Origin of the sequence: Gallibacterium genomosp. 1 (assembly GCF_000771875.1) — a bacterium.
Lineage (GTDB): Bacteria > Pseudomonadota > Gammaproteobacteria > Enterobacterales > Pasteurellaceae > Gallibacterium.
The window spans coordinates 1-49,576 of record NZ_JPXX01000011.1 but is presented as its reverse complement, the minus strand read 5'-3'; the positions used below and the strand labels follow the sequence as shown (position 1 = coordinate 49,576).

General features: G+C 38.4%; 59 protein-coding genes. 10 read left to right on the top strand and 49 right to left on the bottom strand.

Annotated elements, in window-relative coordinates; genetic code table 11:
- Positions 1–135: 135 nt before the first annotated feature.
- The 3 genes from JP36_RS11300 to JP36_RS04420 form a co-directional block, all read right to left on the bottom strand.
- Positions 136–228, bottom strand: a complete 93-nt coding sequence (locus tag JP36_RS11300) for a methionine/alanine import family NSS transporter small subunit (protein ID WP_039088854.1) — start codon at positions 226–228, stop codon at positions 136–138.
- Positions 225–1,739 carry a sodium-dependent transporter gene (locus tag JP36_RS04425; protein ID WP_039172334.1) on the bottom strand — a complete coding sequence of 505 codons (1,515 nt, stop codon included), beginning with the start codon at positions 1,737–1,739 and terminating at the stop codon, positions 225–227. The genes JP36_RS11300 and JP36_RS04425 overlap by 4 nt, the downstream gene beginning before the upstream one ends.
- A gap of 316 nt (positions 1,740–2,055) precedes the next feature.
- On the bottom strand, positions 2,056–3,480 hold the full coding sequence (locus JP36_RS04420; protein WP_039135700.1) for a sucrose-specific PTS transporter subunit IIBC: 1,425 nt from the start codon (positions 3,478–3,480) through the stop codon (positions 2,056–2,058).
- Between the two features lie 207 nt (positions 3,481–3,687).
- On the opposite strand from JP36_RS04420, the gene JP36_RS04415 reads away from it, so the two are divergent.
- The 3 genes from JP36_RS04415 to JP36_RS04405 are packed head-to-tail and all read left to right on the top strand — an operon-like array spanning position 3,688 to position 7,104.
- The gene (locus JP36_RS04415; protein ID WP_039172332.1) at positions 3,688–4,605 is read left to right on the top strand and encodes an aminoimidazole riboside kinase; all 918 of its coding nucleotides are present in this window, start codon (positions 3,688–3,690) and stop codon (positions 4,603–4,605) included.
- A gap of 21 nt (positions 4,606–4,626) precedes the next feature.
- Complete coding sequence (locus tag JP36_RS04410; RefSeq protein ID WP_039172330.1) at positions 4,627–6,078, top strand: glycoside hydrolase family 32 protein; 1,452 nt, start codon at positions 4,627–4,629, stop codon at positions 6,076–6,078.
- A 12-nt stretch (positions 6,079–6,090) separates the two neighbouring features.
- Positions 6,091–7,104: a LacI family DNA-binding transcriptional regulator gene (locus tag JP36_RS04405; protein ID WP_039172327.1), complete on the top strand. Its 1,014-nt coding sequence runs from the start codon at positions 6,091–6,093 to the stop codon at positions 7,102–7,104.
- Between the two features lie 43 nt (positions 7,105–7,147).
- On the opposite strand, the gene mnmA is transcribed toward JP36_RS04405, so the two are convergent.
- The 10 genes from mnmA to JP36_RS04355 form a co-directional block, all read right to left on the bottom strand.
- Positions 7,148–8,302 (bottom strand): tRNA 2-thiouridine(34) synthase MnmA, encoded by a 1,155-nt coding sequence (mnmA, locus tag JP36_RS04400; RefSeq protein WP_039172324.1) that lies wholly within the window; start codon positions 8,300–8,302, stop codon positions 7,148–7,150.
- A gap of 355 nt (positions 8,303–8,657) precedes the next feature.
- Positions 8,658–8,885 (bottom strand): (Na+)-NQR maturation NqrM, encoded by a 228-nt coding sequence (gene nqrM, locus JP36_RS04395; protein ID WP_013745912.1) that lies wholly within the window; start codon positions 8,883–8,885, stop codon positions 8,658–8,660.
- Entirely contained in the window at positions 8,885–9,946 is a 1,062-nt protein-coding gene (locus tag JP36_RS04390; RefSeq protein WP_052119444.1) for an FAD:protein FMN transferase, read from the bottom strand. The genes nqrM and JP36_RS04390 overlap by 1 nt, the downstream gene beginning before the upstream one ends.
- Before the next feature lie 84 nt (positions 9,947–10,030).
- Positions 10,031–11,254, bottom strand: a complete 1,224-nt coding sequence (gene nqrF, locus JP36_RS04385) for an NADH:ubiquinone reductase (Na(+)-transporting) subunit F (protein ID WP_039172321.1) — start codon at positions 11,252–11,254, stop codon at positions 10,031–10,033.
- Between the two features lie 14 nt (positions 11,255–11,268).
- Positions 11,269–11,865: an NADH:ubiquinone reductase (Na(+)-transporting) subunit E gene (gene nqrE, locus JP36_RS04380; RefSeq protein ID WP_017805503.1), complete on the bottom strand. Its 597-nt coding sequence runs from the start codon at positions 11,863–11,865 to the stop codon at positions 11,269–11,271.
- A gap of 3 nt (positions 11,866–11,868) precedes the next feature.
- Entirely contained in the window at positions 11,869–12,492 is a 624-nt protein-coding gene (locus tag JP36_RS04375) for an NADH:ubiquinone reductase (Na(+)-transporting) subunit D (RefSeq protein ID WP_017805504.1), read from the bottom strand.
- Positions 12,492–13,268, bottom strand: a complete 777-nt coding sequence (locus tag JP36_RS04370; RefSeq protein WP_039172317.1) for a Na(+)-translocating NADH-quinone reductase subunit C — start codon at positions 13,266–13,268, stop codon at positions 12,492–12,494. Before JP36_RS04370 ends, JP36_RS04375 begins: the two co-directional genes overlap by 1 nt.
- Entirely contained in the window at positions 13,261–14,499 is a 1,239-nt protein-coding gene (locus JP36_RS04365; protein ID WP_039172314.1) for an NADH:ubiquinone reductase (Na(+)-transporting) subunit B, read from the bottom strand. Before JP36_RS04365 ends, JP36_RS04370 begins: the two co-directional genes overlap by 8 nt.
- Before the next feature lie 2 nt (positions 14,500–14,501).
- Positions 14,502–15,842, bottom strand: a complete 1,341-nt coding sequence (locus JP36_RS04360; RefSeq protein WP_039172311.1) for a Na(+)-translocating NADH-quinone reductase subunit A — start codon at positions 15,840–15,842, stop codon at positions 14,502–14,504.
- 452 nt (positions 15,843–16,294) lie between these two features.
- The gene (locus tag JP36_RS04355; RefSeq protein WP_039172308.1) at positions 16,295–16,603 is read right to left on the bottom strand and encodes a BolA family protein; all 309 of its coding nucleotides are present in this window, start codon (positions 16,601–16,603) and stop codon (positions 16,295–16,297) included.
- A gap of 183 nt (positions 16,604–16,786) precedes the next feature.
- On the opposite strand from JP36_RS04355, the gene JP36_RS04350 reads away from it, so the two are divergent.
- Positions 16,787–17,380 (top strand): YajG family lipoprotein, encoded by a 594-nt coding sequence (locus JP36_RS04350; RefSeq protein ID WP_039172305.1) that lies wholly within the window; start codon positions 16,787–16,789, stop codon positions 17,378–17,380.
- Positions 17,381–17,437: 57 nt separating this feature from the next.
- Here the strand turns inward: JP36_RS04350 and JP36_RS04345 are convergent, their stop codons facing one another.
- Positions 17,438–18,085, bottom strand: a complete 648-nt coding sequence (locus JP36_RS04345; RefSeq protein WP_039172303.1) for a bifunctional 4-hydroxy-2-oxoglutarate aldolase/2-dehydro-3-deoxy-phosphogluconate aldolase — start codon at positions 18,083–18,085, stop codon at positions 17,438–17,440.
- A gap of 220 nt (positions 18,086–18,305) precedes the next feature.
- Here JP36_RS04345 and JP36_RS04340 point away from each other — a divergent pair, with 220 nt between their 5' ends.
- Complete coding sequence (locus JP36_RS04340; RefSeq protein WP_039172300.1) at positions 18,306–20,456, top strand: TonB-dependent siderophore receptor; 2,151 nt, start codon at positions 18,306–18,308, stop codon at positions 20,454–20,456.
- A gap of 47 nt (positions 20,457–20,503) precedes the next feature.
- Positions 20,504–22,261, top strand: coding sequence for an ABC transporter ATP-binding protein/permease (locus JP36_RS04335; protein WP_039172297.1), 1,758 nt, complete (start codon positions 20,504–20,506; stop codon positions 22,259–22,261).
- Between the two features lie 64 nt (positions 22,262–22,325).
- On the opposite strand, the gene asnA is transcribed toward JP36_RS04335, so the two are convergent.
- Entirely contained in the window at positions 22,326–23,318 is a 993-nt protein-coding gene (gene asnA, locus JP36_RS04330) for an aspartate--ammonia ligase (protein ID WP_039172295.1), read from the bottom strand.
- 170 nt (positions 23,319–23,488) lie between these two features.
- Positions 23,489–23,749, bottom strand: a complete 261-nt coding sequence (locus JP36_RS04325; RefSeq protein ID WP_039172292.1) for a YfhL family 4Fe-4S dicluster ferredoxin — start codon at positions 23,747–23,749, stop codon at positions 23,489–23,491.
- A 231-nt stretch (positions 23,750–23,980) separates the two neighbouring features.
- On the opposite strand from JP36_RS04325, the gene pgk reads away from it, so the two are divergent.
- From pgk to JP36_RS04310, 3 genes are all read left to right on the top strand, one after another.
- Entirely contained in the window at positions 23,981–25,144 is a 1,164-nt protein-coding gene (pgk, locus tag JP36_RS04320) for a phosphoglycerate kinase (RefSeq protein WP_039172289.1), read from the top strand.
- A 60-nt stretch (positions 25,145–25,204) separates the two neighbouring features.
- A complete protein-coding gene (gene fbaA, locus JP36_RS04315) occupies positions 25,205–26,287 on the top strand; it encodes a class II fructose-bisphosphate aldolase (RefSeq protein WP_039172287.1) in 1,083 nt (360 codons plus the stop codon).
- An 88-nt stretch (positions 26,288–26,375) separates the two neighbouring features.
- On the top strand, positions 26,376–27,548 hold the full coding sequence (locus JP36_RS04310) for a sugar efflux transporter (RefSeq protein WP_039172285.1): 1,173 nt from the start codon (positions 26,376–26,378) through the stop codon (positions 27,546–27,548).
- A gap of 33 nt (positions 27,549–27,581) precedes the next feature.
- On the opposite strand, the gene murA is transcribed toward JP36_RS04310, so the two are convergent.
- From murA to gabT, 33 genes are all read right to left on the bottom strand, one after another.
- Complete coding sequence (gene murA, locus JP36_RS04305) at positions 27,582–28,847, bottom strand: UDP-N-acetylglucosamine 1-carboxyvinyltransferase (protein ID WP_039172283.1); 1,266 nt, start codon at positions 28,845–28,847, stop codon at positions 27,582–27,584.
- 87 nt (positions 28,848–28,934) lie between these two features.
- Complete coding sequence (locus JP36_RS04300; RefSeq protein WP_039172281.1) at positions 28,935–29,981, bottom strand: extracellular solute-binding protein; 1,047 nt, start codon at positions 29,979–29,981, stop codon at positions 28,935–28,937.
- Positions 29,982–30,121: 140 nt separating this feature from the next.
- Positions 30,122–30,511, bottom strand: a complete 390-nt coding sequence (gene rplQ, locus JP36_RS04295; protein WP_013745939.1) for a 50S ribosomal protein L17 — start codon at positions 30,509–30,511, stop codon at positions 30,122–30,124.
- A 41-nt stretch (positions 30,512–30,552) separates the two neighbouring features.
- Positions 30,553–31,536, bottom strand: a complete 984-nt coding sequence (locus tag JP36_RS04290) for a DNA-directed RNA polymerase subunit alpha (protein ID WP_039137100.1) — start codon at positions 31,534–31,536, stop codon at positions 30,553–30,555.
- 28 nt (positions 31,537–31,564) lie between these two features.
- Positions 31,565–32,185, bottom strand: a complete 621-nt coding sequence (gene rpsD, locus JP36_RS04285; protein ID WP_039137102.1) for a 30S ribosomal protein S4 — start codon at positions 32,183–32,185, stop codon at positions 31,565–31,567.
- Positions 32,186–32,213: 28 nt separating this feature from the next.
- Positions 32,214–32,603, bottom strand: coding sequence for a 30S ribosomal protein S11 (gene rpsK / locus JP36_RS04280; protein ID WP_012072238.1), 390 nt, complete (start codon positions 32,601–32,603; stop codon positions 32,214–32,216).
- A gap of 15 nt (positions 32,604–32,618) precedes the next feature.
- The gene (rpsM, locus tag JP36_RS04275) at positions 32,619–32,975 is read right to left on the bottom strand and encodes a 30S ribosomal protein S13 (RefSeq protein WP_013745942.1); all 357 of its coding nucleotides are present in this window, start codon (positions 32,973–32,975) and stop codon (positions 32,619–32,621) included.
- 144 nt (positions 32,976–33,119) lie between these two features.
- Positions 33,120–33,233, bottom strand: a complete 114-nt coding sequence (gene rpmJ / locus JP36_RS04270) for a 50S ribosomal protein L36 (protein WP_005548767.1) — start codon at positions 33,231–33,233, stop codon at positions 33,120–33,122.
- A 31-nt stretch (positions 33,234–33,264) separates the two neighbouring features.
- Positions 33,265–34,590: a preprotein translocase subunit SecY gene (gene secY / locus JP36_RS04265; protein WP_013745943.1), complete on the bottom strand. Its 1,326-nt coding sequence runs from the start codon at positions 34,588–34,590 to the stop codon at positions 33,265–33,267.
- 7 nt (positions 34,591–34,597) lie between these two features.
- Entirely contained in the window at positions 34,598–35,032 is a 435-nt protein-coding gene (gene rplO, locus JP36_RS04260; protein ID WP_039172279.1) for a 50S ribosomal protein L15, read from the bottom strand.
- A 3-nt stretch (positions 35,033–35,035) separates the two neighbouring features.
- On the bottom strand, positions 35,036–35,215 hold the full coding sequence (gene rpmD, locus JP36_RS04255) for a 50S ribosomal protein L30 (RefSeq protein WP_039172277.1): 180 nt from the start codon (positions 35,213–35,215) through the stop codon (positions 35,036–35,038).
- A 6-nt stretch (positions 35,216–35,221) separates the two neighbouring features.
- A complete protein-coding gene (gene rpsE, locus JP36_RS04250) occupies positions 35,222–35,722 on the bottom strand; it encodes a 30S ribosomal protein S5 (RefSeq protein WP_013745946.1) in 501 nt (166 codons plus the stop codon).
- A 15-nt stretch (positions 35,723–35,737) separates the two neighbouring features.
- A complete protein-coding gene (rplR, locus tag JP36_RS04245; RefSeq protein WP_013745947.1) occupies positions 35,738–36,091 on the bottom strand; it encodes a 50S ribosomal protein L18 in 354 nt (117 codons plus the stop codon).
- A 13-nt stretch (positions 36,092–36,104) separates the two neighbouring features.
- The gene (gene rplF / locus JP36_RS04240; RefSeq protein WP_039172275.1) at positions 36,105–36,638 is read right to left on the bottom strand and encodes a 50S ribosomal protein L6; all 534 of its coding nucleotides are present in this window, start codon (positions 36,636–36,638) and stop codon (positions 36,105–36,107) included.
- Between the two features lie 15 nt (positions 36,639–36,653).
- Positions 36,654–37,046: a 30S ribosomal protein S8 gene (gene rpsH / locus JP36_RS04235; RefSeq protein WP_039172273.1), complete on the bottom strand. Its 393-nt coding sequence runs from the start codon at positions 37,044–37,046 to the stop codon at positions 36,654–36,656.
- Positions 37,047–37,084: 38 nt separating this feature from the next.
- Complete coding sequence (gene rpsN / locus JP36_RS04230; protein ID WP_039137113.1) at positions 37,085–37,390, bottom strand: 30S ribosomal protein S14; 306 nt, start codon at positions 37,388–37,390, stop codon at positions 37,085–37,087.
- An 11-nt stretch (positions 37,391–37,401) separates the two neighbouring features.
- The gene (gene rplE, locus JP36_RS04225; RefSeq protein ID WP_013745951.1) at positions 37,402–37,941 is read right to left on the bottom strand and encodes a 50S ribosomal protein L5; all 540 of its coding nucleotides are present in this window, start codon (positions 37,939–37,941) and stop codon (positions 37,402–37,404) included.
- 14 nt (positions 37,942–37,955) lie between these two features.
- A complete protein-coding gene (gene rplX / locus JP36_RS04220; RefSeq protein ID WP_013745952.1) occupies positions 37,956–38,279 on the bottom strand; it encodes a 50S ribosomal protein L24 in 324 nt (107 codons plus the stop codon).
- A 13-nt stretch (positions 38,280–38,292) separates the two neighbouring features.
- Positions 38,293–38,664, bottom strand: a complete 372-nt coding sequence (gene rplN, locus JP36_RS04215; RefSeq protein ID WP_013745953.1) for a 50S ribosomal protein L14 — start codon at positions 38,662–38,664, stop codon at positions 38,293–38,295.
- 270 nt (positions 38,665–38,934) lie between these two features.
- Positions 38,935–39,189 (bottom strand): 30S ribosomal protein S17, encoded by a 255-nt coding sequence (gene rpsQ / locus JP36_RS04210; protein WP_039137116.1) that lies wholly within the window; start codon positions 39,187–39,189, stop codon positions 38,935–38,937.
- The gene (gene rpmC / locus JP36_RS04205; protein ID WP_013745955.1) at positions 39,189–39,380 is read right to left on the bottom strand and encodes a 50S ribosomal protein L29; all 192 of its coding nucleotides are present in this window, start codon (positions 39,378–39,380) and stop codon (positions 39,189–39,191) included. The genes rpsQ and rpmC overlap by 1 nt, the downstream gene beginning before the upstream one ends.
- Entirely contained in the window at positions 39,380–39,790 is a 411-nt protein-coding gene (rplP, locus tag JP36_RS04200) for a 50S ribosomal protein L16 (protein WP_013745956.1), read from the bottom strand. The genes rpmC and rplP overlap by 1 nt, the downstream gene beginning before the upstream one ends.
- 13 nt (positions 39,791–39,803) lie before the next feature.
- Entirely contained in the window at positions 39,804–40,511 is a 708-nt protein-coding gene (gene rpsC / locus JP36_RS04195; RefSeq protein ID WP_013745957.1) for a 30S ribosomal protein S3, read from the bottom strand.
- A gap of 17 nt (positions 40,512–40,528) precedes the next feature.
- Positions 40,529–40,861: a 50S ribosomal protein L22 gene (rplV, locus tag JP36_RS04190; RefSeq protein ID WP_013745958.1), complete on the bottom strand. Its 333-nt coding sequence runs from the start codon at positions 40,859–40,861 to the stop codon at positions 40,529–40,531.
- Positions 40,862–40,871: 10 nt separating this feature from the next.
- The gene (gene rpsS, locus JP36_RS04185) at positions 40,872–41,147 is read right to left on the bottom strand and encodes a 30S ribosomal protein S19 (protein ID WP_013745959.1); all 276 of its coding nucleotides are present in this window, start codon (positions 41,145–41,147) and stop codon (positions 40,872–40,874) included.
- Between the two features lie 26 nt (positions 41,148–41,173).
- Complete coding sequence (rplB, locus tag JP36_RS04180) at positions 41,174–41,995, bottom strand: 50S ribosomal protein L2 (RefSeq protein WP_018346240.1); 822 nt, start codon at positions 41,993–41,995, stop codon at positions 41,174–41,176.
- 16 nt (positions 41,996–42,011) lie between these two features.
- A complete protein-coding gene (gene rplW, locus JP36_RS04175; protein WP_013745961.1) occupies positions 42,012–42,311 on the bottom strand; it encodes a 50S ribosomal protein L23 in 300 nt (99 codons plus the stop codon).
- Positions 42,308–42,913 (bottom strand): 50S ribosomal protein L4, encoded by a 606-nt coding sequence (gene rplD / locus JP36_RS04170; RefSeq protein ID WP_039154509.1) that lies wholly within the window; start codon positions 42,911–42,913, stop codon positions 42,308–42,310. The genes rplW and rplD overlap by 4 nt, the downstream gene beginning before the upstream one ends.
- 15 nt (positions 42,914–42,928) lie before the next feature.
- Positions 42,929–43,558, bottom strand: coding sequence for a 50S ribosomal protein L3 (gene rplC, locus JP36_RS04165; protein ID WP_013745963.1), 630 nt, complete (start codon positions 43,556–43,558; stop codon positions 42,929–42,931).
- A gap of 17 nt (positions 43,559–43,575) precedes the next feature.
- On the bottom strand, positions 43,576–43,887 hold the full coding sequence (gene rpsJ / locus JP36_RS04160; RefSeq protein WP_001181005.1) for a 30S ribosomal protein S10: 312 nt from the start codon (positions 43,885–43,887) through the stop codon (positions 43,576–43,578).
- 377 nt (positions 43,888–44,264) lie between these two features.
- Positions 44,265–45,467, bottom strand: coding sequence for an aromatic amino acid transport family protein (locus JP36_RS04155; protein ID WP_039172272.1), 1,203 nt, complete (start codon positions 45,465–45,467; stop codon positions 44,265–44,267).
- A 102-nt stretch (positions 45,468–45,569) separates the two neighbouring features.
- Positions 45,570–47,006 (bottom strand): NAD-dependent succinate-semialdehyde dehydrogenase, encoded by a 1,437-nt coding sequence (locus JP36_RS04150; RefSeq protein WP_039172270.1) that lies wholly within the window; start codon positions 47,004–47,006, stop codon positions 45,570–45,572.
- 24 nt (positions 47,007–47,030) lie between these two features.
- A complete protein-coding gene (gabT, locus tag JP36_RS04145) occupies positions 47,031–48,296 on the bottom strand; it encodes a 4-aminobutyrate--2-oxoglutarate transaminase (RefSeq protein ID WP_039172266.1) in 1,266 nt (421 codons plus the stop codon).
- Between the two features lie 92 nt (positions 48,297–48,388).
- Between gabT and JP36_RS04140 the strand changes: the two genes are divergently transcribed.
- On the top strand, positions 48,389–49,219 hold the full coding sequence (locus tag JP36_RS04140) for an IclR family transcriptional regulator (protein WP_234702145.1): 831 nt from the start codon (positions 48,389–48,391) through the stop codon (positions 49,217–49,219).
- Positions 49,220–49,576 lie beyond the last annotated feature (357 nt).

Here is a 49,576-nt window from a genome sequence, read left to right as displayed (position 1 = left end):
TGCAGATTTTTTTTAATTTCTTTTTAATTGGTGTTTTTTACAACAATTTATCTATTTAATCCATTCATAACAGAAGCCATATCTCCAACGAAAAACATTGAATCATATGGCTTAAACTTTTTTATTTTCAATTAGTTATTCTTTAGGTAATCGTTTAATGGAAATTAATAAACCACCCCAGATGATCACAAGCGAGATAATCATCATAATGATTGCTGTCGTACTCATTCTGTGTCCTCCTCAAATTTTTCTTCATTTTTCCAAGGTAAATGTGTTAATAGGAAGGCGACTACCACCAATCCGAATGCCATTCCCCAACCGAATATATCTACAAACCAGTTTGGATAACCTTCATAACCTTCGCGGAACACTTTTGCACCTTCAGTAAATAACATAAACGCTAAAATACCTGTTGTAACAACGATACACAAACGCCAAATAAAGCCAACTTTGAAAGAAGAGGTTTTGTTAAGATGGTTTCCTAACAATCCTAATTTTTCATTGGACACAATAATAACCAATGAACAAAACGCTACCGCAACAATACCGAAGTAGTTAACAAACTTATCCATCACATCCAACATTGGTAACCCTGTTGTTGTACCGAATAAAGAAACAGAAAGAACCATCATCGGAATACCTACAATGAAGGTTGAAACAACACGTCCAAGTTTTAATTTATCTTGCACTGACGCAATAATCACTTCAATAACTGAGATAAAAGAAGTCAATGCGGCAAAAGTAAGTGAACCAAAAAATAGCACACCTAGTATTGAACCAAATGGTGCATTATTAATAATCGTTGGGAACGCAAAAAATGCTAAACCAATTCCGCCTTTTGCTACTTCGTGCACTTGTTGTCCACTTGCTACAGCCATAAAACCTAAGGCTGCAAAAACACCAATTCCAGCCAATAATTCGAAACTACTATTTGCAAAGCCAACCACCAATCCAGAACTGGTTAAATCTGAATCTTTCTTCAAATAGGAAGAATAAGTAATCATAATGCCGAAACAGATAGATAGAGAAAAGAAAATTTGCCCATAAGCTGCAATCCAGACACTCGGATCGGATAATTTATCCCAATTAGGGGTAAATAACGCATCCAACCCTTTACTAGCTCCCGGCAACAAAAGTGCTGAAATAACCAAAATTACAAACATCACCACCAAAAGTGGCATTAAAATGCTGGATGATTTAGCTATACCTTTTTGCACACCCAATGCTAATACGGCTAACGCCACCAACCATACCGCAATTAAAGGACCAACAACCATACCAACAAATTCAAAACTGACGCCTTGTGTAATATCGCCCATTTTAAGGAACTCACCAATAAAGAAATCTATCGGCTTATCCCCCCAAGCACCATTTATAGAAAAATAGGTATAACACGCTGCCCAACCAAGTACTACCGCATAATAGATTCCAATGATGACATTAACTAATACCTGCCACCAACCAAAAATCTCAAAGTTCTTATGCAAACGTCTAAACGCTAATGGCGCAGAACCACGGTGTCTATGTCCGATGGCATAATCCAAAAAAAGTAAAGGAATCCCTGCCGTTAACAATGCGATAATATAAGGTACAATAAATGCACCACCCCCATTTTCATAAGCGGTATAAGGAAAACGCCAAATATTCCCCAATCCTACTGCCGAACCAATAGCCGCTAAAATAAACGCTTTACGCCCCGAGAAAGTTTCTCTTGTTGTTTTTGCTGTATTACTACTCATTTCGCCCTCCTAAAGGACTTATCTTTATTTTGTTATAGGAAACCTTAATATAATCGAATAGTTATATTAGTCAACGCTATTTATTTGATAATAAAAGTAAAATCTTAAACATGATTTAAATTTATCTAGTAGAAAACACTAAAATAAAGTGGTAATTTTAGTGAAATAAACTACAAGTAGTTTCAATTAAGAACATATCACTATTTAAACCTGCTCTTTTTAGTGAAAAAAACTAATATAAAGTTAATTTTATTTTATAAAAAAGATCAAGATAATTGTATTACCTTGATCTTTAACAACGCTAAAATCAGTAATTTTATTTTGCTTTACGTTGTGCTCTTAAGCCTAATAATAATGTTAGTGAGAAAGTGATCACAAATGAAATCAACATACCAATACAATATACAGCGATACTATCTGGTTTAATTGAAATAATGCCGGGTAAACCAGCTGCACCTAATGCCTGTGCTTTCGCATTAAACAAAGCGATAAACGCACTGGAAACACCAGAACCTACCATTGCCGCAATAAAGGGGTAACGATATTTAAGATTCACCCCAAACATTGCCGGTTCAGTAATCCCTAATAAAGCACTGATCCCGGATGGTAATGCAATTCCCTTCACTTTTGCATCTTTAATTAAGAACATCACCCCTAAACAGGCAGCTCCTTGCGCTACATTTGACATTGCTGCAATAGGAAAAATAAAAGTACCACCGGTATGAGCCATATCCGCCAATAATTGGGTTTCAATTGCAATAAAAGTTTGATGCATACCGGTGATCACAATTGGCGCATAGAAAGCACCAAAAATAGCACCACCAATAAAACCAGTTGTGTCATATAACCAAGTTAAGCCATCTCCAATTAAAAAGCCAAGTTTATGTGTAATTGGTCCGACAAAAGTAAAGGTTAAAATGCCGGTGATAAACAAGGCTAATAGCGGTGTTAATAAATTATCCAATACGGATGGAATAATTTTACGGAAACCATTTTCCAATCTAGCCAAAATCCACGTTGCCGCCAACACCGGTAATACTGAGCCTTGGTATCCCACTTTTTCGATATGGAAACCGAAAATATCCCAATACGGAATATCACCTGAAAGACTCGCCGCGCTAAAGCCCCAGCCATTTAATAGATCCGGATGAACCATCAACATTCCCAATGCCGCACCTAAAAACGGATTACCACCAAATTTTCTGCTAGCCGAAAATGCCAATAAAATTGGCAAATAGACAAACGGTGCATTGGCAAAGGTATTAATCATTGCCGCAAGATCCGCCAAATTCGGATAAGCATCAATTAAGGATTTATCATCAATAAATAAACCTTGTGCGGTAAAAACGTTCGCTAACCCCATTAGCAAACCGCCAGCCACAATAGCCGGAATAATTGGCACAAAAATATCCGCCAATCCTTTTACTAAACGCTGCAACAACCCCTGTTTTTCAGCACTTAAATTAGCGACATCACTTTTTGTCATATCGCCTAATCCTAAAATTTCTGTCATTGCGGCATGAACTTTGTTCACCGTACCCGCACCAAAAATAATTTGGTATTGGCCTGCTACGGCAAATTGACCTTTCACACCTTCAATTTGTTCAATGCCTTCCTTATCCGCCTTACTTTCGTCATTAAGTACTAAACGTAAACGAGTAGAGCAATGTGCAACACCACTGATATTCTCTTTTCCGCCCAACTTCTCAATGAGCTCTTTTGCAATTTTTGGAAAATCCATAGGTTTTCTCTCCGGGTAGATTGGTTAAGTAATCAACAGCACGCATTATAGCTAAAACGTTTTAGTAAAATCTATTTTATTCATAAACTAGTTTTCATTTTTGTGATCCAGTTAACACTTTTTAATAGAAATCAACAAATATAATTGCTCAACTAAAACGGTTTAGCTACAATTTTACTGTTCAAAAAACAACAGAGGATTTTACCTATGAATACAGTATGGGTTTTAGGCGATGCCGTTGTCGATTTATTACCGGATGGAGAACAACATTATTTACGCTGTCCAGGTGGTGCGCCAGCAAATGTTTCCGTTGCCATTGCACGTTTAGGTGGTAACAGTGCTTTTATTGGCAAAGTGGGAAATGATCCTTTAGGTCTATTTCTGAAAACTACTTTACAGCAAGAACGAGTAAATACCAGTTTTATGCATCTCGATGATGAACATCGCACTTCAACCGTGATTGTTGATCTCGACGAAACCGGTGAAAGAACCTTTACTTTTATGGTCAATCCAAGTGCGGATCAATTCTTACAACAATCAGATCTTCCACATTTCTCTGCCGGTGAATGGCTACATTTCTGTTCCATAGCTTTAATCAACCAACCATCACGCCACACCACACAACAAGCAGCACAACAAATTAAACAAGCCGGTGGATTTGTTTCTTTTGATCCAAATCTTCGCCCTAGTTTATGGCCTTCACAACAACAAATGATTGATGAAGTGAACAAAATGATTGCTATCGCCGATGTCATTAAATTTTCAGAAGAAGAAATTTGTCTACTAAGCGGTGAGCCTGATCTGGGCTTGGCTATCCGTAAAACCCGTCAACAGTATCCAGATAAATTAATTTTAGTTACTCTCGGAGCAGAGGGTGCATACTATTTTTATCAAGCTATTGAAGGAAAAGTTGCCGGAAATAAAGTAAAAGTGCTCGACACCACTGGAGCCGGTGATGCTTTTGTCGGTGGTATGTTGCAGGCATTAGCTCAACATCAGCACTGGCAACAACAAAATATCTTTGTCCAGGCGATTCAACAAGCAAATCTTTGCGGTGGATTAGCCACTACCGCCAAAGGCGCAATGTCTGCATTGCCAACAAAAACACAGCTTCAATCACAATAACTTTCTATCATTCGGGGGAAGATGATGATTTTTAATCAAGGCAAATATCGCAATCTATATGCAGCTAAAGAAAATGAATTAACAACATTAGCATCACAAGTGCAATGTGATCATCACCATCGTCCACAATATCATCTTGCACCTCCGACCGGTTTATTAAATGATCCGAACGGTCTTGTCTTTGACGGTGAAAATTATCATATTTTTTACCAATGGTATCCGTTCGGTGCGCTGCACGGAATGAAACATTGGCAACATTATTTCAGTAAAGATTTCATTCATTTTCAACAGGCAGAGTTGCTTATTCCGGATCAACTATTTGAATCACACGGCTGTTACTCCGGCGGCGCGATTCTCTATCAAGATCAAATTGTCGCTTTTTATACCGGAAACACGCGCCGTCAATCAGATAACCAACGCATTCCATTTCAGAATATGGCTATTTTTACTAAACAGGGGAAACTGCTCGAAAAACGTGCTTTACTGCACGAACCTCCGGTTGGTTATACTGAACATTGCCGCGATCCGAAACCGTTCCTTACTGCTGAAGGCAAAATTCGTTTTATTTTAGGTGCACAACGCCAAAATCTTTCCGGTACTGCATTATTATTTGAAATGGATAATCTGAATGACACGCCAAAATTATTAGGCGAATTAGCGCTTCATCCCTTTGATAATAAAGATATTTTTATGTGGGAATGCCCTGATCTTTCCAAATTAAAAGATAAAGATCTCTTTATTTGGTCACCTCAAGGAAAGCAGCAGCAACAAACTCAATTTCAAAATAATTATCACGCTACTTATGCCCTTGGCAAATTACAACATCTTAATTTTCAAGTAGAAACATTTTCCGAACTGGATCAAGGATTTGATTTTTATGCACCACAAACTTTTTCCGGCTTAAATGATGACAGTAAAATCCTATTGGCGTGGTGCGGTTTACCTGATTTGCAGTATCCTACCGATCAATATCAATGGCATTCAATGCTAACTTTGCCTCGTCAACTTTGGCTACAAAACAACCAAATCTATCAACGTCCGGTGGAACAGATTTATCAACAGATCGGTGCAATGCATTATCATCAACAACAAGGAAAGACTGAAATTCCTTATCTATCACAAAGTTACTTAACACTTGAAATCAACAACCAATCATTTGACTTACAATTATTCAAAAACGAACTGAATCAATATCTTGAAATCAGTTATCACAACGGAATTTTCTGTTTAAACAGAGAACATAGTGAACAATCTGAATCTATGCGGAAATGGGGTACAAAACGTTATTGTCGAATTAAAAATCTACAAAAGATTGAAATTTTTATTGATCATTCTATTATTGAAATCTTTTTAAATGATGGCGAAAAAGCAATGACTTCCCGTTTCTTTATTGAAAAGAAACAGCCTCTATTATGGATATCGCCTTTAATCAAAATAGCAAGTGCCAAAGTTTCGCCAATTTACTTCGATTAAGGATTGAGGTTAATGAATATCAACAATAAACGGCTTACTCTCGCAGATATTGCAGAATTAAGTGGTGTTTCAAAAACTACCGTCAGTATGGTGCTTAATGGACACGGAAATAACTTTAGGATTAAGCCAGAAACGCAAGCAAAAATTTTAGAAATTGCTAAAAAACATCACTATAAGGCCAATAGTGTAGCAAAGGCGTTACAGGCACAGCGTAGTAACACTATCGGTTTAGTCATTCCTGATTTTTCTAATTTAGGTTTTGCCACAACAACAAAAACCCTAGAAAAGTTGTGTCGTGATAATGGATTACAACTGATCATCGCCTGTACCGATGAGGACGCTAAACAGGAATTAATTGCTATTGAGCGTTTATTGGATCGTCAAATTGATCTTTTAATTACAACACCGATTAAATCGGATGCGCATTATTATCGCCAGCTCAATATTAATGTTCCGGTCATTCAACTCGACCGTTTTACACAAAACAGCCTCACGCCTTATATTGTGACGGATGATGAAAGTGCTGTTATTGAACTTATTGATACTTTATGCCGACAATATCATTTAAATGAGATCTATTATCTCGGCGGTCAAGCTGAATTACGTCCTAGTACAGCACGTCTTTACGGCTTTAAACAAGGATTGCAACGTGCGAATTTACAGTTAAATCCGGATTGGATTATGCAAACTTCCTACTATGCCGATAGCGCCTACTTTACTTTTGATCAACTGTATCAACGCTTAGGGCGTTTACCACAAGCATTATTTACTGGTTCATACGCATTATTAGAAGGGGTTCTTCGATGGCTAAATGAAAAACAGTTATTACATCATCTGTCTGATGGAACAATGCACCTTTCCACTTTTGATGATTATGAGTTGCTGAATTGTCTACCGTTCAAAATCAATTCTATTCAACAAAATCACCAAAAAATTGCTCATCAGCTTTTTGCAATGGTACAAAGTTTATTAAAACAAGAACCGGTAAAAAATCAGATCATTCCAGCAACCATTATTTGGCGATAAAACTTAAGGGGTTCATCACGAACCCTTTACGAAACTCATTACTTTAGGCTAGTCGCTGTTCAATAATACCACCACCTAAACAAACCTCATCCAAATAGAAAACTGCCGATTGTCCAGGAGTCACCGCAATTTGTGGTTCATCAAAACGAACTTCAATCAAATCATCATTTAATGGAACAATTTGACAAGGCACATCCTGCTGGCGATAACGTGTTTTCACTGTACAACGCAAAGGTTGTTTTAAAGGCTTACGATCAACCCAATGTAATTGTCCGGCGATTAACCCTCTAGAGAATAGGCGCGGATGGTTATGACCTTGCGCCACAATCAACTCATTATGTTGCAAATCTTTATCTACCACATACCAAGCCTCGTCGCCGGCATTTTTCAATCCGCCGATACGCAAACCTTTACGCTGTCCAAGCGTGTGATACATTAACCCCTCGTGACGACCTATAACTTTACCATCTACCGTACGAATATCCCCTGGCTGTGCCGGTAAATAACGAGCTAAGAAGTCTTTGAATTTACGTTCTCCGATAAAACAAATACCGGTAGAATCTTTTTTCTTAGCAGTAACCAAACCTAAATCTTCTGCAATTTGACGCACTACTGGCTTTTCTAATTCGCCTACTGGAAATAAACTTTGTCCAACCTGTTTATGGCTCAATGTGTAAAGAAAGTAACTTTGATCTTTATTATCATCCAAACCGCGTAATAACTGTGCATTCTCATCATCGCCACGACGACGCACATAATGCCCTGTGGCAATATAATCCGCACCTAAATCCTCTGCGGCATATTCCAAAAAGGCTTTAAACTTGATTTCTTTGTTGCACAAAATGTCCGGATTTGGCGTTCTTCCCGCTTTGTATTCCTGCAAAAAATGTTCAAATACATTGTCCCAATATTCCGCAGCAAAATTAATTTTATGTAGTTTTATACCTAATTTATCACATACTGCTTGTGCATCAGCTAAATCTGCCGCCGCCGTACAATAATCTGTATCATCATCTTCTTCCCAATTTTTCATAAACAAGCCGTCCACTTGGTAGCCTTGTTGCTGAAGAATATAGGCGGAAACGGATGAATCTACACCTCCTGACATTCCGACAATCACTTTTTTCTGTTGGTTTTCTGCAAATTGTTGTGGTGATATTGTCATTAGATCAGTAAATGTTTTTGAAATTAATGCCATTATTTTTCCTTTGTTTTATGCTTACAACTATAAATATGCTATGAAATCCGCTTATCTTAAGAACTCTCAAACAAAATAGCAAACAATCACAAACATTGTCGTTATCTTTGTGTTAACGTACAAATTTATAATTGATTTATTAAAATTATTCCCAAAACAATACAAACCACACCTATAAAAATAGATAATTCCGAGAATTAATCTATTTTGTATTGATGTTTGGAACGAAACAATTAAAAAAGGATATGCATACCGAATTATACATATCCATTAAGGCATAATGGAAAGCGATATTCTTTCCTTAATGTTATCAATTCACAGAACAACGCTTAATAGCATTACCTTATGAATTAAATTATAAAATGCGACCGGCTTCTTGCAGTTTTGCTTGACGTTCTGCTTCTTTTGCCATTCTGGCTTTACGTGCGTCACAAGGTTCTGGACAATCGCATACCTTTTCTAAGCCGAGTGAAGAGATACCGCCGCAGCTACCACTGATAGTTTTACGTTTAATGATATAACCGATTGCCATTGCAAAAATTACAACTACAAAAAAACCGAATGTAATCAAAAATAATTTCATTACTTCTCTCCTTCTTTATTATTGTACAACAATTTTGCAAATGCTGATGACATTTTAACCTCAAATCCTTTTTCTGTTTTAACAATCAGATAAATTGCAAGATTATCTTTTTCAGCCAGTTGCAATGCCTTTTCTGCACCAAGAACATATAGACCGGTTGCATAGCCGTCAGCAATCATACAGCTTGGATCAACTACAGTGATTGAAGCTAAATTATGTTGTAACGGATAACCAGTTTTAGGATCGATTTCGTGAGAAAAACGTTTTCCATTTTCCTCAAAATAATTACGATAATCACCGGATGTCGCCATAGATAAATTGCTTAATCCAACAATCTGTTCTACCGCACGAGAGCCATCAAATTCAGGTTTTTCAATAGCAATTTGCCACGCCTGACCTTTTTCATTCACCCCTTTAGTATGAATTTCACCACCAATTTCAACTAAATAATCGCTGACACCGATACTTTCCAAATAAGAAGCAACTTTATCAACGCCAAACCCTTTTGCAATTGAGGATAAATCAACATAAAGTTCCGGTATTTTTTTAATGAGTACCGGTTTTCCATCTATTTCAGAAACAGATAATTTATCGATACCTATCCACGCCTTACGTTTTTCAATTTCTTCCGATGCTGGTTCTTTATCCAATCGTTTTTCCGGCCCGAAGCCCCATAAATTAACTAATGGTCCAACCGTAACATCCAATGCACCTTCCGTTTTCTGATGTAACTGAATCGCCGCCTGCACTACTTCAGCAAAATCCTTAGACACCTCAAAAGGTTTATTTATCTCTTTACTGCGATTAAAACGACTAAGTTCAGAATCCTTCTGATAAGTTGACATCTGATTATTGACCTCCTTAAGCAGTTGGTCAATTTGCTGATGGGTCATTTCCGGTCCGGTATTCATGCCCTTATCCAAATACTTAATATGATAAGTGGTCCCCATTGTTTTACCGCTCAAGGTAACAATTTCGGGATCTTTTTGGCAGGCGGTTAAGCTGCTCACCAAGAGTAAGGCGATGGCCCAGCTGTAAACCGTTTTGACTTTTCTTAACATAAATCTATCGCTAATTTTCTGTGGCTAAAAATGGCTAAAGCGGTCAGAAATCTGACCGCTCTTTTTCTTTATTTAACAGCGTTATCAACCGCCAAAGTCATCTAATAAGATGTTTTCGTCTTCAACACCTAAGTCTTTGAGCATTTTGATTACTGCTGCGTTCATCACTGGAGGCCCACACATATAGTATTCACAGTCTTCAGGGGCTTCGTGATTTTTCAGATAGTTTTCATAAAGCACGTTGTGAATAAAGCCGGTGTAGCCGTCCCAATTATCTTCTGGCAATGGATCAGAAAGTGCCACGTACCATTTGAAGTTGTCGTTTTCGGCTTGGAGGGTGTCAAAATCTTCCACATAGAACATTTCACGTTTTGAACGTGCTCCATACCAGAACGACATTTTACGTTTGGATTTCAAACGTTTTAATTGGTCAAAAATATGCGAACGCATTGGTGCCATACCCGCACCGCCTCCGATAAAGACCATTTCTGCATCGGTTTCTTTGGCGAAGAATTCACCGAATGGGCCAGAAATAGTTACTTTATCACCCGGTTTTAATGACCAAATATAAGAAGACATTTGACCCGGTGGTGCATCTGGGTTGCTTGGTGGTGGCGTTGCGATACGCACGTTAAGCATAATGATGCCTTTCTCTTCTGGGTATGAAGCCATTGAGTAAGCACGCACGATTGGCTCGTCCACTTTTGAAACATAACGCCATAGATTATATTTATCCCAGTCTTCGTGGTATTCTTGTGGAATATCGAAGTCTTTGTAATAAACCGTATGTGGCTCAGCTTCAATTTGGATATAGCCGCCCGCACGGAATGGCACTTCTTCCCCTTCAGGAATTTGAAGTTTGAGTTCTTTAATGAAGGTGGCTTTGTTGTCGTTAGAAATAACGGTACATTCCCATTTTTTCACGCCAAACACTTCTTCAGGCAATTCGATTTGCATATTGTTTTTTACGTTTACCTGACAAGCAAGACGATAACCTTCTTTGGCTTCACGTTTCGAAATGTGAGAAAGTTCTGTTGGCAGAATATCACCGCCACCCTCGGTTACTTTCACCACACATTGACCACAAGAGCCACCGCCGCCACAAGCAGAAGAAACGAAAATGCCTTTACTCGCTAATGCACCGAGTAATTTTCCGCCTGCTGGCAAATGAATGGCTTTGCTTGGGTCGTGATTAATTTCAATAGTAATGTCCCCTGAATTAACGAGCTTTGATTTAGCAAATAAAATGATTACCGCTAAAGCAAGCACTAGCACAGTGAACATTGCAATACCTAAAATAATTTCCATTTAGTATCCCCTTCTTATAACTGAATACCTGAAAATGACATAAAGCCAAGTGCCATTAGCCCTACAGTGATAAAGGTGATGCCTAAACCGCGTAAGCCTGCCGGAATATCAGCATATTTCATTTTTTCAGTTAAACCTGCAAGTGCCACGATAGCAAGCATCCAACCTGTTCCTGCACCGATACCATAAACCACCGACTCGGCAAAGTTGTATTCGCGTTGTACCATAAAAGATACGCCACCGAAAATCGCACAGTTTACCGTAATGAGTGGGAGGAAGATCCCGAGTGCGTTGTAAAGAGCTGGGAAGAATTTATCTAGCACCATTTCAAGGATTTGCACCAATGCCGCAATCACCCCGATGAAGATGATAAAACGAAGGAAACTTAAATCAATACCTTCCACCAATGCCCCATCTTTTAAGATATGGGTATAAACGAGTTGGTTAGCTGGCACGGCAATGCCTAATACCACGATTACCGCAATCCCTAAACCAAAGGCGGTTGAAACTTTCTTTGAAACCGCAAGGAATGTACACATACCAAGGAAGAAAGAAAGTGCCATATTTTCAATAAAAATGGACTTAACAAACAGACTTAAATAATGTTCCATTGCTTATTTCTCCACCTGTTCTGGTTTCCAAGTTCTCAAGCCCCAAATGAGGAAGCCGATAATAAAGAATGCACTTGGTGCTAAAAGGAATAAACCGTTTGCTTGATACCAACCGCCATCTTGGATGGTTTGGAACACGGTCATACCGAAAATTTTGCCTGAACCAATTAATTCACGCAAAAAGGCAACGATAATTAAGATTGCACCGTAGCCGATACCATTACCTAAACCATCAACAAAACTTGCCAATGGTGGCTCTTTCATTGCAAAGGCTTCTGCACGACCCATTACAATACAGTTGGTAATGATCAATCCAACGAATACGGAAAGTTGTTTAGATAACTCATAAGCATAGGCTTGCAACACTTGATCCACAAGGGTTACTAATGATGCAATGATCGCCATTTGCACAATGATACGGATACTATTTGGAATGTAGTTACGGATACAAGAAATAAAGAAACTTGAACACGCCGTTACTAAACTCACCGCAATCGCCATTACAACAGCGGTTTCTAATTTCGTTGTTACCGCTAAGGCTGAACAAATACCCAAAATTTGCAACGCAATCGGGTTGTTGCTCACCACAGGAGATAACAATAATTTTTTCATATTTGCATTAGCCATTAGTTAGCCTCCGCTCTAAGTTTATCTAAATACGGCCCAAAACCATTACGTCCAAACCAGTAATCAAAAGAACCTTGTACCCCTTTTGTGGTTAAGGTTGCACCAGATAAACCATCGATACCGTGTTCTTTATCTGCTGAAGCACCTTTGCCAATTTTAATCGCTACTTGATCTTGAGCATTAAAGAGTTTTTTACCCACAAAGTATTTCTGCCAGTTTGGATTAGCGATTTCGCCCCCTAAACCTGCGGTTTCACCTTGTTCATAGTAAGTAATCCCTTTAATGGTATTTGCATCTGGCGCAACAGACACAAAGCCATACATCACAGACCACAATCCTGTACCATAAATTGGTAACACGATTTGTGAGGTTTTGCCTTGTGCATCTTTCACTAAATAAACCTCAGCATATTTTGCCCGCACTTTAATGCCAGCTTTATCTTCTTCAGGTTTAATTGCTACGCTTTCTGCAGGATCTTTTACCGCAACACGTGCATCAAAGTTTTTGATGTCGCTCACATAATCACCCGTTGCAAGATCCACAATTTTCGGCTCAATGTTTTCTGCATAAAGAGCTTTAATTTCTGCACCTTTTGCTTTTGCAGGTAATAAGCCCGCTACACTGAGGATATTTTTTTGTTTATCTAATAATTTTTGCTCATTTTGCGTCGGTTTTAATCCAACCGCAGCGGTTGCGACAATAATTGAGCAAACTAAGCTGACTAAAACAACAACAAGGATTGTTCCGCCAACACTGTCTTTATTAAACTTAGCCATTGCGCGCTCTCCGACGTTTGATATTTGCTTGAACAACCAGATAGTCAAAAATTGGGGCAAATAAGTTAGCTAATAAAATGGCTAACATCATACCTTCAGGATAAGCAGGATTTACCACCCGAATAAGTACTGCCATCGCACCAATTAATGCACCGTACCACCATTTACCTTTGTTGGTGAATGAGGCTGATACTGGGTCAGTTGCCATAAATAACATACCTAAAGCAAAACCACCCAATACTAAGTGCCAATGCCAAGGCATTGAGAATAATGGGTTAGTATCTGAACCAATCACATTAAATAGGGTAGAAGTGGCAATCATACCGATCATCACACCGGCGATGATACGCCAAGAGGCAATACGCGCGAACACAATCACCGCCGCACCAATTAATAATGCAAGGGTAGAAACTTCACCGATTGAACCAGGGATATTCCCTAAGAATGCGTCCATCCATTGAATTGGCTGACCTGTGGTTACTTGTTTTAATGCACCTTGACCGCCTGTTGCCCATTGTGAAAGTGCGGTTGCGCCAGAGAAACCATCAGCCGCGATCCATACAGAATCCCCTGAGATTTGTGCTGGATAAGCAAAGAATAAAAACGCACGCCCTGCTAATGCTGGGTTCATAAAGTTTTTACCTACACCACCAAACACTTCTTTGGCCACAACAACCCCAAACGTTGTCGCTAACGCCGCTTGCCATAATGGCAATGTTGGCGGAACGATAAGGGCTAATAAAATAGAGGTTACGAAGAAACCTTCGTTGATTTCGTGTTTACGCACTGTGGCAAATAACACTTCCCAGAAACCGCCCACGAGAAACACGGTTAAATAAATTGGCAGGAAGAAAATTGCACCTAGTGCCATTTTTGCTAGCACGCCCGCATCGGGTGAAACCAATCCTAATGCGTTGGCTAAAGCAAAATGCCAGTTTGAATCCACGTTATGGGCTAAGTTTTGTGCAAAATCACCTACGCTTAATGCAAGAATAGATTGTGATCCCACATTAAACATTCCGTAGAACATTGCTGGGAATAAGGCTAACCACACTAATACCATCATACGTTTAGAATCCAACGCATCACGGACGTGAGAAGCCTTCGCTGTTACTGTACCCGGTGTATACAAAAAGGTTGCCGTTGCTTCATAAAGAGCATACCACTTCTCATATTTCCCACCCGGTAAAAAAGCAGGTTCCATTTTCTCTAAAAGATGTTTTAAACCCATTTTTAACCTTCCTTCTCGATCTTATCTAAAGCTGCACGCAGCATTGGACCGTAGTCGTTTTTACCCGGACACACGAATGTACAAAGTGCGAGATCTTCTTCATCTAACTCTAAGCAACCTAATGCTTGCGCACTGTCCGTATCACCCGCACTTAAATCACGCAACAATAATGTTGGGATAATGTCTAATGGCATTACACGCTCATAAGCACCGATTGGCACCATCGCACGGTGTCCACCATTAAGTGCGGTGGTAAAATTGAATAATTTGTGTCCGAAATGACCTAACACAGTACGGGTGATAGAGTATTTGTTCGCCCCTGGCATAATCCAACCTAGGAACTCTTTCTCACGACCTTCTGCAATCACGGAAACCTGCAACGCATAACGACCTAAATAGTCCACCGCGCCAGCCGCTTTATGACCGCTTAACACTGAGCCAGAAATGATACGGTTTTCACCCTCTTTCAATTCACCTTGCGTTAATTGACTTAAATTCGCCCCTAGTTGTGTACGAATTAAACGCGGATTTTTCACCTGTGGGCCAGCCAATGAGATCACGCGACCGTTGTAAAGCTCACCTGTGGTAAATAGGCGACCAAATGCGATCACATCTTGGTAATTTAGATACCACACAGTTTTCGTTGCACTCACAGGATCGATAAAGTGAATATGTGTACCGCTCAAGCCCGCTGGGTGTGGACCGCCGAAATCGTGAATGGATAAATTCGGTAAATCCACCGTTGGGATATTGCTGTCGCCCGCTTTACATAAATGCAATTTGCCTTCGTGTAAACGGCTTAATACGGTTAAACCATTGGTGAAATCTTCCCAATGGGCTTTTAACACCACTTCAGGATCAGCGGCTAATGGATTGGTATCCATTGCATTAACAAAAATTGAAGATGGCACAGCATCAACCGCTGGCACTTTACTGAATGGACGGGTGCGAAGTGCTGTCCAAAGCCCTGAAGCTTGTAGGTTTTTACGAACTTGCTCGGAAGTTAAACTTTTAAGCTCATCGGCGGAATATTTGTTAAAGGTAACCTGATCATCACCTTCGATCTGAATCACTACTGATTGCAACACACGCTTAGCACCGCGATTAATCGCAGTTACAGTACCACTTGCAGGGGCAGTGAATAATACGCCCGGGTTCTTTTTATCTTCAAAAAGCACCTGACCTTTTTTCACCACATCACCTTCACGCACCTTCATTGAAGGACGCATTCCCACATACTCTTCGCCAAGCAAGGCAACTTCAGTAACGACATTACCGTTATGGATTACTTGTTCTGGCTTCCCAGCGATAGGAAGATCCAAGCCTTTTTTAATCGTAATCATATTGTTTGCACTACTTTTTCGTTGGGTTAAACACAACAATTACCGTAATAGAGTAGGCATTACGGTAATCTCTCGTTTGAGTAGTTTCAAGCGAATTATTATTCTTTAAGCGATATAAGTGCAGTCAAAACTTCTATAAAAACAAATAGATAATTTTCTCCAACACACCAAGATACATAATTACACTATCCACTTAATTTTAAAACTCAAATCTGTATACTCCTTGTTCAGGTTATAAATCATAACCAAAACAATGATTTAAATAATTAGTCATACTATTGAATTAGGAGTGAACAAGGATATTTAAAACGGCTTATTGTAACCAAAAGCCCCCCTTTAATTCCAGTAAATAACCGCTTATTTTAAAAAAAATGTGAAAATTTTGATATATTTCAATAAAAAATAACCGACTTTTTATTTATAAATCAAATAAATACCACTTTATAAGTATATTACTCACCAACACCCATACAATTTGGTGAATTTGGAACTTGTTGTAAAGATTTCCATTCATCCGGCTCATACAAATGCAACGCTAAAGCATGCACACCTTCCGCCAACTGCTGTGCCAATAGCTGATAAACCAAACGATGACGCATTATCGCCCGCATTGCTTGAAAACGCTCACTGACAATAATTAATTTAAAGTGTGATTCATCACCTTTTCCGGAACTATGCATATGGCTTTCATTAATAATTTCAAAATGAAGAGGGGATAATTCTTGTTGCAATAAAACTGTTATCTGTTGCTGTTTGTTCATAAAAACTCCTAAAAGTAACGATCTTCTGCGAATTGTAGAAAATTTTCGCTAAAATATGATTATTCTTTTTGCTGTAAGAGGATAATTTACTTTGACTATTGGTGATTTTTATATGAATATTCACTATTTTATAGCGATGTTTTCAACTTCTCAAACTGATAACTAATGAAATGGGGCTTTATTATGTATAAATCATTAAAACGTTTTGTATCTGCCTGCGTTATTATTGCAGGTTTTCTACTTACTGCTTGTCAAGCACCACAAAACACTATCACGTTCACAGCGCCGGCAGCAGTTGGACCGTTTAATGCTCAAAACCAAAATAGTAGCGTCAGCGTTACTTCTCGTGATCTTCGTGGCAATCAAACTGTTTCTCAATATACTTATGATGGTCAACTTTATCCGATCTTTGCCCAGCCAAGCATTGCTGAAGTATTCCAACAAGCATTACAACAAGATCTGAACAGCAAAGGTTTCCGTATTCTGCCGAATAACGCCCCAGCTGTAGTAACAGTTAATGTGAAACAATTCTATGCTAATGTAAACCAAGGCAATCTTCGTTATAAAATTGACGCTTCCGTACAGCTAACTATTCAAGTACAAAGCGCAAAAGGCGAATATAGCAAAAATATTGAAACTCACCGCTCTCAAGAAGGTGCATTCGGAGCAAAAACACCTGAAATTCAAAAAGTGCTAACTCAAGCATTCACCGATGCAATTAATGGAATTTATCAAGATCAAGATGTTTCCAATGCCATTATTCGTCTAACTCACTAATAAAAAATTCCCTTATCCATACAGGATAAGGGAACCACTATAATTCAAAATAATCCATTAGCTTCTTAAACTTGTTACTAACTCAACCGCCTCTTTCGTTAACTGAGTTACTTTAGCCCAATCGCCTGCCTCAACAGCATCATTAGGAATCATCCAAGAACCACCTACTGTTTTAACACAATTCACTGCCACATAACTTGCCACATTTTTTGGTGATACTCCTCCGGTCGGGCAGAAACTTAATTGTGGTAATGCTGCTGAAATAGCTTTTAATGCTGCCGCACCACCATTAATTTCTGCTGGGAAAAATTTAACATAAGAATACCCCAGTTCTAATGCTTGCATCATTTCTGATGGCGTTGCCGTACCTGGAATTAATGGGACTTCACGCGCTGCAGCGTGTTCTAACAGTGCCGGCGTTGCGCCCGGAGAAATCACAAATTTTGCGCCTGCCGCCACCGCCTGATCATATTGTTCAGCCGATAATACAGTTCCTGCACCAACCAATGCATCTGGAACTTCTTTACTCAATAATTTGATTGCGTCCAATGCAACCGCACTGCGTAATGTAATTTCAAAAACGTTAATACCGCCCGCTTGCAATGCTTTTGCCATTGGTAAAGCATCTTCCAGTTTCTTAATCACCATTACTGGAATAACAGGAGAAGCACTGAAAACATCTTTCGGATCTAAATTCCAATTCATCGTAAATTCCTTTTGTTGTGAAAAATAAAAAAGCGTTTCAAAATTAACACAAGGCAATAAAAATTTATACTAGAAAACCACTTTTTTTGAATTCAGGTCAAAAAATCAGAACCTCAAACAAATAAGAATTATTATCATTAGTATTGTATTTTTCTTTTCGTTATACTTCGCCTCCAATTTCTTCATCTTGTTTATTTATCACCATTTCGGAAGTAATTTTATGAAAGCAAAGAAAATTTTCTTTTATATTTCAATATCATTATCCTTTTCTCTCTACGTGAATGCTAATTCAGATTTTTCTGATGATGATACATTAGAACAAGTCGAAGTAATAACAGAATTGGAACGCTATAAAGCAACAAATAAACTCAAATCGGATGTTAATCTTAGCCTGTTGGGACAACAAACTGCATTTACCGCGCCAATTTCAGTCGTCAATTACAATCAACAAGCAATTGAACAGACGGAAGCTCGCAATATTGTTGATGCAATTGCTAAAATGGATGCTTCTGTGATGAATTTTGGTGGTGAAACCAACACCCTCAGTGGAATTTACGTCAGAGGCTTACAACTCGATGCCCGCCAATTCAGCGTTAATGGACTCGCCGGTTTATACTCCAGCTACAATTCCCCTCTCTCTGCTGTCGCCTCGGCACAATTAATCAAAGGCGCGTCTACTGCTACCGTTGGGATGGATCCGGAAGGTTCTTCCGGCGCTTCAGTCAATATTCAAACAAAACGAGCAACAGACACACCAATCAATATCTTAGGAATGAGGTGGTATAGCCAAGATCGGACACAACCTTATTTCGATTTTGGTCGCCGTTTCGGCAATAATAATCAATGGGGCATACGAATTAGCGGACTATATCGTGATGGAGATACAACGCGAGAACAGTTTAGTGAACGAAACAAAGAGATCGCTATAGGTGCTGATTATCAAGGAGATAAATTACACGCTGCAATTGATTATATGTATACCAAAAGAGCGACTAAAGGCGGACGTGCACGTATACAGGATATTCAAGATCTTGATTTTGCGTTAGCCACTGCCCCTGATGGAGCAATTAATTTAATTCCTCATTGGTCAGGTCAAACAACTGAAGATCAAACGGTAATGGCAACATTTGAATATGATCTACCATATCAAATGATGCTCTCAGGCGGTATTGGACATATGGCATCAAAATACTACGGTGCTTTTGGACAAATCAGAATGACTGATCCGCAAACTTATAATATTCAATCAATGCGGGCAATGGATTATAAAATTAACACTACCAGTGCTAACCTAAAATTACACGGTGATTTCAATACTCATTCAATCAGCCATAATTGGAATATCGCTTGGGATAGTGTTATCCGGACTCGGGATTTCAAACAAAGTCCAGTGATTGACTACAAAAAAGATAAAACATTCAGAAATATTAATCTTTATAATCCTGTGTTCCCAAATTCACCAACATATAAAGCTTTAGTCCAATCTACGAATGAAAAAGTTCAAGCACACAGCATCGCTTTCGCTGATACATTAGGTTTTTTTGAGGATGAACTACGTTTAACAGTAGGCGGACGATACCAATGGATCAAACAAACCGACTATCAAAGCGGTACTAAAGCAGACAATCACCGCTTTAGTCCGATGTTAACACTTGCCTACCAACCTACTTCCAACTTAATTTGGTATGCTAATTACTTGGAAGATCTTGAACCTGGTGCAGTTGATGAAGACGGAGTAATGTCCAAACCACTAGTCAGTAAACAGATTGAATTAGGTATACGTAAAAATTGGGGAGAACAATACACCACCACACTCAGTATTTATCAACTCTCGCGACCGGGAACAATTACTAGTAAAGCAGCTAATAACTATCAGCGTAAAGCTGGAGAACAACAAGGAAAAGAACGCAATCGCGGCATTGAATTTAATCTTTATGCCAATCTGTTGAATGGTTACTTACGCTCCAATTTAGGTATCAGTTATAACAAAGGTGAATTGCTCGATTATGCCAACTGGGCAGGGCAGATTATTGATGGAACTCAAGTCGCCAGCCCACGCATTATCGCTAAAGCCGGTATTGAATGGGATACACCATTTATTCAGGGTTTAACTCTTAATAGTGCGCTCCAATATTACAGCTCATCTTACCAAGATTACGCCAAAAAATATAAATTCCCATCCTATACTACTGTTGATATAGGTGCTAAATATGCTTTCAAACTTCAACAGCAACAATTTATCCTTAAATTAGGTGTTGAAAATCTATTCAACAAACATTATTGGCAAGTTCAACGTGGTCGGTATGATCGAAGCTTCGCCGTGCTTGGTATGCCGAGAACATATTGGGCAAATATTGAACTTTCTTTCTAATTGATACAGAGTAAAGCCCTTTCTGAAGAGGAAGGGCACATCAAAAAATGAATTGGCAAACCGAATTAAATACAAGTTTATCTTGGTTAATCAATGCGTTATTTTGGGTTTGTCTAGGATTATTCTTTCTTTCCCTAATCCTAAGATATACTTCATTTGGCAAAAAATTTTATTTGATAAATCAAGATTGCATTAAAAATTCGAATCACTATAAAATCATTTTTATGCTGATTGTACTTATTTCTTTTATCCTACTAGAGGTACGAATCAGTGTACTAAATAGCTTTTTTTACAATGGTTTATATAGTTCTCTTCAAAATAAACAGGCTCAAGCCTTCTGGTTTTTTGCTTCAATCAATGCCCTGTTAGTTTTTATTAATATTCTTCGTTCTATTGTTAACAATCTCATCCGACAGATATTTGAAATTCGTTGGCTAGAAAAACTGAATGCCTCAATGCTTGAACGTTGGCTATCCCATAAAAACTATTATCGTCTTAAGTATGAATCAGACTTGCCCGACAATATTGACCAACGAATAGAACAGGATGCTAGAGATTTTGTTACCTCTACAATTGATCTAGTACGAGGTACAATTAACTCCATTATATCCACCATAGAATTTACTATTATTTTATGGGGACTTTCCGGTTTATTAGTACTATTCGGTTTAGAAATACCTAAAGGTGTTGTCTTCTTTATTTACCTTTTTATTCTTGTCGCCACTGCCATTTCCGTTTGGATCGGATTACCATTAGTAAAATTAAACTTTAACAAGGAAAAACTACAAGGAAACTATCGTTATTCTCTTATTCGTTTAAGAGATCACGCAGAAAGCATTGCCTTCTACCAAGGAGAAAAAAGAGAACACAATTTACTAAAACAGAAATTCCAACAAATTATCCGGAATCGTTGGCGCATTGTTTTAAAAATGTTGGGATTAGATGGCTTTAATACCGGCGTATCGGAAACAGCCAAACTTTTACCTCTAATGCTACAGGCTCCTCGTTTTTTTGCTGGTCAAGTAACCTTAGGAGATATGCATCAAACAGTACAAGCTTTTAATCGCTTAATGAGAGCGCTCTCATTTTTTCGCCTCTTTTATGAAGAATTTACATTATATCAAGCAAGGTTAAATCGTTTAGTTGGTTTTTTCAGTAAATTAGAACAATTGGAAGCACATTATCCTTTTTATCCTATTACCTATAGCAATCAACTTAAATTAACAAACTTCGGTTTAAAAAATAGTTATGGAGAAATTTTTCTTAAAAATATCAATATAACATTAAATATCGGTGATTCTTTATTGATTAAAGGTGCATCCGGAACAGGAAAAACCAGTTTATTAAAAGCAATTGCCGGCATCTATCCTTTTGAAACATTAGGAGAAATAGAAATTCCCGTCTCAGGAGAAAAACTATTCTTACCACAACGCCCCTATCTGCCACAAGGTACACTTTATCAAGCCATCTGTTATCCAAATATTCAAACATCAGTGGAGCAAGTATGCACAGCAATGAAACAATGTAAGATGGACAAATATTTAACTCATTTACATCGGGAACTTGATTGGCAAGCAATTCTCTCACCTGGTGAATTACAACGTATTGCTTTTATACGAATTTTACTCAGCAAACCGACAGTAATTTTTCTAGATGAATCTACATCTGCACTGGATGAGCCAACAGAGCATTCCCTTTATTCACTCATCAAACAACAACTGCCACAGGCAATCATTATAAGTATCGGACATAGAAACACATTACAACAATTTCACCGACAATGCCTAAACCTAAATTTGATATAAAAAATAAGAGGAAACAAATTCATACTCTGTTTCCTCATTATTCTTCTTTTTCAATAATTATACATTAAAGAATATTTTCAAATTCCTCGAAGACCTGTTGTGGCCATACACTTGATTGCACTTCACCAATATGCTTTTTGTGCAATAAAAACATTACCATACGAGATTGACCGATACCGCCACCAATTGTTTGCGGTAATTTCCCATTAATTAAATCCTGGTGCCAAGAGAATCTTAAACGATCTTCGTCACCTGTAATCGCCAACTGGCGACGTAATGCCGTTTCATCCACACGAATCCCCATTGAAGAGAGTTCAAACGCAGAGCCTAATTCTTCATTCCAAACTAAAATATCACCGTTTAAGCCTTTGTAATCGCCTTCTGACACGGTTGTCCAGTCATCATAATCCGGCGCACGCACATCGTGTGGTTTGCCATCAGACAATTTTCCGCCGATACCGATTAAAAATACTGCACCATATTCTTTGCAAATCGCATTCTCACGTTGTTTATCTGTCATCCGCGGATAACGCTGCACAAGATCTTCAGTATGAACAAAAGTAATCTCTTTTGGTAAAGTGGTAGCAATATGGAAATGTTTTTCTACTAAGGCTTCAGTTTCGCGGATTGCACGATAAATTGAACGGACAGTATCTTTTAAGTAATCTAATGTCCGTAATCCTTCCGGAATAACACGCTCCCAGTCCCATTGATCAACATAAACAGAGTGAGTGCGATCTAAAGAATCTTCATCCGGACGCAACGCTTTCATATGTACAAATAGCCCCTCACCCGGTTTAAAGTCAAAACGACCTAATGTATGGCGTTTCCATTTCGCTAATGAGTGAACAACTTCAAAAACTTCACCCTCGATCTGTTTTACTTTAACCTGTACCGCTTTTTCTTTTCCGGAAAGGTTATCCTGAATACCGTTCCCCACTTGGCTAAGGATCGGCCCTTGCACCTCAACCAGCCCTAAATGCTCCGCTAATTTTTCAGTAAAAGTGTTTTTAACAAAACTAATCTCTTGTTGTTGTAAAATAAATGACTTTTTCATAATAGATTCTCTTTCTTCTTTTTATCCCATACACACATAATACAAAGCATTACACTTTAATGCTGTGTATTATTCAATAAATAACAAATTTAGCAAAAACATTATTGTATTTGAGATAATTTAATTAGAATTTATTTAAAAAATTAGTTTTTTTTTAGAATTTTTATAAATTAGAGCTTCTCAGCGTGATGGATAAGGACAAATCGCTCCCACAATTCATCTTGAGATTCTCTATGATCAGGATCAGAAATAATACAACTATTGATTGGGCAGACTTTTTGGCAGGTTGGTGTTTCATAATGCCCTACACATTCTGTACATAGCGCCGGATCAATCACATAAATCTCTTCACCAACAGAAATTGCATTGTTCGGGCACTCCGGTTCACACATATCGCAATTTGTACATTTATCCGTAATTAGTAATGCCATAAGTTTGACAAATTCCCCCTTTCACTTTCGTTCAAAAATTAGTTATTGTACACCGTTCATCTATATTTTTATAACCGCTTTTTAAGCGATTTATTTTATTCATAAAAATAAATCAAATATTACTCAAATAATTTTGATCTAACCCACACTTTTATCACAATGAGCTGTTATAATAATCGCACTATTTGAATTCAGAAATCACTCCTATTTAACTTTATAAGAGGGCTTAAAATGTCAGTAATTAAAATGACCGATCTCGATCTTGCAGGTAAACGTGTTCTTATCCGTGCGGATTTAAATGTTCCTGTTAAAGATGGCAAAATCACCTCTGATGCACGTATTAAAGCATCATTACCAACAATTAAATTAGCATTGGAACAAGGTGCGAAAGTAATGGTAACTTCTCACTTTGGTCGTCCTACCGAAGGTGAATACAATGCTGAATTTTCATTACAACCAGTTGTTGACTATTTGAACAATCTTTTAGATGTTCCTGTTCGTTTGGCAAAAGATTATCTTGATGGTGTTGAAGTTGCTCCAAATGAATTGGTTGTATTAGAAAATGTACGCTTCAACAAAGGTGAAAAGAAAGATGCTGACGATTTAGCACAAAAATATGCAGCACTCTGTGATGTATTTGTAATGGATGCTTTCGGCACCGCACATCGTGCACAGGCCTCTACTCACGGTGTTGCAAAATTCGCCCCTGTTGCTTGTGCCGGTCCGTTACTTTCCAATGAATTGGATGCTTTAGGTAAAGCTTTGAAAAATCCACAACGCCCAATGGTAGCAATTGTTGGTGGTTCTAAAGTTTCAACTAAATTAACTGTGTTAGATTCTCTTTCAAAAATCGCAGATCAGCTTGTTGTCGGTGGTGGTATTTCTAACACCTTTATCGCAGCACAAGGTAATAATGTCGGGTTATCACTTTACGAAAAAGATTTAATCCCTGAAGCACAACGCTTAATGGCAAGCTGCAATATCCCTGTTGCTACTGATGTTCGCGTTGGTAAAGAATTCTCTGAAACTGCAACTGCGACTGTAAAACCAGCAACAGAAGTACAAGATGATGAAGAAATTATGGATTTAGGTGATGAATCCGCACAACAACTTGCAGAAATCATTCGTAATGCAAAAACTATCCTTTGGAATGGTCCTGTAGGTGTATTTGAATTTCCTAACTTCCGTAAAGGAACTGAAATCGTAGCACGTGCTATTGCCGAAAGTGATGCCTTTTCCATTGCGGGTGGTGGTGATACTTTGGCAGCGATTGATATGTTCAATATTGCCGATCAAATCTCTTATATTTCCACTGGTGGTGGTGCTTTCCTTGAATTTGTTGAAGGTAAAGTATTACCGGCTGTAGAAATTCTTGAACAAAGAGCAAAAGGTTAATTATCGTTTTTTAGAAGGGGGGATATCCCCTTTCTTCTTCACTAAAAATAGGAAAATACTATGTCTAAAATTTTTGATTTCGTAAAACCTGGTGTATTAACTGGTGATGAAGTACAAAAAGTCTTTGCTTTCGCCAAAGAAAATAACTTTGCTATCCCAGCAGTAAACTGTGTTAACTCTGATTCTATAAACGCTGTATTAGAAACTGCTGCTCGTGTTAAAGCACCGGTAATTATTCAATTCTCCAACGGTGGTGCTTCATTCTATGCTGGTAAAGGTATCAAATTAGCTGAAGGACAACGTGCTGATGTGCTTGGTGCTATCGCCGGTGCAAAACACGTTCACGCATTAGCTGAACATTATGGTGTTCCTGTTATTCTACATACCGACCACGCAGCGAAAAAATTACTTCCGTGGATTGATGGATTGCTTGAAGCTGGTGAAAAACATTTTGCTGAAACAGGAAAACCTTTATTCTCTTCTCATATGTTAGACCTTTCAGAAGAACCATTAGAAGAAAATATCGAAATCTGCAAAAAATATCTTACCCGTATGGACAAAATCGGAATGACCCTTGAAATGGAACTTGGTATTACCGGTGGAGAAGAAGACGGTGTTGACAACTCTGATCGTGATCCTATGGATCTTTATTCTAAACCAGAAGAAATTGACCTGGTTTACACTGAATTATCAAAAATCAGCTCTCGTTTTACTATTGCAGCGGCATTCGGTAATGTACACGGTGTATATAAACCAGGTAATGTAAAATTAACTCCGGTCATCTTGAAAAAAGGTCAGGACTATATCAAAGCTAAACACGGTTTAAGCACAGATAAGCCAGTTTCTTATGTATTCCACGGTGGTTCAGGTTCAAGCCACGCTGAAATTCAAGAAGCAGTTTCTTACGGCGTAGTTAAAATGAATATCGACACAGATACTCAATGGGCAACTTGGCACGGTATTTTAGAATATTACAAGAAAAATGAAGCTTATTTACAAGGTCAATTAGGTAACCCTGAAGGTCCTGATGCACCGAACAAAAAATTCTATGATCCACGTGTTTGGTTACGTAAAGGCGAAGAGTCAATGTCAAAACGTTTAGAACAAGCATTTGATGACTTAAATTGCCGCGACGTACTATAAGTGTATAAGCTATAAAAATAATAACGTTATATATATTCCTCAACTTAAATTTTGCCCCTGATTTTCAGGGGCATTTTTTGTTATACATATGAATCACTCAAAAGCAACATTAAAGCGAATTACATTTACCTTTTTATTAATAGCATTTTTAACTGGTATTGGATCAGCATTTCAATTGCCAGTAATGAGCTTATTTTTAACAAAAGAGGTGCAAGTCTCCCCTTTTGCTGTAGGCTGTTTTTTTGCAGTAAATGCTTTTATCAGTATTATTCTTGGGCAAATTATTGGCTATTTTTCAGATCGCATAAAAGATAGGCGTTTGCTTATTTTTGGTTGCAGTTTAATGGCTACCGTCGGATATGTTATTTTTGCATTCAGTCGTAATTATTGGGTGTTGCTTACATTAGCAGTAACACTTTTTGGATTAGGTTCTGCCTCTAATCCACAAATTTTCGCCTTTGCCCGTGAATACGCCAACCGCAAACAACGACAAGCAATTATGTTTATGACAATAATGCGTGCACAAATTTCTCTCGCTTGGATTATCGGGCCTCCTCTCGCTTTTTGGCTAGCAATTAATACAGGTTTCACTTTTTTATTTTTAATTGGTGCCACAGTATTTTTATTAAGTGCTTGTTGTGGACGCTTTTTTCTGCCCAAAATTCGCCACAAAGAAAAAAATATTACTATGCCAACAAACATTGAAGCATCTCCAGAGAATCGAACCGATATCATTTACCTTTCTGCAGTGTTAGTTATTATTTTTAGCTGTAATAGTATGTATTTAATTAATATGCCACTTTACATTACCAATCAATTACACTTACCTGAAAATTTAGCAGGAATTTTAATGGGAACTGCTGCCGGGTTAGAAATTCCAATTATGTTGCTTGCAGGATGGATGAATAAATATATTGATAAAAAACATTTAATGATGATAGCTATTTTATGCGGTGTAATTTTTTATCCATCACTTTTAGTTGTCACTTCCGACCGGGGATTATTGTTATTACAATGCTTAAACGCCGGATTAATCGGCATTGTTGCTACAATAGGAATGGCATATTTTCAAGATTTAATGCCAACAAAACTCGGTACAGCAACAACATTATTTACTAACAGTGCTAAAAGTAGTTGGATTTTAGGTGGTCCATTGGCAGGTACTATTGGCGGATTTTATAGTTATTACGATACATTTTATGTCTGTTCAGGGTTCATTTTCATCGCTTTGTTCTGTTTATATAAAGTACGAAATGCTTAAAAAAAAGAGGTTGCTATTGCAACCTCATAATCCTTATTTATCCACAAATCGTTCTATTCTTGCCCCTAACGCTCTTAGTTTTTCTTCAATATGTTCATAACCGCGATCAATATGATAAATTCGATCAATAATGGTTTCGCCCTGTGCAATACAACCTGCAATCACTAAACTTGCCGATGCACGCAAATCTGTCGCCATTACTTCGGCACCAGATAAATGATCCACACCGTGACATATTACTGTATTCCCTTCTATTTCAGCTTTAGCTCCCATCCGAATCAACTCTGGAATATGCATAAAACGATTTTCAAAAATCGTTTCTGTAATAATCCCTGTTCCATTCGCCACCATATTTAGTAAGGTAAATTGAGCTTGCATATCAGTTGGGAATCCCGGATGTGGAGCTGTTCTAATATTGACTGCTTTAGGACGCTGCCCTAAGATATCCAACGTAATGCTGTTTTCCGTAACATCAACTTGAGCCCCAGCTTCACGTAATTTTTCAATGACTACTTCTAAAGTATCCGCTCTTGCTCCCAGACACTCAACTCGACCTCCAGATACTGCTGCTGCCACCAAAAATGTTCCGGTTTCAATACGATCAGGTATTACCGTATGTTCACCACCGGCAAGACGCTCTACTCCTTCAATAGTAATCATATCGGTACCAGCACCTTGAATATTAGCACCCATCTTATTCAAAAATTCAGCAGTATCGACAATTTCTGGTTCCCGAGCAGCATTTTCAATTACCGTTTTTCCTTTTGCTAAGACAGCTGCAGTCATAATCGAAATTGTTGCTCCGACACTGACTTTATCAATAACAATTCTCGCCCCTTGTAAACGAGAAGGAACAAACGATTTTACATAACCATCTTCAAGTAAAATTTTCGCACCCAATTTTTCTAATCCAGAAATATGGAGATCAACTGGTCTTGCTCCAATAGAACAACCACCCGGTAAAGACACTTGCCCCTGATTAAAACGTGCCGTTAATGGTGCTAATGCCCAAATAGATGCCCTCATCGTTTTAACAAGCTCATATGGAGCAACAAAATTGTCCACATTACTCGCATCAATACAAATAGTCTGCTCACCACACCAATCAGCTTTAATACCTAATTTACGCAAAATCTGTAAAGTAGTTTCTATATCACGTAGCCTTGGTACATTATGCAAAGTTATAGGTTCTTCCGCTAAAATAGAAGCAAATAAAATAGGTAATGCTGCATTTTTAGCACCCGAAATTTTCACCGAACCTTTCAGACAAGATCGCCCGTGTACACGAAACTTTTCCATAATAAATCCTATCTATAAATAAAAAATATAATCGATAATATGAGCTACAATTATATACATTTCTATCTATAATTGCTGAACCAGTGACTAATTAGTTTTCAAAAGATGCCAATACTTTTCGTAAATATCGATTGCATCTCCAACATCCTCCTGTAAAACACCTTTTTCTATCTGATCCTGAGGAGGAAATAGTGTTATATCATTAGCATCTACAGGATTCAATAATACTTTTACGCCCTCATTAGGCATAGAAAACCCCATTGTCTCAATAACCTCTTTAGCACTTTCTGGGCGTAACATAAAATCAATAAACTTATAGGCTGCCTCTTTATGTTCCGCATTTTTAGGAATAGCATAATTATCCATCCAAATAATGACGCCTTCTTGTGGATAAATAAATTGAATATCAGGATTTTCCTTATGTGCACGAAAAGCTGATCCATTCCAAATCATTCCCAATGAGACCTCTCCTTGTACATAAGGCACATCAGGAGAATCAGAATTAAACGATTGTACATTTGGCATTAATTTCTGCAACAAACGATAAGCTGATTCAATTTCTTTATTTTCCTTTGTATTTGGTGAAAATCCCTTCAATAACAAAGCAATATGAAAAACTTCTCTAGAATCTGCCGTTAATAAGATTTTCCCTTTGTATTTTGGATCCCATAAATCAGCCCAACTTGTAACTGATTTCGGATCAACCTCAGCACTATTTATGCCAATTCCCGTTAAGCCATAAACATAGGGTAATGAATATTGATTTTCCGGATCAAAATTTTTATTCAATAGGCTTGATGTTATTTGTGCAAAATTAACTAATTTTGACTTATCCAATTTTGCTAACATACCCTCTTTGGCCATTTTCCCAATGTAATAACTAGATGGAAAGATGAGATCATACCCTCCACCATTAGTTAATTTCATCTTCGAGTACATTTCTTCATTACTCTCAAAAGTCGAATAGACAACCTCAATACCTGTCTCTTTAGTAAACTCCTGTAATAGAGAATTAGGAATGTATTCTGTCCAGTTATAAATATAAAGCTTCTCTGCAAATATCGAAGAGCTAAAGAAAATAAGAAAGGAAATTAAGATTGTTTTCAATAACTTAGAAAAAGATAAAAATTTCAATTTTTAGGTTCTCCAAAGCCTGAGTGGTGTTATGGAATATGATTAAATAAATTTCAGAATTAATCAATGGAAACAATAAAACCAGATATAAAAAAACTGCATCTAAAAGATGCAGTTTTTTTTAATAAATCTAAACTGAATTATTCTGCCGCTACAGCCGCTTCTTCAGCAACTTGGCGATCTACTAACTCAATATACGCCATTGGCGCATTATCACCTGGGCGGAATCCACATTTTAAAATACGAGTGTAACCACCCGCACGTTGGGCAAAACGTGGACCTAATTCATTAAATAGTTTTGCAACAACTGCGTTGTCGCGAACACGAGCGAAAGCTAAACGGCGGTTTGCAACGCTGTCTACTTTAGCTAAAGTAATTAACGGCTCAACTACACGACGTAATTCTTTTGCTTTTGGCAATGTAGTCTTGATAATCTCATGACTAACCAAAGAACTTGCCATATTACGAAACATCGCTTGGCGATGACTGCTATTACGGTTTAGTTGACGACCACTCTTACGATGGCGCATGACCTTATCCTTCTCAGAAAAATCTTTAACCTATGACCAAACTAGTCTTCAGCAATACTTGCTGGTGGCCAATTCTCAAGGCGCATACCTAGTGATAGTCCACGTGAAGCTAATACATCCTTAATTTCAGTAAGAGATTTCTTACCAAGATTAGGAGTTTTAAGTAACTCAACTTCTGTACGTTGAACTAAATCACCGATATAGTGAATTGTTTCTGCTTTCAAACAGTTAGCAGAACGAACTGTCAACTCTAAGTCATCTACTGGACGAAGTAGAATCGGATCAAATTCCGGTTTTTCTTCTTTGACTTCTGGTTGACGAACATCACGCAAATCAACGAATGCATCAAGCTGTTCTGCTAAAATAGTTGCTGCACGACGAATCGCCTCTTCTGGATCTAATGTTCCATTAGTTTCCATCTCAATAACTAACTTATCTAAGTCAGTACGCTGTTCAACACGTGCTGCTTCAACATTATAAGCAATACGATCAACAGGACTATAGCATGCATCTACCAACAAACGACCAATAGGACGTTCTTCATCATGTGAGCGCGAAGACGCAGGAACGTATCCTCTGCCACGCTGCACACGAATGCGCATATTAATAGAGGCATTTTCATCTGTCAAATGACAAATGATATGATCTGGATTAACGATTTCAACATCACCATCATGAGTGATATCTGCGGCAACAACAGGGCCAATTCCAGATTTTGACAGTGTCAGAAATACGTCATCTTTATTCTGCACTTTAACCGCTAGACCTTTTAAGTTTAAAAGAACTTCAAGAATATCTTCTTGAACCCCTTCTTTACTACTGTATTCATGCAATACACCGTCAATCTCTACTTCAGTCACTGCACAACCTGGCATAGATGACAAAAGAATGCGACGTAAAGCATTACCTAATGTGTGGCCAAAGCCTCGTTCTAACGGCTCCAAGGTCACTTTAGCGTGAGTAGGGCTAATTTGCTCAATATCAACTAAGTGTGGCTTTAAAAATTCTGTAACAGAACCCTGCATTTTATCCTCTCTTTGCTGTTAAGCTCTATTATTTAGAATAAAGCTCAACGATCAGATGTTCGTTAATGTCTGCTGATAAATCAGAACGTTCCGGAATACGTTTGAAAACACCTTCCATTTTAGCAGCATCGACTTCTAACCAAGTTGGTTTTTCTTTTTGTTCTGCTAATTCTAATGACGCTTTAATACGTGCTTGCTTTTTAGATTTTTCACGTACTGCAATAATATCATCAACAGAAACCTGGAAAGAAGGAATATTTACTACACGTCCATTAACAATAATAGCCTTATGGCTAACTAATTGACGAGCTTCTGCACGTGTTGCTGCAAATCCCATACGATACACAACATTATCTAAACGTCCTTCTAATAACACTAATAAGTTTTCCCCAGTGTTACCTTTCAAACGGTTAGCTTCTTTGTAATAGTTACGGAACTGACGTTCTAAAATTCCGTACATACGACGAACTTTTTGTTTCTCACGTAATTGACTACCATAGTCAGATAAACGTGGCTTACGTGCACCGTGTTGACCTGGTGCAGTATCAATCTTACATTTAGACTCAATCGCACGAACACCAGACTTCAAAAATAAGTCTGTGCCCTCACGACGGCTTAGTTTGAGCTTAGGCCCCAAATATCTTGCCATTTTCTTTCTCCAACTATCCTAATACGTCTTATACACGACGTTTTTTCGGTGGACGACAACCGTTATGAGGAATCGGAGTCACATCAGTAATATTAGTGATGCGAAATCCTGCAGCATTTAATGCGCGGATTGTTGACTCACGACCAGGACCAGGTCCCTTTACCATAACTTCCAAGTTCTTTAAGCCGAATTCTTTAACCATTTCGGCACAACGTTCTGCAGCAACCTGTGCCGCAAACGGAGTAGATTTACGAGAACCTCGGAAACCTGATCCACCTGCAGTAGCCCAAGCTAGGGCGTTTCCTTGGCGATCAGTGATTGTAACAATAGTATTGTTGAAAGAAGCATGAATATGAGCCACGCCATCTACAACTTGTTTTTTTACACGCTTACGCGCACGAACTGGTGTTTTAGCCATTATCATTTACCCCGATTATTTCTTGATCGGTTTGCGTGGTCCCTTACGGGTACGCGCGTTAGTTTTAGTACGTTGACCACGTACCGGTAAGCTACGACGATGACGTAAACCACGGTAACATCCTAAGTCTAAAAGACGTTTGATGTTTAGTGTTACCTCACGGCGTAAATCACCTTCAACAGTAAATTTACCAACTTCGTCACGCAGTTTATCAATCTGCTCTTCAGACAATTCGCTGATCTTAACGCTTCCTGCAATACCCACTGCATCACAAATATGTTGAGCACGGGTTTTACCGATACCATAGATTGCTGTTAAAGCAATTACAGCGTGCTTATGATCAGGAATGTTAATGCCTGCAATACGGGCCACTATGCACTCCTATTATTTAACTAATCTGGTATGTTGATCTGAAAAGCCCGTTTCAGGATACTCAAACAACATACCAATACACTATACAAAAGAGTTGAGCAGTATACCCACTCAACCGATTCTTTTCAAGAAAAATATATCAAATTAACCTTGACGTTGTTTATGTTTAGGATCGCTGCAAAGCACACGAACTACGCCTTCACGTTTAACAATCTTACAGTTACGACATAATTTCTTTACGGACGCACGAACTTTCATTGCTTATCCTTTTTCTAAATTAAAGACAATTTTATTGTCTTGACCCTTTAAGGTTTGCTTTTTTCAACACCGATTCATATTGACTTGACATCAAATGACTTTGAACCTGAGCGATGAAATCCATAATTACTACTACAACAATCAATAGGGATGTTCCACCGAAGTAAAACTGAACATTCCAAGCTGATGTCATAATATACGGAACTAAACACACAAAAGTAACATAAAGACCGCCGATCAAAGCTAAACGAGTCATTATCTTATCAATATAACGTGATGTTTGTTCCCCCGGTCTAATCCCTGGCAAAAATGCACCAGATTTTTTCAAATTATCTGCTGTATCTCTTGGATTATATTGCATTGCAGAATAGAAGAAGCTAAAAAATATGATCGCAACTGCATATAAAATCAAATATAAAGGCTGTCCAGGATGTAATAACATTGATAAGTCATTTAACCAGTCCAACCCTTGTCCTTGACCAAACCATTGTGTAATTGTAGCTGGGAATAAAATAATACTCGAAGCAAAGATAGCTGGGATAACACCTGCCATATTCACTTTAAGTGGCAAATGAGAACTTTGTGCTGCTAACATATGGCGCCCTTGTTGCCGCTTAGCATAATTAACAACTAGTCTTCTTTGCCCACGTTCTACAAATACAACAAAATAAGTTACTGCAAATACAACAACAGCAATCAATAAGAGAACCAACAGATGCATCTGACCTTGACGCGCTTGTTCAATTGTATGCGCAATTGCTGATGGTAATCCCGCAACAATCCCAGCAAAGATAATTAAAGAAATACCGTTTCCGACCCCTCTTTCTGTAATTTGTTCACCTAACCACATTAAGAACATTGTTCCAGTTACTAAACTAATTACAGCAGTAAAATAAAACCCAAATCCTAAATTAGGTACTAATCCAGGGAGCATATTAGGTAATCCTGTTGAAATACCTATTGCCTGAATTGTTGCTAACGCTAATGTAGAATAACGAGTATATTTACTGATTTTCCGGCGACCAGCTTCACCTTCTTTCTTCAATTCTGCTAATGCAGGATAAACAGACGTCAATAGCTGAATAATGATCGATGCCGAAATATAAGGCATGATCCCTAAAGCAAATACTGATGCACGGCTTAAGGCACCACCGGAGAACATATTAAACATATCTACGATTGTGCCTTTTTGTTGTTCAATAACTTGTGCCAATACAGCAGAGTCAATGCCAGGAACCGGGATGAAAGAACCAATACGGAAAACAATTAACGCTCCCAAAACAAATAGTAAGCGCCGCTTTAATTCACTCGTACCGCTCTGAGTACTTCTATTTTGATACCCCGGTTGTTTAGCCATCTGTTAATTATTCCTCGATTGAACCACCAGCAGCTTCAATTGCTGCTTTAGCACCTTTAGTTACGCGTAATCCACGAATAACTACGCCAGACTTGACTTCACCTGAAAGAATGATTTTTACAAATTGAATATCTGATGAAATAACTTTTGCATCTTTGAGAGTTTCTAAAGTAATTTCATTTCCAGAAACTTTTGCTAAATCACTTAAACGAACTTCAGCAGTAACTGCTGCTTTCACTGAAGTGAAACCAAATTTAGGTAGACGACGGTATAAAGGCATTTGACCACCTTCAAATCCACGTCTTACACTACCGCCAGTGCGTGATTTTTGACCTTTATGTCCACGACCACCAGTTTTACCTAAACCAGAACCAATACCACGCCCAAGACGTTTAGCACTGTGTTTAGCACCTTCAGCCGGAGATAGAGTATTTAAACGCATTTATTACTCCTCCACTTTAACCATGTATGATACTTGATTGATCATACCTCGTACTGCTGCAGTATCAACTAATTCAACAGTGTGGTTAAGATGACGAAGACCTAAACCACGTAAAGTAGCTTTATGTTTTGGTAAACGACCAATTGAACTACGAGTTTGTGTTACTTTAATAGTTTTTGTCATGATCAATTACCCCAAGATTTCATCAACGGTTTTACCACGTTTAGCCGCAACCATTTCTGGTGATTTCATATTAGCTAATGCATCAATCGTAGCACGAACCACATTGATTGGGTTTGTCGAACCGTATGCTTTTGACAATACGTTACGAATACCTGCAACTTCCAATACTGCACGCATTGCACCACCTGCGATGATACCTGTACCTTCGCTTGCTGGTTGCATAAATACGCGAGAACCAGTATGAGCCCCTTTGATAGGGTGTTGTAGTGTACCTTCATTCAAAGCCACATTAATCATATTGCGACGTGCTTTTTCCATCGCTTTTTGGATTGCTGCCGGAACTTCACGAGCTTTACCGTAACCAAAACCAACGCGACCGTTTCCATCACCTACTACTGTTAAAGCAGTAAAGCTCATAATACGACCACCTTTTACTGTTTTAGATACACGGTTTACCGCGATTAGCTTCTCTTGCAGTTCACCAGCTTGTTTTTCGATGTTTGCCATCTCAAATTACCTCTATTAGAACTGTAGACCAGCTTCACGAGCAGCGTCTGCCAACGACTGCACACGGCCATGATATTTAAAACCAGAACGGTCAAAAGCAACTTCTTTAATACCTTTTTCCAAAGCACGTTCAGCAACTAATTTACCAACTACAGCTGCCGCTTCTTTATTTCCGGTATATTTAACTTGCTCACGAATCGCCTTCTCAAGAGTAGAAGCTGTAGCAAGCACTTCTGAACCGTTAGGTGCAATTACTTGAGCATAAATATGACGTGGAGTACGATGTACTACCAAACGTGTTGCACCTTGCTCTTTAATCATACGACGCGCACGGGTTGCACGACGAATACGAGCCAATTTTTTATCCATAGTGTTACCCTACTTATTTCTTCTTAGCCTCTTTAGTACGTACCACTTCATCAGCGTAACGTACCCCTTTACCTTTATAAGGTTCAGGACGGCGGTAAGCACGAATATCTGCAGCAACCTGCCCGATTAATTGCTTATCTGCGCCTTTTAAAACAATTTCTGTTTGAGAAGGACATTCTGCTAAAATACCTGCCGGTAATGTGTGTTCAATTGGATGAGAATAACCCAAGTTCAACGCTAATACATTACCTTTAAGTTGTGCTCTATAACCAACACCAACTAATTGTAATTTCTTAGTAAATCCTTCTGTAACACCAATAACCATTGCATTTACTAATGCTCTGGCTGTACCAGATTGTGCATTAGATCCATCAATTTCTACACGTGGAGAAAAATGTAATGCGTTATTTTCAATAGTTACTTCAACTGCTTTGTTAATTTCGCGAGTTAACTCGCCATTCTTACCTTTAACTGTTAATAGCTGTCCGTCGAGTTTTATCTCTACGCCGGCAGGAATATTAACAGGTGTTTTTGCGACACGAGACATCTTCCTACCTCTCTATTAAGCTACGTAACAAATAATTTCACCGCCCAAGCCTGCTTGACGCGCAGCTCGATCGGTCATTACACCTTTAGATGTAGAAACAACAGCAATACCTAAACCACCAAGAACCTTTGGTAATTCATCTTTACGTTTATAAATACGTAAACCTGGACGGCTTACACGCTGAATACTTTCTACAACTGGTGTTCCTTGGAAATATTTTAAAGTAATTTCCAATTCAGGTTTAACACCTTCAACAACTTTGAAGCTCTCAATATAACCTTCTTTAGCTAGAACGTCGGCAATTGCCACTTTTAGCTTGGATGAAGGCATGTTGATCGCTACCTTATTTGCAGCTTGACCGTTACGAATACGGGTCAACATATCTGCGATTGGATCTTGCATGCTCATGTGTATTTACTCCCATGATTCCAAAATAAAGTGGTATATTACCAACTCGCTTTTCTAAGGCCTGGAATTTCACCGCGCATTGCAGCTTCACGAACCTTAATACGGCTTAAACCAAACTTACGTAACACACCGTGTGGACGACCTGTCTGACGGCAACGGTTACGTTGACGAATTGGGCTTGAATCGCGTGGTAAAGTTTGTAACTTTAACACTGCATTCCAACGCTCTTCATCAGAAGAATTAGCATCAGAGATGATTTTCTTTAATTCTTGACGTTTAGCGTAGTATTTTTCAGCTAATTCAACACGTTTTGCATCACGTGCTTTCATTGATTGTTTTGCCATTGTAACCTGCCTTATTTACGGAATGGGAAGTCAAAGGCAGCAAGTAGTGCTTGACCTTCTTCATCTGTTTTCGCTGTAGTGGTGATAGTAATATCTAAACCACGTACACGATCCACTTTATCATAATCGATTTCAGGGAAGATGATTTGTTCACGCACACCCATGCTGTAATTACCACGACCATCGAAAGACTTCGCATTTAAACCGCGGAAGTCACGGATACGTGGAACAGCAATAGAAATTAATCGTTCAAAGAATTCCCACATACGCTCACCGCGTAGGGTTACTTTACAACCGATCGGATATCCCTGACGAATCTTAAAGCCAGCAACAGATTTGCGAGCTTTAGTGATTAAAGGTTTTTGACCGCTAATTGCCGTTAGATCTGCTACTGCGTTATCTAACAATTTTTTGTCGGTCAATGCTTCACCCACACCCATATTTAGGGTTATCTTCTCGATTCGTGGGACTTGCATGACAGATTTGTAGCCGAATTTTGCTTTTAATTCGTTTACTACTTGATCTCTGTAGTAATCATGCAGTTTCGCCATCGCATTACTCCAGTTTATTTAATTGTTTCACCAGTAGATTTGAAGAAACGAACCTTTTTGCCATCTTCAAATCTGAAACCTACTCGGTCAGCCTTATTTGTAGAAGGATTGAAAATTGCTACGTTAGAAACATCAATTGGTGCTTCTTTACGCACGATACCACCTTGTTTTCCTAATGCAGGAACTGGTTTTTCGTGTTTAGCAATCATATTTAAACCTTCAACGATAACTTTACCGTTAGGTAATACCTTTGTTACTTTACCGCGTTTGCCTTTACCTTTGGCAACGCTACCAGTGATCATAATCACTTCATCATTTTGACGGATTTTTGCAGCCATTTCTCACTTCTCCTTACAGTACTTCTGGAGCTAAAGAGATAATCTTCATAAACTTCTCAGAGCGAAGTTCACGAGTTACCGGTCCGAAAATACGTGTACCGATTGGTTGCTCACTATTATTGTTTAAAATAACGCAAGCATTACCATCGAAGCGAATAACTGACCCGTCTGGGCGACGAACACCCTTCTTGGTGCGCACAACAACTGCTTTAAGCACATCACCTTTTTTCACCTTACCGCGTGGAATTGCTTCTTTCACAGTAACTTTGATGATATCACCAACAGCAGCATAACGACGGTGTGAGCCACCTAGAACCTTGATACACATTACGCTACGAGCGCCTGAATTATCAGCAACGTCTAGCATAGTCTGTTCTTGGATCATGTTAGTACTCCGCTAAAATTAAAAAAACCCTTTCGGGACGAATTTACCTCTATCTCACCCATAGGGCGGATAGGTTGCGGATTCTAGCACAACGGACAGACAAAAAGCAACCTAAATCACACTATTTAATAACAAAAAATACTTTGTAAAATAACTCAACCAATTTATTTTGCTTATGTTAACTTAAACAACTTTTACATCAAAAAATAAAAAAGCCCTTAAGATACTAAGGGCTTAAATCATTTTATTTTTTAATTTAACAGCAATAAATTAGCTTACTGCTTTTTCAACAACACGAACTAAAGTCCAAGATTTTGTTTTAGAGATTGGACGACATTCACGAATCTCTACAATATCACCAACTTTTGCTTCGTTGTTTTCATCGTGTACGTGGAGTTTAGTAGTGCGACGGATAAACTTACCATAAATTGGATGTTTAACCATACGCTCAATAGCGATAGTAAAAGATTTTTCCATCTTATCACTAATTACTTTACCTTGTACTGTACGAATTTTATCAGTCATTACTCACCCGCCTTCTCAGTTAGAATAGTCTTAACAACTGCAATTTGACGACGCACTTGTTTTAACTGATGAGTTTGTTGAAGCTGACCGGTGGCTGCTTGCATACGCAACTTGAATTGCTCACCTAACAAGTTAACCAATTCAGCATTCAGCTCTTCAACACTTTTTGTACGTAGTTCTTGAGCTTTCATTACATCACCGTCTTAGTTACGAAAGTGGTCTTAATAGGCAATTTAGCCGCCGCTAATGCAAAAGCTTCTCTTGCGATCTCTTCAGACACACCATCCATTTCATATAGAACTTTACCCGGTTGGATTAAGGCTACCCAGTACTCAACGTTACCTTTACCTTTACCCATACGGACTTCTAATGGTTTTTCAGTAATTGGTTTATCTGGGAAAACACGAATCCAGATTTTACCTTGACGTTTAACCGCACGAGTCATCGCACGACGAGCTGCCTCGATTTGGCGAGCAGTTAAACGACCACGTCCAATTGCTTTCAAACCAAAGGTACCGAAACTTACATCAGTACCTGCCGCAATACCACGGTTACGACCTTTGTGGATTTTACGGAATTTAGTACGTTTTGGTTGCAACATTTAGCGAATCTCCTTACTTACGACCTTTACGCGGAGCTTTTTTAGGCTTATCCGCAGGTTGTTGTTGTTCTGATTGCATAACTGCAGCCATTCCACCAAGAATCTCACCTTTGAAGATCCATACTTTGACGCCGATAACGCCATAAGTAGTATTAGCTTCAGCAGTATTGTAATCGATATCCGCACGCAAAGTATGCAATGGTACACGACCTTCACGATACCATTCAGAACGAGCGATTTCCGCACCGCCTAAACGACCACTAACTTCAACTTTGATACCTTTTGCTCCTAAACGCATTGCATTTTGTACAGCGCGTTTCATTGCACGGCGGAACATTACACGGCGTTCTAATTGAGAGGCAATGCTCTCCGCAACTAATTTTGCATCTAATTCAGGTTTTTTAACTTCCGCAATATTGATTTGCGCTGGAACACCTGCAATAGCTGCAACTGCATTGCGTAATTTTTCAACATCCTCACCTTTCTTACCGATAACGATACCTGGGCGAGCAGTATGAATAGTTACACGAATACTTTTTGCTGGACGTTCAATAGTGATACGTGAAACAGATGCATTCGCTAACTCTTTAGTTAAAAATTTACGTACTTTAAAGTCGCCGTCTAAATTATCGGCGAAATCTTGTGTATTCGCATACCAAGTAGATGACCAAGGTTTTACAATACCTAGGCGAATACCATGTGGATGAACTTTTTGACCCATTGCTATTCTCCTACTGATTAACGATCTGACACTACCACAGTAATGTGGCTAGTACGTTTTAAAATACGATCTGCGCGACCTTTAGCACGTGGCATTACGCGTTTCATGCTAGGACCTTCATCAACGAAGATTTTCGCGACTTTAAGATCATCGATATCTGCACCGTCATTGTGCTCTGCATTTGCGATAGCTGACTCAAGCACTTTCTTCACTAAAGCTGCTGCTTTCTTATTAGTGTATGTAAGAATTTCTAATGCTTGTGCTACTTTTTTACCGCGAATTAAATCAGCAACTAAGCGAGCTTTTTGTGCTGAGGTGCGAGCGAAACGATGTTTTGCAATAGTTTCCATCCTTTACCCCTTACTTCTTAGCTTTCTTATCTGCGGCATGACCGCGGTAAGTACGAGTCGGTGCAAATTCACCTAATTTATGACCGATCATTTCATCAGTAACATAAACAGGAACGTGCTGACGACCATTATGGACTGCGATGGTCAAACCAATCATACTTGGGATGATCATTGAACGACGGGACCAAGTTTTAATTGGTTTTTTATCCCCGCTTTCCACCGCTTTCTCTACCTTCTTCAACAAGTGTAGGTCAAGGAAAGGACCCTTCTTGAGAGAACGTGGCATGGCTTATCCTCTTTACTTAATTAATATTATTTACCACGACGACGTACGATATATTTATCAGTACGTTTGTTATGGCGAGTCTTCTTACCTTTAGTTTGGACGCCCCAAGGAGTTACTGGGTGTTTACCAAAGTTACGACCCTCACCACCACCGTGTGGGTGATCTACTGGGTTCATTGCAGTACCACGAACAGTTGGACGAATACCTCTCCAACGGTTAGCACCTGCTTTACCTAATACGCGTAACATATGTTCAGAGTTGCCTACTTCACCAATGGTTGCGTGACACTCAGCTAATACTTTACGCATTTCACCAGAACGAAGACGAAGTGTTACATAATTGCCTTCGCGAGCAATGATTTGTACATATGCTCCTGCAGAACGGGCAATTTGACCGCCTTTACCTGGTTTTAATTCCACGTTGTGTACAGTTGTACCAACCGGAATACTACGCATTGGTAATGAATTACCAACTTTGATTGCTGCTGTTGCACCTGCTTGGATTTGATCTCCAACAGACAATCCTTTAGGCGCTAAAATATAACGACGTTCACCGTCTTTATATAATACTAATGCAATATTAGCAGAACGATTTGGATCATATTCTAAACGCTCTACCACCGCTGGGATATCTAACTTGTTACGTTTGAAATCAATTAAACGGTAATGTTGTTTATGACCACCACCGATATGGCGAGTAGTAATACGACCTAAATTGTTACGACCACCAGTTTTAGCATTTTTTTCTAAAAGTGGTGCATAAGGTTTACCCTTATATAATTCAGGATTGACAACTTTTACAACGTGACGACGACCAGCGGAGGTCGGCTTACATTTAACGATAGCCATTGATTATCTCCTCTGATTACTCTGCACTTTCTACAAGGTCTAAGCTTTGACCTTCAGCAAGTGTTACATAAGCTTTTTTCCAGTCACTGCGACGTCCGATTCTTGCACCGTGGCGTTTAGTTTTACCTTTTACTACCACTGTACGTACAGAATCCACTTTCACTTCAAATAATTCTGCTACTGCTTGAGCAATCTCTGCTTTATTTGCATCTAATGCAACTTTGAAAACGATAGTGTTTGACTTCTCAGTATTATTTGTTGCTTTCTCAGAGATATGTGGTGCTTTAAGCACTTTTAGCAAACGCTCTTGACTCATGCTAACATCTCCTCAATTTGCTTAACTGCATCTACAGTCATAACTACTTTTTCAAAAGCAATTAGGCTGACTGGATCGATACCTTGAACATCACGTACATCTACTTTATATAAATTACGTGCAGCTAAATATAGATTTTCATCTACATTTGCTGTGATGATTAATACATCATCAAGTGCCATTTGTTTTAATTTTTGAACTAAAACTTTAGTTTTTGGTGCTTCAACTTCGAATTTTTCGACAACAACTAAACGATCTTGACGAACTAATTCAGAAAGAATGCTCTTGATTGCACCGCGATACATTTTTTTGTTCACTTTTTGGCTGTGATCTTGTGGTTTAGCTGCGAAAGTTACACCACCAGAACGCCAAATTGGGCTTTTAATGTCACCGGAACGGGCACGACCTGTTCCTTTTTGACGCCATGGTTTTTTACCTGAACCAGACACTTCAGCACGAGATTTTTGTGCACGAGAACCTTGGCGAGCACCTGCTGCATAAGCAACAACAACTTGGTGAACCAACGCTTCGTTAAACTCACGTCCGAAGGTAGTTTCAGAAACAGTTAATGCACTTTGTGCATCTTTAGTTACTAATTCCATTCCTATCTCCTAGACTTATGCTTTCACTGCTGGTTTAACGATTAAATCACCACCAGTTGCACCAGGAACAGCGCCTTTAACTAATAGTAATTTACGTTCAGCATCAACACGAACCACTTCTAAAGATTGAACGGTTACTCGTTCATTCCCTAAGTGACCAGACATTTTTTTACCTTTGAATACGCGACCCGGAGTTTGGTTTTGACCAATTGATCCTGGAACACGGTGAGACAAAGAGTTACCGTGTGTAGCATCTTGAGTACGGAAGTTCCAACGTTTTACTGTACCGGCATAACCTTTACCTTTTGAAGTACCAGTAACGTCAACTTTCTTCACGTCTGCGAAGATATCAACATTAATTTCTTGACCTAAAGTGAATTCTTCACCTTCAGCCACACGGAATTCCCATAAACCGCGACCTGCCTCAACACCTGCTTTAACAAAATGACCTGCTTCAGGTTTAGTTACGTGACTTGCTTTTTTTGAGCCAGTTGTAACTTGAACTGCACAGTAGCCATCTGTTTCAAGGGTTTTCACTTGAGTAACGCGGTTGGCTTCGATTTCGATAACAGTAACTGGGATAGACACGCCGTCTTCATTGAAGATACGAGTCATACCAACTTTACGACCGATTAAACCAATCATTGTAATAACCTCTTAAATTAACCTAGGCTGATCTGCACATCAACACCGGCAGCCAGATCCAAACGCATTAAAGCGTCAACAGTTTTTTCAGTAGGCTCAACGATATCAACCAAACGTTTATGAGTACGGATTTCATATTGATCACGCGCATCTTTATTTACGTGTGGAGAAATCAATACTGTGAAACGTTCTTTACGGGTTGGTAGTGGAATTGGACCACGAACTTGAGCACCTGTACGTTTTGCCGTTTCTACGATTTCCGCTGTAGATTGATCAATTAAACGATGATCAAATGCTTTTAAGCGGATACGGATTCTTTGGTTCTGCATGAGACCAGAGCTCCATTTTCAAAAAATAATTAATAAAAAATTCACACCTCAAGTTCCAACTGCATAATGGAAAGAAGTGCGACTAACCTATTTTAGTTTCCCAATCGGAAACATTTTGTTATGACAAAAATTATTGCCATCATTTGATAAATGATTACATCAAATGGCTTAAAAAAGCCTGTGTATTTTATACGACATTAATAAAATAGCAAGGATTTTTTGTGTTATTTTTCTGCACCAATCTGAGTAATCGTCCATTTGTATAGATTACTGATAGAAAAAATTAAAAAGGAAGTTTGCCTATAAAAAATAAAGCCAGTTTTCTTTACCGGCTTTATATATCTCTTATCTGTATCGCAATGTTTATGTGTACTAAATCACCAGCCTGCCGGCAATAGTGACAACTTAGCTAGCACTGCATACACTGCACTGGCGCTATACATAATGAAAATAGTGATATAGATAACAGGCGAAGTGAGTACTTTCGGGCATTGCCATTCTGGTTCTTTATTACCAGATTTTCTTGCGCCTTTAACAATAAGATAAGGCACAATACTCAATACCACTCCACTGAATACGCCAGCAAAATAGAGCGCATCCACAAAACCAACCATTCCACTATAAGCCAACCACAGCGGTGGTACTGCAACCAACGCAACTACACCGGTACGAACCAAGCGATTACTATCCACAGGAAGATCAAAACGATCCGCAATATTAGTTAAGAAGCTACCGCCAATTCCCCAATAAGAGGTTAACATCGCAAATAAAGCAAAGCCGTTCGCCATAAAAAATGCCCAACTTCCCAATGCTTCTCCCCAGCTAATTGTCGCAACCTGGCTAATATTTTCTAATCCATTAAGAGAAATGACAGATAACGGTACCAAAGCAATTAAAACGAAAGTAATAAACATCCCAGTAATAATTGCTCGAGGAAGCAACTGTGGTTTGTGCGCTAAACCTCGCGCCATTTCTGGAACAATATATTGTGCACAATAAATAAACACAACTAAATTAAATACCGGAATCATATAATGCCAGCTGCCGTCAAAAATTCGACTAAAATCAGTAGTTGGGAATGCGAATGTTGCACCAATAAGCACAACCAACATTAATACCATTAATGAAGTAATAACTTTTTCACTTCGCCCCAAAGCTTTTAAGCCAAGATATAAAATTAAGGTCGCCGGTATAAAGAAAATAATACTACCTAATTTTTTATTAATGCCGAATAATGAGTGCAATAAATCGCCGCTACCATTCATGTAAGCAATTAACGCACCAAGCGCATTAATCATTACTGAGGCAAACATTAAACACGCTCCCATTTTACCAATATAACGGTGTGCTAATCCGGTTAACTGCTCGTGCTGTTGGGTTCGTAATGTTGCTTCGGCTACATACAACATTGTGATAGTAGTAATGATGCCAACGACAATCAACCAAAAGAGTAATGGCATATAACCTGCTTTACGTGCAGCATATGAAACCGATAAAATGCCGGCACCGATGTTGGTACCTACAATCATAGCTATCCCTTCGGCAAAGGTAATTTTTGCCGTTTTTAAGCCATTAGACATAGCTTGCCTCCTGTATATAAAGATAAATTAAAGGCGTGTTTTAATAAAAATGTTGTGTTTGCATAAAATAATAGTAAGAAAAACACGCCTCAATTTTTATGATTATTCACTTAAATCAACGCATAGATATTTCAACTCAAGATACTCGTCTGCTCCGTATTTACTACCTTCGCGCCCAATACCGCTCGCTTTTACGCCACCAAATGGCGCAACTTCATTACTGATTAAGCCAGTATTAATACCAACCATACCGTATTCCAATGCTTCGGATACTCGCCATTGTCTTGTAGTATCTTGTGTATACAAGTAACTAGCCAAACCAAATTCGGTATCATTAGCATAAGAAATCACTTCTTTTTCATCAGTAAATTTAAAAACAGGGCAAAGCGGACCAAAAGTTTCTTCCTTGGCAACAACCATCTGCTGAGTCACATTTGACAACACTGTCGGCTCAAAAAAACTAAAACCTAATTCACTACGCTTACCTCCAATAAGGCAAACTGCACCTTTTGATACAGCATCAGCAATATGTTCTTCTACTTTTCTTACAGCTTTAGCGTCAATGAGAGGACCTTGATTAACACCCTCTTCCAAACCGTTACCTAATTTAAGTTCAGCTACTTTAGCCACTAAACGATGACAAAATTCATCGTAAACACCAGCTTGAACATAAGTACGGTTAGTACATACACAGGTTTGCCCACTATTTCTAAATTTACTTGCAATTAAACCATCAACGGCTTTATCCAAATTAGCATCATCAAACACGATAAATGGTGCATTTCCACCAAGTTCAAGGCTTAATTTCTTAATATCTTTCGCACTGCTACTAAAGATTTTTGATCCCACTTCAGTTGAACCGGTAAAACTGATTTTTCTCACGATCGAATTATTAGCAAATGCATTGCTAATATCACTGGCATTACCATTTACAATTACAAATAGATCTTCCGGCACACCCGCCTGATAAGCCAATAAAGCCTGAGCATAAGCACTTAATGGTGTTTGGCTAGCCGGTTTAACCAACATCGCACAGCCTACTGCTAATGCTGGTGCCGCTTTACGAGTAATCATCGCAGCCGGAAAATTCCAAGGCGTAATCGCCGCAGTCACTCCGATAGGTTGTTTAATCACCAATAATTTTTGTGATACTTTCGTACTTGTTAAAATATCACCATCAATACGGCGTGCTTCTTCTGCAAACCAACGAATAAAGGAAGCAGCATAATCAATTTCCCCGCGCGATTCAGTTAAACTCTTACCTTGTTCCATTGTCATAATTTGTGCCAAATCTTCTTTGTTTTGTTTTACTAAGTAATACCATTGCCAAAGAATATCAGCTCGTTCCAATGCTGTTTTTGCGGCCCATTTTTTCTGGGCAATAGAAGCTTTCTCAATCAGCTCATTAACCTGATCAACTGAAGTTTTCTTCACATATGCTAATACATCACCATTTGCAGGATTAGTAACTTCAATCCAATCTGGCTGCTGAGTAAAACTCACATCCTTATGTTGTAACAATGCTTGAAGTGATTTCATCTTTTTCTCCTTTATAGACAGTGATTAAGCAAGTTCTTTTCTAGCTTGTTCAATCGCATTTTTGAGAATTAATAATGCTCGATCAAATAATTCATCTTCAATAGTAATTGGGTAAAGGAACCGAATCACATTACCATGAACACCACAAGTAAGAAGTACCAAGTTATTTTCCATTGCAATTTTTTGTACTTTGCTTGCAAATGCACTATTTGGATTTTCATCATCACCAAATTCAACCGCAATCATTGAACCAAGACCGCGAATATCAGTAACTTCAGGGGCATTAAGATCAGCAAGGAACTTACGAAGGCGATCACCTAATAATTGAGAGCGTTCTAAAATTTTTTCTTCTTTAATAACATCTAATACAGCTAAAGCCGCAGTAACACCTAAAGGGTTACCTGCATAAGTACCGCCTAAACCACCTCGACGAGCCGCATCAAGAATTTCAGCTTTACCTGCAATGCCACTAAGCACAAAACCACCGGCTAAACTTTTCGCCATAGTTATTACATCCGGTTTTACATCAAAATGTTCCATTGCAAAGAGTTTACCGCTTCTTGCAAATCCTGATTGAACTTCATCTGCAATCATAACAATGCCGTGTTCATCACAGATTTCACGAACTTTACGCATAAATTCCGGAGGACATACATTGAAACCACCTTCGCCTTGAACTGGTTCAAGAATAATTGCAGCTACATCTGTCGGTGCAATATCACTTTTAAAAATACGTTTAATACTTTTAATCGCATCATCAACACTAATATTTTGTGTTTTTGATGGATAAAGTGCGTGATAAATACCGGCAGGCATAGCACCAAAATCTGCTTGATATGGATTAACTTTACCGGTTAAAGCCAATGTTAATAAAGTACGACCGTGGAATGCGCCACCAAAAGCAATAACACCATTACGTTTTGTGTAGGCTCTTGCTACTTTCACTGCATTTTCAACGGCTTCCGCACCAGTAGAGAAGAACTGGCTTTTCACTTTTCCATCAATGGGAACTAACGCATTAATGCGTTCTGCAAGTTCAATATAGCTAGTATAAGGAACGATTTGGAATGAAGTGTGTGAAAAATGATCTAATTGTGCACGTACTGCCGCCATAACTTTTGGATGACAGTGACCAATATTTAATACACCTATACCACCATAAAAATCTATCATTTCTCTTCCATCTGTTGTTTTGATAATTGCATTGGATGCAGAATCTACAAACCAATCGCACATTACGCTGGCACCATTTGGAATTGCATCTCTCATTCGAGTAATTAAGTCGTTCATTTCAACACTCCTGTCTGTCTATTAGAATAAATTTGCTTTTTTTGCCCTTTTATATGATAATTATTCAGAATACTGAATAATAATTTCATATTATGAATATGATAATAACGACAACTCGTAAAAAAAGTCAACAATTTGTTAATAAAATGGAAAAAGAAAATAAAAACAGCCTTGTTCCGGCACTACAAAAAGCAATTCAAATTTTAAATTTTTTAAGTGAACAAACACAACCGATCTCCGCTGCGGAAGTGAGTAAATTATTAAATTTGCCAAGAAGTTCTGTACATAATCTTCTCCATACAATGTTAGATAATGGCGTTGTACAAAAAAATGAAAATCAGCAATTTATGTTGGGGACGAAAATTCTTCAATGGGCAAACGCCCTTGTTGCAGAACAGAATATGATCAATAAATTTTATCAAGCCATTAAACAATTTCCTGAATTAGAACCCTATACATTAACGCTCTCCACACTTAATCAAGATCAAGTTATCTATCTTGCTTGTAAAAATAGTTCTTTACCTTTGGGGATTACTTTCAAAATAGGAATGCATTTCCCAGCAATATTTACAGCGACCGGAAAAGCAATTTTAAGTACATTTACTGATGCACAATTAGCACCATTATTAGAAAATTTACCCGCACCTTTTACTGATACAGGTGTAACCAGTATTGAACAAATTCAACAAGAAATGAGCCAAATAAGAAAACAAGGATATGCCATAGATAATGGGCAATTAAGAAAAGGGATGTATTGCTATGGTATTGCTTTACCTAATAAATTTGGAACAGCAAAATTTGGACTGGCAGCAAGTTTATTGGAGTATGAAGCACAAGACCAAGCTGTAGTAGATCAATTATTAACTGCATTAAAACAATTAGCTGAAGAATTAAGACCTACTATTTTTATTCAATCTAATTAATTCTCTTTATATAAAAATAAATAGTATGCTAATTACAATGAATAAGCATATTGGTTTTCTCCACTCTTCTTACTTAAAAAATATAAACATAATTTTACGAGGAGTTTGCAAGCAATTATGCACGGTAAGTTTCTCCCTCAAAAATGTTTTATGCATTATTGAACAAAATTTTATCACTTAGAATACATCTATACCAATCCTATTTATGAAGAAACTTTCTATGAAATCCAAAATAAAACAAGATAAAAGAACTTTCCGTAAATTCATTCTTTCACCTCTCTCAAAGCAAGCACTTTAATGTAAAACAACATAAAAAAAAAACGCTAACCTCTCGGTTAGCGTTCCTTCCTTTAATTT

Excerpts from the sequence above, each read along its gene's own strand:
- JP36_RS11300 (WP_039088854.1), bottom strand. The coding sequence starts at position 228 with ATGAGTACGACAGCAATCATTATGATGATTATCTCGCTTGTGATCATC.
- JP36_RS04425 (WP_039172334.1), bottom strand. The coding sequence starts at position 1,739 with ATGAGTAGTAATACAGCAAAAACAACAAGAGAAACTTTCTCGGGGCGT.
- JP36_RS04420 (WP_039135700.1), bottom strand. The coding sequence starts at position 3,480 with ATGGATTTTCCAAAAATTGCAAAAGAGCTCATTGAGAAGTTGGGCGGA.
- JP36_RS04415 (WP_039172332.1), top strand. The coding sequence starts at position 3,688 with ATGAATACAGTATGGGTTTTAGGCGATGCCGTTGTCGATTTATTACCG.
- JP36_RS04410 (WP_039172330.1), top strand. The coding sequence starts at position 4,627 with ATGATGATTTTTAATCAAGGCAAATATCGCAATCTATATGCAGCTAAA.
- JP36_RS04405 (WP_039172327.1), top strand. The coding sequence starts at position 6,091 with ATGAATATCAACAATAAACGGCTTACTCTCGCAGATATTGCAGAATTA.
- mnmA (WP_039172324.1), bottom strand. The coding sequence starts at position 8,302 with ATGGCATTAATTTCAAAAACATTTACTGATCTAATGACAATATCACCA.
- nqrM (WP_013745912.1), bottom strand. The coding sequence starts at position 8,885 with ATGAAATTATTTTTGATTACATTCGGTTTTTTTGTAGTTGTAATTTTT.
- JP36_RS04390 (WP_052119444.1), bottom strand. The coding sequence starts at position 9,946 with ATGTTAAGAAAAGTCAAAACGGTTTACAGCTGGGCCATCGCCTTACTC.
- nqrF (WP_039172321.1), bottom strand. The coding sequence starts at position 11,254 with ATGGAAATTATTTTAGGTATTGCAATGTTCACTGTGCTAGTGCTTGCT.
- nqrE (WP_017805503.1), bottom strand. The coding sequence starts at position 11,865 with ATGGAACATTATTTAAGTCTGTTTGTTAAGTCCATTTTTATTGAAAAT.
- JP36_RS04375 (WP_017805504.1), bottom strand. The coding sequence starts at position 12,492 with ATGGCTAATGCAAATATGAAAAAATTATTGTTATCTCCTGTGGTGAGC.
- JP36_RS04370 (WP_039172317.1), bottom strand. The coding sequence starts at position 13,268 with ATGGCTAAGTTTAATAAAGACAGTGTTGGCGGAACAATCCTTGTTGTT.
- JP36_RS04365 (WP_039172314.1), bottom strand. The coding sequence starts at position 14,499 with ATGGGTTTAAAACATCTTTTAGAGAAAATGGAACCTGCTTTTTTACCG.
- JP36_RS04360 (WP_039172311.1), bottom strand. The coding sequence starts at position 15,842 with ATGATTACGATTAAAAAAGGCTTGGATCTTCCTATCGCTGGGAAGCCA.
- JP36_RS04355 (WP_039172308.1), bottom strand. The coding sequence starts at position 16,603 with ATGAACAAACAGCAACAGATAACAGTTTTATTGCAACAAGAATTATCC.
- JP36_RS04350 (WP_039172305.1), top strand. The coding sequence starts at position 16,787 with ATGTATAAATCATTAAAACGTTTTGTATCTGCCTGCGTTATTATTGCA.
- JP36_RS04345 (WP_039172303.1), bottom strand. The coding sequence starts at position 18,085 with ATGAATTGGAATTTAGATCCGAAAGATGTTTTCAGTGCTTCTCCTGTT.
- JP36_RS04340 (WP_039172300.1), top strand. The coding sequence starts at position 18,306 with ATGAAAGCAAAGAAAATTTTCTTTTATATTTCAATATCATTATCCTTT.
- JP36_RS04335 (WP_039172297.1), top strand. The coding sequence starts at position 20,504 with ATGAATTGGCAAACCGAATTAAATACAAGTTTATCTTGGTTAATCAAT.
- asnA (WP_039172295.1), bottom strand. The coding sequence starts at position 23,318 with ATGAAAAAGTCATTTATTTTACAACAACAAGAGATTAGTTTTGTTAAA.
- JP36_RS04325 (WP_039172292.1), bottom strand. The coding sequence starts at position 23,749 with ATGGCATTACTAATTACGGATAAATGTACAAATTGCGATATGTGTGAA.
- pgk (WP_039172289.1), top strand. The coding sequence starts at position 23,981 with ATGTCAGTAATTAAAATGACCGATCTCGATCTTGCAGGTAAACGTGTT.
- fbaA (WP_039172287.1), top strand. The coding sequence starts at position 25,205 with ATGTCTAAAATTTTTGATTTCGTAAAACCTGGTGTATTAACTGGTGAT.
- JP36_RS04310 (WP_039172285.1), top strand. The coding sequence starts at position 26,376 with ATGAATCACTCAAAAGCAACATTAAAGCGAATTACATTTACCTTTTTA.
- murA (WP_039172283.1), bottom strand. The coding sequence starts at position 28,847 with ATGGAAAAGTTTCGTGTACACGGGCGATCTTGTCTGAAAGGTTCGGTG.
- rplQ (WP_013745939.1), bottom strand. The coding sequence starts at position 30,511 with ATGCGCCATCGTAAGAGTGGTCGTCAACTAAACCGTAATAGCAGTCAT.
- JP36_RS04290 (WP_039137100.1), bottom strand. The coding sequence starts at position 31,536 with ATGCAGGGTTCTGTTACAGAATTTTTAAAGCCACACTTAGTTGATATT.
- rpsD (WP_039137102.1), bottom strand. The coding sequence starts at position 32,185 with ATGGCAAGATATTTGGGGCCTAAGCTCAAACTAAGCCGTCGTGAGGGC.
- rpsK (WP_012072238.1), bottom strand. The coding sequence starts at position 32,603 with ATGGCTAAAACACCAGTTCGTGCGCGTAAGCGTGTAAAAAAACAAGTT.
- rpmJ (WP_005548767.1), bottom strand. The coding sequence starts at position 33,233 with ATGAAAGTTCGTGCGTCCGTAAAGAAATTATGTCGTAACTGTAAGATT.
- secY (WP_013745943.1), bottom strand. The coding sequence starts at position 34,590 with ATGGCTAAACAACCGGGGTATCAAAATAGAAGTACTCAGAGCGGTACG.
- rplO (WP_039172279.1), bottom strand. The coding sequence starts at position 35,032 with ATGCGTTTAAATACTCTATCTCCGGCTGAAGGTGCTAAACACAGTGCT.
- rpmD (WP_039172277.1), bottom strand. The coding sequence starts at position 35,215 with ATGACAAAAACTATTAAAGTAACACAAACTCGTAGTTCAATTGGTCGT.
- rpsE (WP_013745946.1), bottom strand. The coding sequence starts at position 35,722 with ATGGCAAACATCGAAAAACAAGCTGGTGAACTGCAAGAGAAGCTAATC.
- rplR (WP_013745947.1), bottom strand. The coding sequence starts at position 36,091 with ATGGATAAAAAATTGGCTCGTATTCGTCGTGCAACCCGTGCGCGTCGT.
- rplF (WP_039172275.1), bottom strand. The coding sequence starts at position 36,638 with ATGTCTCGTGTCGCAAAAACACCTGTTAATATTCCTGCCGGCGTAGAG.
- rpsH (WP_039172273.1), bottom strand. The coding sequence starts at position 37,046 with ATGAGCATGCAAGATCCAATCGCAGATATGTTGACCCGTATTCGTAAC.
- rpsN (WP_039137113.1), bottom strand. The coding sequence starts at position 37,390 with ATGGCAAAACAATCAATGAAAGCACGTGATGCAAAACGTGTTGAATTA.
- rplE (WP_013745951.1), bottom strand. The coding sequence starts at position 37,941 with ATGGCGAAACTGCATGATTACTACAGAGATCAAGTAGTAAACGAATTA.
- rplX (WP_013745952.1), bottom strand. The coding sequence starts at position 38,279 with ATGGCTGCAAAAATCCGTCAAAATGATGAAGTGATTATGATCACTGGT.
- rplN (WP_013745953.1), bottom strand. The coding sequence starts at position 38,664 with ATGATCCAAGAACAGACTATGCTAGACGTTGCTGATAATTCAGGCGCT.
- rpsQ (WP_039137116.1), bottom strand. The coding sequence starts at position 39,189 with ATGACTGATAAAATTCGTACAGTACAAGGTAAAGTAATTAGTGATAAG.
- rpmC (WP_013745955.1), bottom strand. The coding sequence starts at position 39,380 with ATGAAAGCTCAAGAACTACGTACAAAAAGTGTTGAAGAGCTGAATGCT.
- rplP (WP_013745956.1), bottom strand. The coding sequence starts at position 39,790 with ATGTTGCAACCAAAACGTACTAAATTCCGTAAAATCCACAAAGGTCGT.
- rpsC (WP_013745957.1), bottom strand. The coding sequence starts at position 40,511 with ATGGGTCAAAAAGTTCATCCACATGGTATTCGCCTAGGTATTGTAAAA.
- rplV (WP_013745958.1), bottom strand. The coding sequence starts at position 40,861 with ATGGAAACTATTGCAAAACATCGTTTCGCTCGCACCTCAGCACAAAAA.
- rpsS (WP_013745959.1), bottom strand. The coding sequence starts at position 41,147 with ATGCCACGTTCTCTCAAGAAGGGTCCTTTCCTTGACCTACACTTGTTG.
- rplB (WP_018346240.1), bottom strand. The coding sequence starts at position 41,995 with ATGGCTATCGTTAAATGTAAGCCGACCTCCGCTGGTCGTCGTCACGTT.
- rplW (WP_013745961.1), bottom strand. The coding sequence starts at position 42,311 with ATGAGTCAAGAGCGTTTGCTAAAAGTGCTTAAAGCACCACATATCTCT.
- rplD (WP_039154509.1), bottom strand. The coding sequence starts at position 42,913 with ATGGAATTAGTAACTAAAGATGCACAAAGTGCATTAACTGTTTCTGAA.
- rplC (WP_013745963.1), bottom strand. The coding sequence starts at position 43,558 with ATGATTGGTTTAATCGGTCGTAAAGTTGGTATGACTCGTATCTTCAAT.
- rpsJ (WP_001181005.1), bottom strand. The coding sequence starts at position 43,887 with ATGCAGAACCAAAGAATCCGTATCCGCTTAAAAGCATTTGATCATCGT.
- JP36_RS04155 (WP_039172272.1), bottom strand. The coding sequence starts at position 45,467 with ATGTCTAATGGCTTAAAAACGGCAAAAATTACCTTTGCCGAAGGGATA.
- JP36_RS04150 (WP_039172270.1), bottom strand. The coding sequence starts at position 47,006 with ATGAAATCACTTCAAGCATTGTTACAACATAAGGATGTGAGTTTTACT.
- gabT (WP_039172266.1), bottom strand. The coding sequence starts at position 48,296 with ATGAACGACTTAATTACTCGAATGAGAGATGCAATTCCAAATGGTGCC.
- JP36_RS04140 (WP_234702145.1), top strand. The coding sequence starts at position 48,389 with ATGAATATGATAATAACGACAACTCGTAAAAAAAGTCAACAATTTGTT.